Here is a 57,671-nt window from a genome sequence, read left to right as displayed (position 1 = left end):
CCGTGTCTGCGGCGCGTCGTGCCACGCGCTGCTCGGCTTGCTGGCGAACCGAATGAAACGAGTGGTTGGGGCGATCGCAGGGGAGCGTCCTCAACTCGACCGAACGTACGCCCGTGCTGTTCGATGGCCCGGTTTCAATCCTTGGCGATTGGATGGCTCGCACAGTATTCGTGGCTGCAATCGGGAACCGCTCGTCGAGCCCGCGGGGGCCTCGGCTTTTTCCCTACAGGCGTCACCAAAACGTACAGAATGGTCGCAGGCTGTTTGCGTGGTGCCGGGTTTGACCGGATTGCCACGCCGCGCTGGCAGACGGCCGTTGACCAGATTGATCGTGAGATCGCGAGGAGATGTCGATGAGCGAGAACACTTCGCAGACGATGATCGAAGCCAAGGGCTTGTGTAAGTACTACGGCGACTTCACGGCCGTGGAAAATATCAGCTTCGAGATCAAGCAAGGACAGGTCGTCGCCTTTCTGGGCCCCAACGGCGCCGGCAAAAGCACCACGATGAAGTTGCTGACCGGCTACCTGGCCCCCTCGTCGGGCGCGGCGCGGATCGCTGGCCACGACATGGCCACCGACCGGCTGGCCGGCTCGAAGCGGCTGGGCTATCTGCCCGAGAACGGCCCGCTGTACCCCGACATGACGCCGCGCAGCCTGTTGAACTTCTTTGCCGACGCGCGTGGGCTGAGCGGCGGTTACCGGCTGAACCGGCTCGAGGCCGTGATCGAGCAATGCGACCTGGGAGCGGTCATCGGCAAGCCGATCAGCAAGCTCTCGAAGGGGTATCGCCAGCGTGTGGGCATGGCCCAGGCGCTGTTGCACGAGCCCGACGTGTTGATCCTGGACGAGCCGACGGCCGGGCTCGATCCGAACCAGATTCGCGGGGTGCGCGAGACGATTCGCCGCTTGGGGCAGAACAAAACGATTCTGCTGTCGACACACATTTTGCAAGAAGTCCAGGCGATGTGCAGCCGAGTGCTGTTCATCAGCGAAGGCCGACTCAAGTTCGACGGTTCGCCCGACGAGCTGACCCGCGACGGTCGCTCGCTGGACGATCGGTTCCACGAGTTGAGCACCGACGCCGCCTAGTCGGTACATCCTTCGCAAGCCAATCGCCGCATCCTACTCAATCGCAAACGCAATCAACCAACGAACCGCACTATGAATGTCCACGTTGTCCTGGCGGTCTTTCGGCGCAACTTCATCGCCTACTTCAATAGCCCGACGGGCTATGTGTTTATCTGCTTATTCGTCATCTTGAGCTCGCTGGCCGCCTTTTGGCCCGACGAGTTCTTCGTGGCGAACCTGGCCAACCTGGATCAGTTGAACAAGTACCTGCCGCTGATTCTGCTGGTCTTCATTCCGGCCATCACGATGAGCATCTGGGCCGACGAGCGCCGGCAAGGGACCGACGAGTTGCTGCTGACCATTCCGGCCACGGACTTGGACGTGGTGGTGGGCAAGTATCTGGCGGCCGTGTCGATTTACAGCGTGTCACTCTTCTTCTCGATGATCTGCAATTTCATCGTGCTGGCCTACCTGGGCGATCCAGATTGGGGACTGTTTGTCGCCACCTACTTCGGCCACTTGCTGGTTGGTCTGGCCATGCTGGCCGTGGGCATGGTCGCTTCGTTCCTGACGGGAAACCTGACGGTTGGCTTTTTGCTGGGTATGTTGATGAATGCGCCGCTGGTGGCGCTGCAATGGTCCGAAGTTGGCACCACGCTGATCGGCGAGTTTGTCGGCATCTTCCGCAAAGGGGCCGACACCATGGCGATTGGCGACTGTGCGTCGTCACTTTCGCATTGGAGCGTGGCCGGCCAGTTCATGGACTTTGGCCGCGGCGTAATCAGCCTGGCCAGCGTGGTTTACTTCTGCTCGATCATCGTCGTCATGCTCTACCTGAGCATGGTGATGATCAGCCGGCGTCATTGGACCGGCGGCCGGGGTGGCTCGCTGGCGCTGCATTACGCCGTGCGGGCCATCTGCCTGATGCTGATCGCCGTTGGCCTGGTCACCTTCGCCGAACGCTCGGGTCTGCGCAAGGATATCAGCATTGGCCAGGTGAGCAGTTTGTCTCCCCAGACGCGCGCACTGCTGGCCTCGATCGACCCCAAGCGGCCGGTGCTGATCGAGGCCTTTATCAGCCCCGAAGTCCCCAGCGCCTATGTCCAGACGCGGCTCAATCTGCTGACCGCGCTGCGCGAGTTTGAAGCCTCGGGTCGCGGTCACGTCAAGGTCGAGATTCGCCCGACCGAACTGAACAGCGACGAAGCGACCCGCGCCGAAAAGCTCTACGGCATCCGCTCCCGCAAGGTCTCGATCCGCGAAAGCGGCGCTTACCAGGAAGGGGAATTGTTCCTGGGCGTGGCGTTTATGTCGGGGGCCAGCAAGCCGGTGGTGGTGCCATTCGTCGACACGGGCACGCCGCTCGAATACGAACTGGCCCGCTCGGTGCTGACCGTCAGCCGCGCCGCGCGTCGCAAGATCGCCGTGCTGCGAACCGATGCGCAGCTTTTCGCTGGTTTTGACCAGTCGACGTTCCAGCCGACGCCGGCGTCACCGCTGATCGAAGAGTTGCAGAAGCAGTACGATCTCGAGCAGGTCAGCCCCGAGGACTTGACCAACAAGGACAAGAAGTTCGACGCGCTGATTGCCGTCCAGCCGTCAACCCTGTCGCCACAGCATCTCGATCTGTTCATTGCCGCCATTCGTCGTGGCGTGCCGACCGCGGTCTTCGAAGACCCCATGCCAACGTCGATGAACGTCACTCCCACCAGCCAGCCCAAGCGCCCGCAAGGGCAAATGGCGATGTTCCAGCAGCAGCCCCAACCCAAGGGGGACATCGGCAAGCTCTGGTCGATGTTGTTGATCGACATGCCGGCCGACCAGATTGTCTGGCAAGCGTATTGCCCTCATCCGCGTTTGAAGGGGGTGCTGCCGCCAGAGATCGTCTTTGTCGATCAGGGGTGCAGCCATAATGAGGTCTTCAATCCCAACGACGCCATCACCGGCGGCCTGCAGGAAACGGTGATGATGTACCCAGGTTGGCTCTCGGCCAACGTCGTGGGGCCGTTGAAGCACGACCCGTTGATCGTGACGGGCGAGGCGACGGGCTACACCAATTTCACCGAATTGATGCAGATGTCGCAGGCCAACCCCGTGCCGCGGCGCCGCCCGACCAAGCAGCATTACACGCTGGCGATGCACATCACTGGCACGCCGGTCGTCGAGCCCGCCGTGCCGGCGGTCGAGGGTCAACCGGCCCCGCCGCCGCAAGAGAAGGCCGAGCCCATCAACGTAGTGGTGGTGACCGACCTGGACATGTTTGGCCCCGATTTCTTCGCGCTGCGATCCCAGGCCAACAATTCGTCGCGCCCCGAGTTGGACTTCCAACTTGATAATATCACCTTCGTGCTGAACACGATCGACTCGCTGGCTGGCGACGAGGCGGTGGTCGCCATTCGCAAGCGCCGCCCCGAGCATCGCACGCTGACCCGGCTGGACCAGTTGACCGAGTCGAGCCGCAAGAAGAAGGAAAGCGCCACCGAGAGCCTGTATACCGATTACGAAAAGGCGATCGCCGACGCGCGCAAGGCCTTTGAAGACAAGATCGCCAAGCTGAACGATCGCAAGGACAACGACCCCAGCAAGATGATGCAGTTGCTGCAGGAGATTCAAATCGTCCAGCGCCAAGGACAGCAGCAACTCGACGCACAAGTCGCCAAGATGAAGGCCACCTACGACAAGAAGAAAGCCGAAGCCGAACGCGAGTACGACGCCGAAGTCCGCGGCGTGCAGCGCCGCTACAAGATACTGGCCGTGCTGTTGCCGCCGTTGTTCCCGTTGCTGGCTGGGCTGGCGGTGTTCGTCAACCGGCGGGCTCGCGAGCGCGAAGGAGTGTCGCGGCAGCGGCTGCGTTAAGCAACCTGGTTCCGTCTAGCGTTCAACAAATCATTCAACTGTCCATCGCTAATCGATCGTCGCCACAAGGAGCGATGAAGTCATTATGAACGAAACGCAAAAAACATTCGTTTTCCTCGTGGTCGCCGTCGGCCTGGTCTCGGTGGCGGTCGCCACGCGTCCCACGCCCTTTACCGAGGTCAAAGCGACCGGCGAAGCTGGCGGCCTGCTCTTTCCTGAGTTCAAGGATCCGCTCAAGGCCCGCTCGCTGGAAGTCATTCAATTCGACGAAAAGACGCCCGAGGACCGGAAGCAATTCAAGATCGAGCAGGTGAACGGCGTCTGGTCGATTCCTTCTCACTCGAACTACCCGGCCGACGCCGAGAAGCAGTTGGGCGAGGCGGCCGGCGCGCTGCTGGACCTGAAGAAGCTGAAGCTGGTCAGCAGCAACTTGGGGGACGAAGCCGAGTTTGGCGTCGTCGATCCGACGACCAAGGATCTGACCTCGGCTTCGCAGGGTGTCGGCACGCTGGTCCGGATGGGGGACAGTTCGGGTGGTTCACTGTTGAACTTGGTCGTGGGCAAGGCCGACCCGAACAACGCCAAGTTGCACTTCGTGCGCATTCCCGGCGAGAACCGCATTTATCTGACCGAAATCGATTTGGCCAAGCTGTCGACCAGCTTTGGTGATTGGATCGAAAAAGATCTGCTCAAGATGAACGCCTTCGATTTCCGCCAGTTCACCATTGACGACCACTCGGTCGACGAGCTTCGCGGCGCGCTGCTGCGCGGCAGCCTGATCGAGCTGGCTTACAACAACAGCGACGGCCGTTGGTCGGTGATCGACATCAAGCAGATGTCCAAGGCCAACAAGTTCGAGTCCCGCCCCTTGGCGGACGACGAAGAGCTCGACGCCCAGAAGCTGAATGACGCCCGCAATGCGCTCGACGAATTGAAGATCGTCAACGTCGAACGCAAGCCCGCCGGGCTGAGCCTGAACCTGCAACGGTCGAGTGAACTGGCCCGCAATCCCCAGGCGCGCAATTCGCTAGGCACGCACGGCTATTACTTTGCCGAGATGAACGGCGCAGCGCATCTCTACTCGAACGAAGGGGAAATCCGCGCCGGCATGTCCGACGGTGTCGAGTACATCCTGCGGTTCGGCGCCATCGCTGGCAAAGACGGGACCGAGAAGAAGGCCGAGCCAGGCAAGGAAGGCGAAAAGTCCGCCGACGCCGAAGACGAGGGGGCGAATCGGTTCCTGATGGTGATGACCCAATTCAATCAGGATCTGATTCCCAAGCCCGAGTATGTGAAGCTCCCCGAGCCGGCGGCGAAGCCGGCTGAGGGATCTGCCAAGCCCGTTGAGGGACCGGCCAAGCCCGAGGGTGCGCCGGCCACGCCAGCGGCTGCAACACCAGCGCCTGTGGCAAAGCCAGCGAGCGAAGCACCGGCTGCCCCGGCCAAGCCTGCTGGTGAAGCGCCGGCTGCTGCTCCTACGCCCGCGACACCGCCTGCGGCCAATACTCCCGCGCCGGGCGCTGGCTCGTCGAACGAACCAGCAGCCAGCCCGTTCCGATTGGTGAATGCCGAGCGGACGCTCGCTGGCGATGTGCTGGCCCAGGCCGAACCGGCCAAGCCCGCCGATGCTCCCAAGGCTCCTGAAACGCCGGCGGCTCCCGCGGGCCCGGCTAAGCCGGCCAGCGAGGCGCCTGCCGCACCTGCTGCTACGGTGCCCGCTCCTGTCGCGCCCGCTGCCACTGCTCCGGCTCCTGCCGCTGGTGCTCCCGTGGGGCCAGCCGCTCCGCCTCCGGCTAAGACCGAAGAAGAACTGCAGCGCGAGCAGACCGAAAAGGAAAACGCCCGCCTCAAGGACGAGTACGACGCCAAGGTGGCCGCTGGCAAGAAACGCGTCGGGGAATTGAACGCCCGGTTTGCCGACTGGTACTTCGTGATCAGCGACAAGACCTATCGCAAGATTCACCTCACCCGCGATTCGATCGTCAAGAAGAAAGAAAAGCCCGGCGACGAGAAACCGGCCGGCGCTCCCGGCGCCGCGGGCGGCATTCCTGGTCTACCTCCTGGCATCCTACCCCCTGGCGTCTTGCCCGGCGGGAATAAGTAACGGTCAGGCGTTCTCTGCTCGCCCCAGTTCGCGCAGCAACTCGAACGTATAGATGCCCGAGTCGTGGCCGTCGCTGAAGGCGATGCTGTAGGCGTAGTGGCCGACCGGCTCCATGCCGGCCAGCGTCAGCGGGCGCGCCTCGGCAGTCGACAGCACCGGGAACAACGGCGCAGGCTCCGGCGGGGCGGAACGCTTCTCGCGGCACGTCGCGCATGGGCATTGATCGCGCAGCTCAGCCACGCGGTAGAGTCGGACTTGCCCGTCGCTCCATTCGATGCGCAATTGCTTGTCAGGCGTCAGCGAGAGTTTTGCGGGTTGAATCTGCATATCGGTCGAGTCGTTGAAACGAATAGGCCGGCCGCGCGCGAACCATCGACTCCGCAGCCGCCAGGGTTGGGGACGACGCATTCTACGAATCATCTGCCGTGCCTCGCAAGCGGGTTAGGTGAGCCATCGTCATCCTTCAAAAGGTGTGGGACTCGCGACAGAAAGTTTGTCGCTCCTGGCCAACTGGCCTATCATGACCAGTGCGTCGTTCACGCCATGCACCTTCGACGGCCTGCGAGTTTGACCATGCCTTGTCGTACCAAGTTCCTAGGCCGCGCTATCGTGCTGTTCGTAACGCTCGCCCTGGTCTCGTTCGCGCCGGCCACGGTGGCGTGGGCCAAAGAGCCCGCGACGCTTGATGCCCGCAACATCGTCGGCACGCTGGTGATTGTCGAGGAGGGAACCTTGCCAATCGTGATCACCGCCCCGCATGGTGGCCGCGACGAGGTGCCCGGCGTCCCCGAGCGGCAAGGCCGCGGCGTCGACCAGTTCGTCACGCAAGCCGACTCGAACACCTTTGAACTGGCCCACAACCTAGCGCGCAATCTCGAACGTCGCCTCAAGGCCAAACCGTACTTTGTCGGCGCGAAATTCGCCCGCAAGTACATCGACGTCAATCGGCCGACCGAACAAGGGGTCGAATCCCCGAACGCCATGCCGGTCTACCGAGCCTATCACGAAGCAATCGCCCACACTTGCCGGACGGTGCAGAACAAACACCACGTCGGTTTACTGATCGACGTGCATGGCCAGGCCGGCTATCCCGACAACGTGCTGGTCGGCACCGTCGAGGGCAAGACGATGACGCTGTTGGTCAATCGTCATGGACGCGAAGCGCTAGCCGGACAGAACGGCTTGCTGGGCTGGCTGGCCGATTCCGAAGTGAAGACGCTGCCGGCGCTGGGTAGCGGCAGCTTGAAAGCGCCGAAGTTCAACGGTGGCTACACGGTGCAAACCTATGGCAGCGATCAGCCCGGCGGCATCGACGCAGTGCAATTCGAGACCGGCGCGAACTTCCGTAGCACCAAGGAACAGCGCATCGACGCCGCCAACAAGTTCGGTGCGGCCATCGAGCGCTATTACCAGGCGTTCCTCGCGCCCAACGCCGCGGGAAAGTAATCGCTCGCCGGCGAGTTGCTACTCGTACCGCACCAGCAAGTCGCCGGTCTCGACGCGCGTACCCGACTGGACCAGCACCTCGGCGACCTTGCCGTCGCGCTCGGCATAGAGCGTGGTTTCCATTTTCATCGCTTCCATCGTCAGCAGCTTTTGCCCTTGCTTGACGTTGTCGGCGTTGTGGATCGCCACGGTCACGACCATGCCCGGCATCGGCGCGCCAACCTGGGATGTATTGTTCGGCTCGGCCTTGCGGCGGCCGCCGTCGGCCACTTCCAGCGAGCGATCGCGGATCGTCACGTCGCGCGGCTGGCCGTTCAGCTCGAACGACACCGTGCGATGTCCGTCGGGCTGGGCGTCGCCCACATTCAGCATCTTGACGATCAGCCGCTTGCCACGTTCGATGTCGGCGGCGAATTCCTCGCCCGCCACGGGGCCATAAAAGAACAGCGGCGTCGGCAGGATGCTCGTGTCGCCAAATTGTTCCTCGTGCTGCGTCAGTTCGTTGAACACGCGCGGGAACATCAGGTACGACAGCAACTCGCGCCCCGTCGGCTGACGCCCCAGGGTTTTTTCCAGCTTGGCTCGCGTGGCGTCAAAGTCGGCCGGCGGTTCGTGGTCGCCCGGACGTCCTTCCAAGGGCTTCTGCCCGCGCAGCACGCGGTCGATGACCTTGGCCGGGAAACCGCCCGGCGGCTGGCCCATGCGTCCCGAGACCAGATCGATGACCGACTCGGGGAAGGCCAGCTCTCGCTTGGTGTCCAGCAAGTCGGCCGTGGCGATGTTGTTCGCCACCAGGAACAAGGCCAGGTCGCCGACCGCCTTCGACGACGGCGTGACTTTGACAATGTCGCCGAGCAGCTCGTTCACCTCGGCATACACGCGACAAATCTCGTGCCAGCGGGCTTCGAGCCCGACCGCCTGGGCTTGCTCGTACAAGTTGGTGTACTGGCCACCGGGCATTTCGTTGCGATAGACGTCGGCCGTGCTGGCCCGCATCTTGGACTCGAACGGCACATAGAAATCACGAACCGCTTCCCAATACTCGTCCAACGTCTGGACGTGATTGGGATCGAGCCCGGTGTCGCGCGGCGTGAACCGCAGCGCATGAACCACCGAGCCCAGGTTCGGCTGCGACGTTAGCCCCGACAGCGGCCCCATCGCCACGTCGGCAATGTCCAAATTAACCTCGGCCGCCTTGAGGATGGCGCTGGCCTGCACGCCGCTGGTGTCGTGGGTGTGGAAGTGGATCGGAATGCCGATCTCTTGCTTCAACGTCTTGACCAGCAGTTCCGCCGCGTAGGGCTTGCACAGTCCGGCCATGTCCTTGATACACAGCAGGTGCGCTCCCATCCGCTCCAGCTCTTTGGCCATGTCGACGTAGTACTTCAGGTTGTACTTCGTCTTCTTCTGGTCGAGCACGTCGCCGGTGTAGCAAATCGCGGCTTCGCACAGCGCCTTGGTCTCGTTGACGGCGTCCATCGCCACGCGCATGTTAGGCAGCCAGTTGAGCGAGTCGAAAATCCGGAACAGGTCCATGCCCGCGCCGGCCGCTTCCTTGACGAACGTGCGAATCACGTTGTCGGGATAGTTGGCGTAGCCCAGCGCGTTGGATGCCCGGAACAACATCTGGAACAGGATGTTCGGAATCCCCTCGCGCAGATCGGCTAGCCGCTGCCAGGGATCTTCTTTCAAGAATCGCATCGTCGTATCGAACGTCGCCCCGCCCCACATTTCGATCGAGAACAGTTCGGGCGTCAGCTTGGCGTACGCCTCGGCGATCCGCGTCATGTCGTGCGTCCGCATCCGCGTCGCCAGCAAGGACTGGTGCGCGTCGCGGAACGTGGTATCGGTCAACAGCAGCCGCTTTTCGCCCAGCACCCAGTCGCAGAACTTCTTGGGGCCCAACTCCAGCAGCTTCTGCCGCGAGCCCGGCGGGATTGGCTTGTGTTCCAGCTCGGGCACGGGGGCTGGCGTGCGGCGCACGCCAGCAGGCTTCTGCTTGATCAGCGAATGCCCGTTGACCGCGATATCGCCCAGGTAGCGCAGCAACTTGGTCGCGCGATCTTTCCGCGGCGTGAAATGAAACAGTTCGGGCGTCTCGTCCATGAACCGGGTCGTGAACCCCCCGGCCAGGAACTGGGGGTGATTCACCAGATTGATCAAGAACGGAATGTTCGTCTTCACGCCGCGAATGCGGAACTCTTGCAGCACCCGCTCCATCCGGTGGGCCGCGTCGCTGAACCGCCGCCCCGAGGTGGTCACCTTAACCAACAATGAATCGTAGTACGGCGTCACCACGGCCCCCGAGAACGCGGTACCGGCGTCGAGCCGCACGCCCATGCCGGCGGCCGAGCGGTAATGCCCGATCTTGCCATAGTCGGGCAGAAACTTGTTCTCGGGATCCTCAGTCGTCACGCGGCACTGCACGGCAAAGCCGCGCGTGGTGATCGCCCCCTGGTTCGGCAGTCCGATCTCGGAATCTGCCAGCGGCGCTCCTTGGGCAATCAGCATCTGGCTCCGCACAATATCGATGCCGGTCACGACTTCGGTGACCGTGTGTTCGACCTGAATGCGAGGGTTGACCTCGATGAAATAAAACTTGCCAGTGTCGTCGTCGACCAGAAACTCGACCGTGCCGGCGCTTTCATAGTTGACCTGCTTGCCGATCTTGATCGCCGCGTCGCAAATCGCGTCGCGCAGCGTCGGGTCCAGGTTCCACGCCGGGGCGATTTCGACCACTTTTTGGTGTCGCCGCTGCAACGAGCAGTCGCGCTCGTACAGGTGGACCAGGTTGCCGTGCTTGTCGCCCAACAGCTGCACTTCGATGTGCCGCGGGCGCATGATGAACTTTTCGAGAAACACGTCCGAGCTGCCGAACGCCGACAACGATTCACGCATCGCCTGTTCGAGCGAGGCGGCCAGTTCTTCGGCCTTGGGAACCATGCGCATGCCGCGTCCGCCGCCCCCCTTGGCGGCCTTCAACAACACGGGGTAGCCCAGCTTGTCGGCCAATTCGGCGGCTTGCTTGGCATCGGTCAACGGCTTGTCGCTGCCCGACAAGACCGGCACGCCGGCCTGCACGGCGATGCCGCGGGCGGTGATCTTGTCCCCCAGTTGCTCCAGCACGCGCGGCGGCGGCCCGCAGAAGATGATGCCCGCCGCTTCGCACGCCCGGGCCAGGTCGGGATTCTCGGACAGAAAACCATAGCCGGGATGGATGGCGTCGACCTCGTGTTGGGTAGCAATCTCGATGATGCCCGGAATGTCGAGGTAGGCGCGAATCGGCTCGCCGGGCTTGCCCACCTGGTACGCCTCGTCGGCCTTGAACCGGTGCAGGGCGTAGCGATCTTCGTGCGAGTAAATGGCCACGGTGCGAATGCCGGCTTCGTGGGCCGAACGGAAAACGCGGATGGCGATCTCGCTGCGGTTGGCGGCCAGCAGCTTGCGAATCTTCTTGGGCGTGCTCATGGGTTGATCAGTGGTCCGTAGTCAGTTGTCCGTTGGTGGCGGCAGGTTGTCAGTTGTCAGCGGTCCGTTGTCCGTGGCAAACGCGCGCAGCCAATGGCGCGCGGCGTGGCCTTGGTTTCTCCCCTCGCCCCTCCGCGGGAGAGGGGTTGGGGGTGAGGGGGCGGCGCATGGTTTCGCGCCACACATGGCCGCCGAAGCCGATGATTGTAACCGGCCGCAAGGCGTAAGTTGAGGGGCGACAAACTGGCGGAAAACGCCGACGATTCTAGTGTGGCGTGGCGGCGTGACCCGATGACCCAGCCTGCTCGGCTTGCCGCGGCGGATGAAACAGCAGAAACAGCACAATCGCCGCCGCCAGGGCAATACCCGACGGCCAGAGAAAGACCTTGCTGAAGTCGTAACCTTTGTCGGTCTTGAAGTGGTCCCCCAACAACGGCCAGACAAAGTTTGCCACGAACGGCCCCAACCCCAGGATTAGGAAATTGAACAACCCCTGAGCGCTCGTCCGGGCGTCCTTGGGGAAGAACTCGTCGACAAAGATGTAGACCGTGGCGAAGAAGAATGCGTAACAAACGCCATGCAGCAAAATCACCGCGCCGGCCGCCCACGGATTGGGGACCAACGCAAACACGCCGAACCGCACGGTGTGACCGAGAATGCCAATCACCATCGTCCACCGCCAACCCAGGTTTTTGAGCACCATACCCAGCACGGCCATCGTGCCGATTTCGGCAATCTGCCCCAAGCTCATGATCGGCATCACCCAGTTGCCCGGCACGCCGATGCTTTGCAGGTAGTCGTTGGTGAAAATGAAGTAACTCTGATGCACCGCCGCGTCGACGAACGTGACGATGAATAGCACCAGCACGAACGGCAGCCGCAGCAGCTTCATCGATTCGAGCCAGGCGAACGTCTCGGCCCCCTTCTGGGCCGGCTTGGGCGGCGTGTGAGGCAACGTCATGCTGAACCCCGCCAGCACTAGCGAAGCGATGCCCGCGGTGATGAACGTCCAGGCGACCTCGCGCTGAAACTCGGCCCCCGACTTGCTGGTCGCCAAGGCCGAGCCCAGCCAACCGGTAAAGCCGACTTCGGACAAGGCGGGCACCTTGGCCCAATCGACCAGGATGAACACGAACGGCCAACTGGCCGCGATCCAACCGATGGTCCCCCACAATCGCACGCGACCAAAGTCGTGAGTCGCGTCTTTCAAGCTGGCGAAAGCGATCGAGTTGGTGATTGAAATCGTCGGCACGTAGAACAAGCAATGAATCAGCATCAGCACGAAGAACGGCCAGAACGACTGAGTCCAGCCGATGCCCAGAATGGCGACGCCGCCGATCAGATGGCTGACGGCCAGAAACTTTTCGGCCGAGAAGTTGCGGTCGGCGAACTGGTTGCTGAAGAACATGCCGACGAACGACGCCAGGGCAAAGGCGTTGAGAATCCAGGCCTGTTGCAAGGCCGTGAAGCCCAGGCTTGGCAGGTAACCAAAGATCAGCGGCAGCCAAGCGCCCCAGATGAAAAACTCGAGGAACATCATCACCGACAATTTGCGGCGAACCGAACGGTCGGCCGCGGGAGCGGGCGTGGTCATGGGTGCAACTTCGTGGGGTGTGTGATTGGCGCAGGACGAACGGCTATTGTAAAGTGGCGCGTCGGGCGGGGGAAATGCTTAATGCCCCCCTACCACCCAAGATGCAAAGCAATGCGAGCCGCGCTCTCAGGATGCCATTCGGGACCGAATCCCTTGCATACGGTCCATCCTTGCCGTCATTCCCGCCTGCGCGGGGATGACGGCAAGGATGGACGGGCGACCAAGGACCAAGACTCTCTCACGTAGGGCGGCGTCTTTACCCTCCCCCCTGCCCATCCCTGCGAAGGAGGGGCGATTGTCGCGCGTGCTTCCACGTTTCACACGTGCGCGAAATCGATAACCTCCGTAAGCGGTTCACGACACTTGGCCGTAGTCCATCCGTTCTGGTGTGTTGCGATCGATCGGCACGTCGAACAAGCGAGGGCGGTCGTGGGCGGCGAGTGATTCGCGCACGCGCGCGGCCAACTGATCGGGATGCTCGATGCGCTCGGCCTCGACGCCCATTGCCCGGGCGATGGCAACGATGTCGACCTCGGGCTCGACCAGGTCCATGCCGACAAACCGCTGCTCGGCCGCGGCGGGAAGTTGCATCTGCCACGAGCCGACTTTCAGAATCCGATATTGCGCGTTGTTGCAGACGACATAGGTGACCGGCACGTTGTAACGGGCCGCGGTCCAAAGGGCCTGCACGCCGAACATCGTTGAGCCTTCGCCGATGATCCCCAGCACCGGCCGCTGGGGCCAGGCCAGTTGCACGCCGATCGCGCAGCCCAGCCCCCAGCCGAGCGCCCAGCCGCGATGCCCGAAGTAGGCCGACTCCAGGCCCAGCGCGCCCAGGCGCTCGAACATCATATTCGTCGTGGTCACCGCTTCTTCGACCACCGCGACATTGCGCGGCAAGACACGCGCCAGCGAGGCCATCAAGACCTTGGGGGCGATTGGCCGCTGGATCACGAGCGCCGCGATTTCAGTTTCGAGCTGTTCGCGCTGGGCTCGGTGGGTGGCGGCATATTCGCCGCCGCGGCGTCGCGCGTCGGCGCGTTGTGACTCGGTCTGGGTCGTGGCGAGCTGCGCGTTCAACTCGGCGATGCCGGCTTGCAGATCGCCGACCAGCCCGACTTCGGCCGGGTAGTTCTTGCCGATCTGCCAGGGGTTCTCGTCCAGGTGGACCAGCCGGACATGTTCGGGGATCGCCCGCGAAGGCTCGAAATAGACGTACTGTCTGAGCAGGTCCATGCCAGCGACGAACAGCACATCGAACTCGCGCAAGCGGTCCCGCACCTCGGGGGACCAGAGCGGGATCGCTTGCCCATACAGGGGATGATCCGACGGAAAGGCCAACCGGCCGTGCGAGGTGCCCGACTCGGTCATCACCGGCGCGCCGAGCAGCTCGGCCAGCTTGACCAGTTGCGACACCGCGTGGCGTTCGACCAGCCGGCTGCCGGCGAGAATGCCGGGGCGTTTGGCCTGGGCCAGGACTTGTGCGGCGCGGGCCACGGCCTCGGTCGCGGGGCGCGTGCGCGTGTCGAGCGCCGCCAGCGGCGCGAGGTCGAGTTCGGCAACCTCGCTCTGCACGTCCATCGGAATCGAGAGAAATACCGGGCCGGTCGGCGGCGCGAGCGCGATTTGCATGGCGCGGCGCAGCGCCACGGGCAAGTCCTCGACGCGCGACACCTCGGCCGACCATTTGGTCCAGGGCTGGGCCACGCGGGCCAGATCGGACCAGAGGATCGGCTCCTCGAACATCAGCCGGCGGTCGGCCTGGCCGGCGGTGACCACGAGCGGCGTCCCTTCACGGTGGGCGTTGTAGAGCATGCCCATCGCGTTTCCCAGTCCGCAACTGGCGTGCAGGTTGACCACCGCGACCTGGCCCGAGGCCATAGCAAAGCCGTCGGCGGCGCTCATGACCGGAATCTCGTGCAGGCCGAGAATGAACTTGATGCGCGAGTCATTGGCCAGCGCGTCGGCCAGCGGCAGTTCCGTGGTGCCAGGGTTGCCGAACAGATGACCGATGCCGGCTTGGACCAGCATTTCGATCATCGCTTGCGCGCCCGAGAGTCGAGGCATGGCGTGCGCCCTGATTGCGGTTTAGTAGCGGAAGCCGTTGCTGCGAATGTGGACGTACGGCTCTTTCTGAGGGCCGGGGCGGCCGCCAATCACCTCGGCCAAGAAGATGCGATGATCCCCCGAGTCGAGATGTTCGCGCGGCGTGCATTCGAGATGCCCCACCGAGTCGGTCAGGATTGGCACCCCGCGCGAGCAGCGCTCGATGGCCAAGTCGGTGAACGCCGGCTGGCCGATGTCGAAGCCGCGACCAAAGTGGCCGAGCAGCTTCTTTTGTTCAGCGCCGACAATGTTCAGCACGATGGGACAGCCGTCCTGCAGCCAGCCGGCCAGGTAGCGATCCTGGCGAATGGCGATCGAGACCATCGGTGGCTCGAAGCCCGCTTGGACGACCCAACTGGCCAACATGCCGGTTTCCTGGCCGTCGTGCTTGGCGGTCAGAATGAACAACCCGCTGGGAATCTTGCCCAGGACTTGTCCGAGAGGTGAATCGCTCATGGTGGCCTCGTCTGCGGGAGCAGGATGCTGGCTTGGGGGGAACATTGCGCAAGCGACGCGGGACGAGGCATTATTTCGCATCACCGCGGGAAATGAATCCTAAATCTGGCGAAGTCGCCGACTTTATCGGTGTATGGATCAGAAATCCGAGCCGCCGCTGGTTTGGGTGACAGCGTTCAAGATATGCTAGGGGCGATTCTCGATTCGCTCTAATGTGCGTATCCACCAAGCCGGTGGCTTTGCCACCGAAATCGGCGGCCGAGCCGCCGGCTTGGGCAAGCGCTCGTCGCTGCCGCTACGCCCCCCAGTCACCTCCTTCCTCGTTTGACGAAACACATCGTATGAAATCACTCATCGTCGCTACGGCGCTGATTGCGCTTTGCTCATCGCCCGTCCACGCTGCCCAGACGCTGCAAGCCGGCGCGGCCAAGGTGGACATTACCGATCGCTCGGCCGGGCCGGTGAATTGCCCGTGCTTTGCCAAGGCCCTGGTGTTGAAACAAGGCTCGACGACGGCCGTGCTGATTACCGTCGACGCGGTCGCGATCGGCGAAATTGGGCGCATTAAGAACGATTTCATGCGGCGCGTTCGCGGGCAATTGCAGAGCGAACTCGGCATTGCGCCGGCCGGCGTGATGGTGAACGCCAGCCATTGTCACGGCATTGTCCGCGACGACACGGCGGACTTGGTGGTGCAGGTGGTGAAGGACGCGGCCGCTCGCCTGCAACCGGTTACCGTCGCCGTCGGCGCCGCCCGGGAAGACCGGATCAGCGAGAACCGCCGGTTGAAGATGAAGGACGGCAGCGAGGTCGACATGCGGCGGGCCTACTCGTTGCCGCGCGATGAAGACGTGGCCGGCGTCGGGCCGATCGACCCGCAAGTCGGCTTGCTCCGGTTGGACCGCGCCGATGGCCGACCGCTGGCGCTGGTCTATCACTTTGCCTGCCATCCGATCATGAACCCGCCCTATCGCGGCAACTCGGCTGACTTCCCCGGCTTTGCCTCGCCGGTGATCGAGACCGCGCTGGGGGAGGGCGCCGTGGCGCTGTTTGTGCAAGGCTGCGCCGGCGACATCAACCCGGTGCGTTACAAGGAGGTCAACCGGCTGCCCGACGCGGAACCGCTGGGTAACTTGCTTGCGCAAACCGTCCTCACGGCGGCGCACCATTTGAAGAGCAAGCGTGACGATGTCTTGAAAGTCAGCAGCGAGTCGATCGCCTTGCCGCGTGGCGCTGACCTGGAACGCCGGATAGCGGCCATCGACGCCGAGCAGCGTAAGCTGCTAATTTCGCTACGGCCGACGAATATCAACTTCAAGACGTTTCTGCCGTTGTTGCTTCAGCAGCGGTTGTCGCCCGAGTTTCCTTCGCATCATGCCCAAAGCTACTTACACGACCGGGCGCAGGGGCGCGACGAGTTGGCCAAGTTTGACGCCGAGAATCGCGCCCACGTCGAAACGTACCTGCAGAACATTCAGATCATGGAGCGGCTGACGCGGCTGAACACGAACCTGGCCCTGCTGAAGAAGCATCTGGCTCAGAACCAGGCGACGGGGTCGCCCACGCTGGACGTTGAAGTCTGCGGCTTGCGCGTCGGCGACTTCAAGCTCGTCACGTTTCCTGGCGAGCTGACCGTGCAGGTCGGCCTGAACATCAAGGGGGCGGCCAAGGATCCCAATGCCTTCGTGGCCGGCTACACCAACGGCTATATCTATTACGCCCCGACGGCGGCCCAGCGGCTGAACACGGGCTATGCCCAGGAAGATTGCGATTCGCTCGTCGGCCCCGAGTGGCAGGCGATCTTCGAGACCAAGGCGTTGGCGGTCCTGAAGGGCCTTTAAGAGGACAAGCCCTCGCAACAAGGGCGAAAGCGACACTCTTGGGCGGCTTGGCACGGAAAAGCGCGTTGCCGCGATTCGAATCGAAGCCAATCGTTGCTTGAAATCGCCGGTCGCGTCGGATAGTTGTATGGGTTTGATATTCGGCGCGACGGAACATCGCCCTCTCACGGAAAACGCTGGGGCGATGCGTTCGTTGTGGGCCGGCGTCGATCGACGGCGCGCGACAAGAGGTTGCGGCGGCCCAGCACCCGAGCGGCTTTGCTCGATAGGATTCGACAACTTGGAGAGTGCCCAACATGGCCGAGGAAGCCGCTAAACCCGCCGAGAAAACCAAGCCGAGCCGCATTTTGCTGGTCGATGACGATCAGGAAATTATCGAATCGATGCGGCTGGCGCTGGAAGCCAAGGGCTACGCGGTGCTGATCGCCCGCGACGGCAACCAGGGGCTGGCCTTGGCCGAGCGCGAAGACCCGGACCTGGTCGTCTTGGATATGATGATGCCCAAGCGGAGCGGGTTTCTGGTGCTGGAAAAGCTGCGTCGGACCCGAGTGGTGCCTACCCGCGTGATCATGATCACGGCCAACGAAGGAAGCCGGCACAAGGTCTATGCGGAAATGTTGGGAGTCGACGACTACCTGCGCAAGCCATTCGCCATGGACAAGCTGCTCGATAGTGTGGAAAAGCTGTTGGCCAAATAGGGGCGAAAGCTCCGGGTTTTGGTGGGAAAACAGGCTGAAAATGCCCACGTTTTGCCTGCTCTTGGGGCCCTAGCTGGCGTTGGCGGTCGGTCAACCTGACGCACCGCCGAAAGTGGGGCGTTAGACGCCATATCTAAGTTGCCAGCCGACCGACCTGCTATTAGCAGAAGCGATTTTCGGTCTTCGAGCGCGCAAAACCTCGACACTTGCCAGTTTTGCAACCTATTGTTCCATAGTAGGTTGCGTTCGGAATAACCTGGATGGCTGGCAGCCATGCGGCGGTTTACGGCCAAAGCTGGTATTGCCGCATAATTTGGGTAAGGCGATACTTGTAGTAGATGCAGGAGCGGAAAAGTCGGGCTAGATTAACTCGATTTTGCCGGTTCCGGTTACCCTAACGCTTTAGCTGTCCCGGTTTTCTGCGTCGTTCCTTACGCTCTTTGCCAAGTTCCTTCGCTGGTCGCTACGGCGTCCGGCCATCGGCCAGGAACTTGCGATTTTCCTGTCGGTGACCGGCTTTCAAGCCGGGCATGACCGACGTCCGCTTTCTGGCCCATCCTGCCAGAAAACGCCCGCCAGGCCCTCTGCCCTGCTCCGATTGTTGCCGGAGCGTACGGCGGTGGCCAAAACTAGCCAGGAGTCGGGGGGCCGCGCACGCATAATCGTGACGGTTCGAGCACCCGATGGTGTCGTACGTTGGCGTCGTAATGAGGCGATGCCGGCGCGACATACGTTTTTGAAGGGACGTTCGATATGAGTGATGGACGCTCAATCATCTCGCTGATTGCCGATCGCCAGGATCTGGAACAGTTCCGCAAAAAGAGCTGGATCGGCTCGTTTGAAGAGTACCTGGACCTGGTCGGTGGCAATCCGAAGGTCACGCGCAACGCGTTCGAGCGCGTGTACGACATGATCATGGCCGCCGGGACCGAAACGATCGAACGATCGCGCGGCGAGCGGCACAGCCATTACAAGTTCTTCGACGATCCCGAGAACCACGGCGAAGACGCGGTGTTCGGCTTGGACAACGCGCTGGCGTCGCTGGTCAACGCGCTGAAAAGCGCCGCGCAAGGCTACGGCATCGAGAAGCGCGTCCTCTTGCTGCACGGCCCGGTCGGCAGCAGCAAGAGCACCATCGCTCGCATGCTCAAGAAGGGACTCGAACGCTATTCGACCCAGGATGACGGCGCGCTGTTCACCTTGGGGTGGGTCGACCTGAACGACGCGAACGACGTGCATTGGTGCCCGATGCACGAAGAGCCGCTGCACCTGTTTCCCCATCGCTTCCGCAACGACGTGATCGCCAAGCTCAATGCCCAGCAACCCGCCGGCGGTTACCAGGTGCGGATCAACGGCGAACTCTGCCCGTTCTGTCGCTATGTCTACAACGAGCGGTTGGCCAAGTACGGTGGCGACTGGACGCGCGTGGTCCAAGACGTCCGCGTGCGGCGGCAGTTGCTGAGCGAGAAAGATCGTATCGGCATTGGCACGTTCCAGCCCAAGGACGAAAAGAACCAGGACTCGACCGAGTTGACCGGCGATATCAACTACCGCAAGATCGCCGAGTATGGCAGCGACAGCGACCCGCGGGCGTTCAACTTTGACGGCGAGTTCAACGTCGCCAACCGCGGCATCGTCGAGTTTGTCGAAGTCCTGAAGCTGGACGTGGCGTTCCTGTACGACTTGCTGGGGGCCAGCCAGGAACACAAGGTCAAGCCCAAGAAGTTTGCCCAGACCGACATCGACGAAGTGATTATCGGTCACACCAACGAACCGGAATACCGCCGGTTGCAGAACAACGAGTTCATGGAAGCGCTGCGCGATCGGACGGTGAAAATCGACATTCCGTACGTCACCACGCTGGCCGATGAGATCAAGATTTATGAAAAGGACTACAACCGGGACAAGGTCAAAGGGAAGCACATCGCGCCCCACACGATCGAGATGGCGGCCATGTGGGCCGTGCTGACCCGGCTCGAGCAGCCCAAGGCGGCAAACCTGACGCTGCTGCAGAAGCTCAAGCTTTACAACGGCAAGACCCTGCCGGGCTTTACCGAGGAAAACGTCAAGGAACTGCGCGACCAGGTGACCAACGAGGGCTTGGTGGGCATCTCGCCGCGCTATGTCCAGGACAAGATCTCGAACGCCCTGGTGGTCTACCCCGAGTCGACCTGCGTGAACCCGTTCATGGTGCTCAACGAGCTGGAGGCGGGGCTCAAGCACCACAGCCTGATCACCAGCGACGAGACCAAGAACCACTTCCGCGAGCTGCTCAGCGTGGTCAAGGAAGAATACGAGAACATCGTCAAGAACGAGGTCCAGCGGGCCATTGCCGCCGACGAGGACGCGCTCAAGCGCTTGTGCGCCAACTACATGGACAATGTGAAGGCCTACACCCAGCGCGAAAAGGTGAAGAACAAATTCACCGGTCAATACGAAGAACCCGATGAGCGGCTGATGCGCTCGGTCGAAGTGAAGATCGACATTCCGGAAAGCCGGAAAGACGACTTCCGCCGGGAGATCATGAACTACATCGCGGCGCTGCTGATCGACGGCCGGACGTTCGACTACCGGTCCAACGAGCGGCTGCACCGCGCCTTGGAAATGAAACTGTTCGAGGATCAGAAAGACACGATCAAGTTGACCAGCCTGGTGTCGAAGGTCGTCGACGCCGACACCCAGGGGAAGATCGACGTGGTCAAGGCCCGCCTGATCCGCGACTATGGATACAATGATGAGAGCGCCACCGACGTGCTGAACTACGTGGCCAGCATCTTTGCCCGTGGCGACACCAAGAGTTAACAACCAGTGACAACAAGAGCTTAGCGTCGACTCACCAGGCGGCGCGGCAATGACGCCGCGACCTGTTGGACGTCCAGAGAAGTGTGCTCCCACCATGCACACGGCGCTTAGGACGAGCGCGGAGGGGACGGCTACTGATATGAAAATGCAACGCGATCATGCGCGCTTTCGCGAGATCGTCCGCGGCCGCATTCGACAAAACCTGCGCAAATACGTCACCCAAGGCGAAATGATCGGCCGCAAGGGTCGCGACCTGGTCAGCATTCCGATCCCGCAACTCGACGTCCCCCACTTCCGCTACGGCAAGAACGGCTCGGGGGGCGTCGGCCAAGGGGACGGCGAAGAAGGCACGGCGGTTGGCCAGGGCGAAGAAGAGGGGGACGGCAAAGGAAAAGCCGGCAGCGACCCAGGGGCCCATGTCCTGGAAGTCGACGTGCCGCTGGAAGAGTTGGCCAAGATCATGGCCGACGAGCTGCACTTGCCGCGCATCGAGCCCAAGGGGCGCGAGAACATCCAGCAGGACAAGACCAAGTACAACAGCATCCGCCGCACCGGGCCCGAGTCACTCAGGCATTTCAAGCGGACCTACATGGAAGCGCTGCGGCGGCAGATTTCGTCCAAGACCTATGTGCCCGACTCGCCGCTGGTCGTGCCGTTCCGCGAGGACAAGCGGTATCGTTCCTGGCACACGGTCGCTCATCCCGAGGCCAGCGCCGTCATCGTCTACATGATGGACGTCTCGGGCTCGATGACCGACGAGCAGAAGCAAATCGTCCGAACCGAGGCATTCTGGATCGATACCTGGCTAAAAAGCCAGTACGGCGGGCTCGAAGTTCGCTACATCATCCACGACGCCGCGGCCAAGGCCGTCGACGAGAACACCTTCTATCACACCCGCGAAAGCGGCGGCACGCGGATCAGTTCGGCCTACAAGGTCTGTGTCGATCTGCTGAAGAAGGACTTCCCGCCGTCCGATTGGAATGTCTACTGTTTTCAATTCTCGGACGGCGACAACTGGGGCGAGGACAACCAGACCTGCATGAGCATGCTGCGCGAAGAGCTGCTGCCGCACGTGAACCTGTTCTGCTATGGACAAGTCGAAAGCCCGTACGGCAGCGGCGAGTACCTGCGCGCGCTGCACGAGAAGCTGGGGAGCGATTTCGAGAACCTGATCTTGTCCGAGATTCGCGATCGCAACGCCATTTACGATTCGATCAAGTTGTTCTTGGGCAAGGGGAAATAGCCGCCCGACGCGCGCGGCGCCGGCTTCGCCAGTTCACTTTTGGCATGCCGCCGACCGCTAGAAGGAACACGATTTATGGCGACGCGCTTGCAGACACTTCCGCCCGAACTGGTCGAAGTGCAGCAGCAAATGGAAGGACACGCCCGGGATTGCGGGCTCGACTTCTTCCCCACCATCTTCGAGCTGGTCGACTACGACCAGTTGAACTCGATCGCGGCCTATGGCGGCTTTCCCACGCGGTATCCCCACTGGCGCTGGGGCATGGAGTACGAACAGCTTTCCAAGGGCTATGTCTATGGCCTGCAAAAGATTTACGAGCTGGTGATCAACAACAACCCGTGCTACGCCTACTTGATGAGCTGCAACGAGCTCACCGACCAGAAGCTGGTCATGGCGCACGTCTATGGTCATTGCGACTTCTTCAAGAACAACTTCTGGTTCAGCCAGACGAACCGGAAGATGATGGACCAGATGGCCAACAACGGCAACCGCATCCGTCGTTACATGGATCGGTTCGGCGTTGACGAGGTCGAAACGGTGCTCGACGCCTGTCTGAGCATCGAGGATCTGATCGACATCCATTCGCCGTTCATCAAGCGTCCTTCCATGCACGCCGCCGCAGCCACCACGCCGCTGGACGACTCCGAGCACGATAACGCTCCGCGCGGCACGCGCTTCGACGCCAAGCCGTACCTGGACCCATTCGTCAACCCGCCCGACAAGCTGGCGGCCGAGGCCGAGCGCCGCCGCAACGAAGCGCCCCCCGCGCACAAGAATCCCGAACATCCGACGCGGGACGTGATGCTGTTCATCCTGGAGAACGCGCCGCTGCGGTCGTGGCAGTTGGACGTCCTGTCGATTGTCCGCGAAGAAGCGTACTACTTTGCCCCGCAAGGCCAGACCAAGATCATGAACGAGGGTTGGGCCAGCTACTGGCACTCGACCATCATGACCACCCGCGGCGCCAATGACGCCGACATTGTGAACTTTGCCGACCATCACTCGGGCACAATGGCCACGTCGCCCGACCGTTTGAACCCTTACAAACTAGGCATCGAGCTGTTCCGCGACATTGAAGACCGCTGGAATCGGGGCCGTTTCGGCCGCGACTATGAAGAGTGCGACGATCTGACCCAGAAGCGACTCTGGGACACCGCTACGAATCAGGGGCGGCAAAAGATTTTTGAGGTCCGCCGAATCCACAACGACTTGACCTTTATCGACACCTTCCTGACCCTCGATTTCTGCCGGCAGAACAAGCTATTCTCGTTCGGTTATAACTCGGGCTCCGACGCCTATGAGATCGAAAGCCGGGCGTTCCCCCAGATCAAGCAACGACTACTGGCGAACCTGACCAACTTGGGCCGGCCGCAGATTTGTGTTGACGACGGCAACTACAAGAACCGGGGCGAGTTGTTTCTGCGTCACGAGTTCAATGGCGTCGAGCTGCAAATGAACTACGCCCGCGACACGCTGATCAACCTGCAAAAGCTCTGGACGCGCCCGGTGCATATCGAGACCACGCTCGACGGGACGAAAACGATCCTGTCGTACGACGGCTCGGAGCATAAGCAGGAGGCGGCGAAATAGGGAAGAAGTTGCGTGTTGCTAGCTTCTGGTTGCTAGTCGAATACCGTCAGCAGTTGCTCCTCACTAGCAACCAGAAGCTAGCAACCCGCAACTAGGAACCAGCAACTTTTTCCTCCCGTAGCAACTCGCAACCAGCAACCAGCAACCTTTTCATGCCAATCATCAACCAAGTTGAATCCTCGCTCGCGGCCATCCCCGCGCCGAGTTATGGCTCGCTGCGCATTGACGAGGCCGACGCTGGCCTTCGGTTCATCGCCAACCTGTCGGCGATCGACACCCTGGCCGTGGCCTTCGAGGAGTTCAAGCTGACGAGCGACCGGCTGGCTGCGGCCGACGTGGGCCAGTTGCGCGCCGTGGCCGATGAATTGTCGCGCCGGCTCAACTATCTGCTCGAACCGATTCAGGCGATTGAGATCGACTCCGAGCGGTGCGTGGTGCAAATGCGCTCGGTGCCGCCGACCAAGGACGACGGCCGCACGAGTTACTATGAGCTGATCGTGCGCAAGCCGGGCGAACTGAGCCTCTGCCGCTATGCCACCACCGCCGCCGCGGGCCGCCAGGTGATCCTGGCCCAAGTCACGCGCGAAGTCTTCCTCCGCCTGGTCCGCGACTTCGCCGCCGTGGCGTAGCGAACCTCTTCCTTCAGCCCCCCTTTCTCGCGGGTGCCAGCTCAAGCCCACAAGGCTTGAGCATGTCGTGTGACGCTTCACATGCTCAAGTCTGCTGACTTGAGCATGGCACCCGCACTTCCTTTGACGGTCAAATGAGCCCCACCCCGGCTCCTTTCTCTCGACCAGCGGCGTTGGTATCATGCTCGGCATGAGCCATGCACATCAACACGCCGCGCCGTCGACCGAAGTTTCGCTCAGCCCTCAACAAGGCTGGCACTGCAACCACTTCTACTACCGCTTCAATCGGGCGGCCCTCCGCGAGCTGTCGCCGGCCGAGCGGCAATCCGGCCGCGAGGCGTTGATTGCCGCCCTGGACGGCGGGCGTGACGGCGCTCCGTCGCGGTTGCAGGTCTCGCTGGTCTCAGGGCACAAGGCCGACTTCGGCTTGATGATGCTCGATCCCGATCCGATGAAGCTCGACGCGGTGCACCAATCCCTGATGGGCGGCCCGCTGGGGTTCGCGCTGGAACCGACCTATTCGTTCGTCTCGCTCACCGAGGTGTCGGAGTACGTCCCTACGGTCGAGCAATACGGCCGCCGGCTGGTCGAAGAAGGCGAAACTCTCGATAGCCCCAGCTACAAGGCCAAGCTCAAGGCCTATGAGTCGCGTGAAGAGATGATGCGCAAGCAGCGGCTGACGCCCGACCTGCCCGCGTGGCCGAACACGTGCTTCTACCCGATGAACAAGAAGCGCGAAGTGGTCGAGAACTGGTTCCTGCTGCCGCCGAGCGAGCGGAACCGACTGATGGCCGAGCACGGCCGCAGCGGCATGAAGTTCGCCGGCCGCGTGACGCAGTTGATCACCGTCTCGGTCGGCTTGGACGATTGGGAATGGGGTGTCACGCTGTGGGCCCGCAACCCCGAGTTCCTCAAAGAGATCGTCTACACCATGCGGTTCGACGAGGCGAGCGCCCGGTACGCCGAGTTCGGGCCGTTCTATACCAGCTACGTCACGACGGCCGACAAGATGCTCGACCACTGCCGCGTGACCGGTTAGGCGACGCAAGGCTTGATGTGACGGGCGACGTCGCGCGCGACTGCTACACCTCTCCCTTTAAGGGAGAGGTCGACGAGCGGAGCGAGTCGGGTGAGGGTAAATGCGTTGCAGGCCAGTTCGCTTTGCACCAAGTGGACTGCTCACTGAGCGCCGTGATTTTCGGCCAGCGACGTCTTTACCCTCCCCCCTGCCCCTCCCTGAAAGGGAGGGGTGTTTGTCGCTCGAGCGGCCGCATTTGAACATTGCGTACGAGCCATAGCGCACTGAACTTACTCGCGCCCATCCTTCGGCTTGTCCACCTTCGGGGGCGGCAACAAGTCGGTCTTGGGGTCTTCCCCCCGCTGGTCGTCCAGCCCTTTCAGCTTGGGCGTCAGGGTCAGCGTCACCCGGGTTTTCTTCTCGGGAATCCGCTCGGTCCACGCCTCGAACATCAGCGACGAGTTCGACTGGGTGCTCTCGACCGGCAGGTCGAGCGTGGCGCTAGTGAAGTTCGATACGCAGATCAAGTCCCCGTCCTCGGCCAGATAGTGCTTCTCTCGGGTCTGCGGGTCGACCCAAAAACCGCTGCCGCCAAACACCCACGGGGTGGCCATCTCCTTGTTGGTCCGCGTGTTGCGCAGCCAGTTCTGGGCCCGGGTCTGTTGCCGCTTCCCCTGGGCATCGGTCCAGTAGACCGTGACTTCGATTTCAGGCCCTTGCGCCGGCTTGTACTCGGGCACGAATTGGGCTGGGTTCCCCGGCTCGGCCCCCAGCGCCACCAGGGCCGCGTGGACCATGTAGGCCTGGGTCGCTAGCGAGACGACCGCTTCGTGTTCCTTGGTCTTCCGCGGACAGGCAAACATTTCCATCTGCCCTTCGCGCTGGCAGATTTCGCCTACTAATACCACGCGCTTGTTTTTCTTATCGAGCCAAATCTCGTAATCTGGCGCCAATCGCACCAATCCCTCGGGCGCTTGCACCGCATCGGCCGTGGCGGGCTGCTGCGCTAATAAACTGGGCACCAAGGCCCCCAACGCAATTGCCACAAACCAGCCAAATCGTGTCATTTGGCGACACCAAGAACACGGGGACATCTTCGGCCTCCTGCTCGCGGGAAATCTTCCAGAACGACCGCGGGGGCAAACGCTTACACCACCGACGGGTCGAGGGGTTCAAAATGGTCGAGGGCGTCTTTATGATACTGCACCGCGCGAAATGACACTACTTGCCTGTTGATCAGCCGACCCATGCACGACATCAACCCGATTCATACGTTGGACGCTCCGTCGACCGAACCCTGGTCCGCCTCTGAACCGGCCACCGAGCCCACCGCGACTTGCACCATCAGCGAGCGCGACTGGCCCAAGCTGCGCCGCCGACTCAAGGAACTCGACTCGGCCAAGTTGCTGCGCGATCTGACGCGGCACGGCTCCCCGCTGCTCTGGAGCGTTGACGCCGCGTGGCTGTCGGGTGGTCAGCCCGCGCAGCTTGAAACCGACGCGCCCGATGTCGCCGAAATGGCGCGCGACGCCTGGGACCTGTTGGCCGGCAAGTCCCGCCCCAAGCCAATCCGCGCACTGACCGAACAGTGGCTCGCTCAGGAATGCTCGATCAAGGCTGCCACCGTGTTGCCAGCCTTGGCGCTGGCGTACCATTTGCCGCGATTGGCCTACGTCTTGCCCAAGGATGTCTTGAGCCGCGTCGTCGAGCAGTTGATCACCCTCGCGCGACAAGCGGGCCAGGCGCCGCGTCAATCGTGGCTGGCCCAGTTGCTTTCGGTAGAGTTGCCGATCGTTTTGGGGCACTACCTGCGCAAGGTGCCGGCCTGTCAGCAAGCGGCGACCCTGGCCAAGAACGCGCTGGAGCTGAGCCTGCAATCGGTGACCGACGAAACGGGCATGCCGCGCGCCGAGTTGCTCGACTTGTTCCGGCCGCTGCTGGCGTCGTGGGCCCGGGCGTTGCATCTGCTGAATCGCCGCGACCCGAGCCCCGATGACTCGCTCGAACGGATTCGCGAGCAGTACGTGTTGGCGGTTGAGCAGGCCTTGCGCCTGACGCGCCGCGACACCACGCAAGCGTTCGACCCGGTCGCTGCCGAGCCGCGCTCGGCCGCTTGGCTGGTTGATGCGGCCAAGATCTCCGGCAATGCGCGACTAGCCACGCTGGCCAAGCGCGTGCTCAAGGGTTCAACCACGCCGCCCTCCGAAGCCCCCAGCAGTTCGGGACACGGCGAATTATCACGCCTGGCCGTGCTGCGCACCGATTGGAGCGACGCGGCCTCGCGACTGGCGCTCGCCTTTGACCAACGCCAATTGCGAATCGAGCTTGATACCGGCCGCGACCTGGTCCTGGCCGGGACATGTACGCCTCGCGTGACGTTCAATGGCGAGCAAGTCGCACCCGTTTCGCAATGGTCCGAAGCGTGCTGGATTTCAAAGCCGCAGGTCGATTACCTGGAACTGCATCTGGAATTCGAGCAGGGCGTGCGACTCGAGCGGCAGTTCGCGCTGGCCCGCGATGATGGCTTTTTGTTTGTCGCCGACGTGATTACGGCCGCCGAGCCTGGCGCGATCACGGCCCGCAGCGGTTGGCCCCTGGTGCCGGGCGTCGACTTCACGCCGGCCCAGGACAATTGCGAAGGGCTACTGATGCAGGAGAAGCCGATCGCGCGTGTGTTCCCCTTGGCCATGCCCGAGTGGCGCAGTCAGCCGAGCGCGGCCGGCCTCGACGCCTCGGACGAAGGTTTCGCCCTGACGCACCAGGCGGCGAACGCCCGGGCGTTGTACTTGCCGATGGTGATCGACCTCGACCGATCGCGACTCGACAAGAAGTTCACCTGGCGGCGGCTGACCGTGGCCGAGGACCACGAACCGGTCCCGGCCGACATGGCCGTTGGCTATCGTCTGCAATTGGGCGCGCACCAGTGGCTGATCTATCGCAGCCTGCAGCACAAATCGCCGCGATCGTTGTTGGGCCACCATCTGATTTCCGAGTTCCTGCTCGGTCGCGTCACGAAAAAGGGTCAGATCAAGCGGCTGGTCGAAGTCGAGTAAGAGTCCCCCGAGCGAGCAAGGCGGACGACGATGGCGGGCGTTCACGATCGGCTGGCCGAAAACCTGGCCCGCGTGCGCGAGACCATTGCCGCGGCAGCCGCCCGCAGCGGACGCCCGGCCGAGGCGGTCACCCTGGTCGCGGTCACCAAGTACACCGACCTGGCCACCGCCGAGCGGTTGCTCGACCTGGGCTGTTTGGACCTGGGGGAAAGCCGGCCGCAGCAATTGTGGGAACGTGCCGCGGCGCTCGGCACGCGCCCGGTGCGCTGGCACATGATCGGTCACCTGCAGCGCAACAAGGCCGAGCGGACGCTGCCACTGTGCCACTTGGTTCACTCGGGAGACAGCTTGCGGCTGCTCGAAGCGATGAACGCCACGGCGATTGCCACGGGCCGCCGCGCGCCGGCGCTGATCGAGGTGAACATCTCGGGCGACGCCACCAAGCACGGCTTTCAACCGGCGGAGATCGCGCCACTTTTACCAACATTCGCTTCGTTGACCGGGCTCGACTTCCGCGGCCTGATGGGAATGGCCAGCCGCGAAGGTGACCGCGACCAGGCCCGCCGCGAGTTCGCCGACCTGCGGCAACTGCGCGATCAGCTTGCCGCGCAAAGCCCGGCCGGGCTGCGCTGGGACGATTTGTCGATGGGCATGAGCGGCGACTACGACGTCGCCATTGAAGCAGGCGCAACGATCGTGCGCGTGGGCTCGGCGTTGTTTGAAGAGGGGCTAGGGGCTAGGGGCTAGGGGCTAGGGGCTAGGAAATACCTTTGCGCGCGACTTTGAGTTTCTTCAGCGCGATTCAATCTGGTGACGCCTCTTCCCTAGTCCCTCGCCCCTAATCCCTAGTCCCTCTTTACCAGTTCTCTCAAATACTGCCCGTAGCTGCTCTTCATGCCGTCGGCTAGTCGTAAGAGCTGGTCTTGTCCGATGTAGCCTTTCTCGAAGGCGATCTCTTCGATGCACGCCACCTTTTGGCCCTGGCGTTCTTCGATTGTCTCGATGAAGTTGGCGGCTTGCATCAGCGACTCGTGCGTGCCGGTGTCGAGCCAGGCGCTGCCGCGCCCCAAGTTTTGCACGCGCAATTGTCCGCGCCGCAGATACTCGCGATTGACGTCGGTGATTTCCAACTCACCGCGTGGCGAAGGCTTCAGGTTCGCGGCAATCTCGACCACCTGGCTGTCATAGAAGTACAAGCCCGTGACGGCCAGTTGCGACTTGGGTTGCTTCGGCTTTTCCTCGATCGACACCGGTCGACCGGTTGCGTCGAGTTCGACCACGCCGTACCGCTCGGGGTCGCGGACGCGATACGCGAACACCGTGGCCCCCTGGGCCTCGGTCGCTGAATCCATCAACATTTTCTGCAAGCCCTGGCCGTAAAAGATGTTGTCCCCGAGCACCAAGGCCACGCCATCGCGCCCCACAAAGTCACGACCAATGATGAACGCCTGGGCCAGCCCCTCGGGGCGGGGCTGGACGGCGTACTGGATCGAGATGCCGACTGGCGAACCGTCGCCCAGCAACCGCTCGAAGTTCGGTCGATCTTCCGGCGTGGTGATGACCAGCACCTGGCGAATGCCGGCCAGCATCAACACCGACAGCGGATAGTAAATCATCGGCTTGTCATAGACCGGCAACAGTTGCTTGCTAACCGCGCGCGTCACCGGATAAAGGCGCGTTCCCGAGCCGCCGGCCAGGATGATCCCCTTGCCGACCTTCGCCGTTTGATTCATGAACGCTCCTCGTTCGTTGAAATGCTCTTCTCTGCCGCTGCGTCAACGCGCGTTGCTACTGACTGCCAATTCAAGTCGACGCCGACGTCGCCAGCCCCAGTCGCTCGCGGCGATAGGCCCCGCTGCCGACGCGCTCGACCCAGGTGCGATGCTTCAAATACCAGGCCACGGTCTGTTCGAGCCCCGAGCGAAAATCCTGCTTTGGCGTCCAGCCTAGTTCGCGTTCGATCTTGCTGGCGTCGATCGCATAGCGCCGGTCGTGCCCCGGTCGATCGGTGACGAACTTGATCAGCTTGCGGCACGGCGCGTGAGGCAAGCCGGGATGTTGCCGATCGACCGCATCGCAAATCGATTCGACCACTGACAGATTTGATTGTTCGTTGTTGCCGCCGACGTTATACACTTCGCCCGGCCGACCGGCGGCCAACACGCGGCGAATGGCGCTGCAATGATCGGCCACAAACAGCCAGTCGCGCACGTTCTGACCGTCGCCATAGACCGGCAGCGGCTTCCCCTCGAGCGCGTTCAGGATGATCAACGGGATCAACTTCTCGGGAAACTGATACGGCCCATAGTTGTTCGAGCAATTGGTGATCAGCGTCGGCAGACCGAACGTGTGGTGATAAGCGCGGACCAGGTGATCGCTGCCGGCTTTCGACGCGGAATAAGGGGAATTCGGCGCATAAGGCGTCGTCTCGGTGAACTTGCCGGTCGAGCCCAGCGAGCCATAAACCTCGTCGGTCGAGACGTGCAAGAAGCGAAAAGCCTCGCGCTCGCCCGTGGGCAGTTGCTGCCAAAAAACGCGCGCCGCTTGCAGCAACTCGAACGTCCCCAGCACGTTCGTCTGGACAAAGGCCCGCGGGCCGTCGATCGAGCGATCGACGTGCGACTCGGCGGCAAAATTGACGACCGCGCGCGGCCGATGCTGCTCGAGCAACTGGGCCAGCAAGGCCGCGTCGCCGATGTCCCCTTCGACAAAGCGATGGCGTGGGTTCTGGCCCACGTCGGCCAGCGAGTCGAGGTTGCCGGCATAGGTCAACTTGTCGAGGTTGACGATCGCGTCCGACTCTTCGGCCAGCCATTGCCGCACGAAGTTGCCGCCAATGAAGCCAGCGCCTCCGGTGACCAAGATCGTCGACATCGTGCGAATGACTTTCTGAAAGGAACCGGAATTGAGATGGTCAATTGAACAGGGCAGGCAACGGCCGCAGCTAGCAACAACGGGCATTTCCCCGCCGGCGCTTGCGGATTCTGGCCCAGCGGCCCCTGGTTGGGCAATACCAATGCCGGCGGTGACGCACTGGTAAAAGACGGCAGCAACGGGGCAGTTTGGACCGGCCGGGGGGGCAGGCACTACATGCAATTCGTTTGCAAATACAGCTTGACTCCTTCGGGCGAACTTCTAGACTAAGGGCCGCTTTCCTCGGTAAACCTCGGTTTTTATTCGAGCACGACCTTTTCGAGCACGAATTCTTCGAGCACAGTGATGTTCTTCCGGCGTAAACGGTTGCTCGGCGCGCTGACGTTGGTCAGCTACGCCCTCTGTGCGCTCGTGGGGATGGGCTGGCACGAACTGGCCGGCTGTCATCACGATTGCCATGTCACAACGGTCGCCGGCTGCGACCACGCCGAGGCTGGTCATTCCCACGCCGATCATGACCAGGACCACAGCGTTGAAGGCGAAGGCATTGCTTCGTCGGCCTCGTGGCACGCACCCGGCGATTGCCCCATTTGCCGGTATCAGGCCCAGGCGCAAGCCCAGGCCGTTCAGCTTCACTTCTCGGTGGCCGAACTCGCCGCGGCCGCCAGTCATTCTCCCAACGTCCTACGGCTGCCGTCGGGCGCGGCCGAGGCGTATCTGGCCCGCGGGCCGCCGCAGTTGGCTTCGTAAGCTGATTCGCGCCTGGGGCGTTTCCCACGCCGCCGCGCGCGAATCCTTATTTCAGGTAATCCGCTGATTTCGATCGACGCGCCGATATGCGCGTCCTCGATCGGCGTCAAACCAAGTGCGCCGACCTGCGCGCTTGCCAACGTCCATTTACGAAGCCACAATCAACAACTACCGAAAGGTTCACGCATATGTCGAAGCAACTTCACAATTCGCGTCGCGGTCAGGCCATGGTCGAATACGCCATCATCATCGGGGCGGTCGTCCTGATGGGAATCGGCGCAATGTCACTGCTGGGGCACAAGGCCACCGATCTGGTCGGCATCACCACGGCCTTGCTGCCGGGGGCCCATGCCGACGACAACGGCGTGATCTTCAGCGGCGAGCTGGTGCAAACCACAAACTCAAGCGGCGTCATTAACGTGACCGGCACGCCGGGCTCGACCTCGGCCAGCCTGGGCATTGCCAACGGCAGCACCCTGGTCAGCGACACCGCCGACGGCTCCGGCTCGTAACGCTCTACGAGTCGCCAACTTCGCCTCCGTCGGGCTAGTCCTGGCGAGTCACGCTTTTTCCCGAGTGCCGTGCCCAACGGCGCGGCGCTCGGGGGACTTTGCGCCCCCGTTCCGCACACTCCTTATGGGCAGCTTGCGAGCCTACGGGCGAACCTCTAGATTGATGACGCTAGCAACCCTGGACATTCCCTGGCTTCCTCTCGCGAGTCGCCAACGGCGAATTGACGATGGTCCGAACGCGGACATCGAAATTGCGACACTCGATTCGAACCGGCGCTGTTTGGCTGGTTTTGGCCGCGTTCGGCGCGGCGGCCGTGGGGCTGCCCATGCCGTCCCTGGTGTTGAATCCGACCGGCGAAGCGTATCCCTGCGCCGCACATGGCTGTGGTTGCCACTCGGCCGAAAACTGTTGGCGCAATTGCTGCTGCCACACGCCGGCCCAGCGTTTGGCCTGGGCCAAGCGGAACAACGTGATCGTGCCACCCGAATGGCTGCCAGCGCCGATCGTGGCCGCCGTGAGCATGCCCGCCAGCGCCAAGCAATCGTGCTGCCAACAGCGTTCCTCTTGCGAGCAACGCGGTGCTCAGACGAGTTCCCCCGAAGCCCAGCCGGCATCCAGCGAAACACTAGTCTGGTATTCGGCCATCGCGGCGCGCCAATGCCAGGGGCAAGGAAACCTGTGGGCCGTGGTCGGCGCGTCGCTCCCTCCACCAATTCAGATCTCCTGGGCCGCCGAATGGCCCTTGGTCGCTCAAGCCGCGACTCTTTATCAGGTGGCGTCTGGCGAACCCGCCCAGCCACCAATCCCCCCGCCGCGCAGGGCCTGATCGCTCCTCGCTATCGGCTACCGGCGGCTGTTGATTCCGCGCCTGGCAATGCGTCCAGGCGCGGGCGCAATCGGGCCATTAGTCTGTCCATCGCGGCGAATCGCACGATGTCAATGCGCTTGATCGGTATTGATCCAGCGCTCACCCGTGCGCGCCACACTATGTCGTGTCGTGACAGCGCGCAATGCGCTGCGCCTCGCGACCGTGTTTTGCTTTTTTCATCTATCAACCTTTGAAGGATATTTTCCATGTTGAACAAGCACCTCCGCAACCGTCGTGGTCAGGCCATGGTCGAATACGCCATCATCATCGGGGCGGTCGTCCTGGTGGGAATCGGCGCGCTGTCGCTACTCGGACACAAGGCCACGGACCTGGTCGGCATTACCGCCGCCCTGTTGCCCGGCCATGACGCCGACACCACGGGCGCCATCTTCAGCGGCGAACTAGTGCAAACGACGAACTCCGGCGGCGTCATCGGCGTCGCCGGCGTCCCCGGCTCGGCCACCGCGAGCCTGGGAATCAACGTCGACGGGAATCTGGTAACCGACACGGTGCCATCGGGCTCCGGGTCGTAGTCGTCAGGTTGCTTTGCTCGGTGCATTCGGCCCGGCCGGTGGAACATTGCTTCCGCCGGCTGGGTCGCGCCGAGTCAGATTTGGCTGAAGAACTTCTGGGGGGGCAGAACTTCCGAGGTAGCGTGAAACGAAACCAACGTCGATCCGTCGTCAGGGTCAGAAAGGCCCCAACGACGGAGCCTGGCTTCCGCTTTCATGACCCCAGGAGTTGAAACGATGTTACGACGCAAGAATGTTCGCCACCGCCGCGGTCAGGCCATGGTCGAGTACGCCATCATGATCGGCGCCGTGGCGCTGGTTTGCCTGGTGGCGGCCACGATCCTGGGACACAAGGCGGGGGCGTTGCTGGGCGACGTGGCGGCGCTGCTGCCGGGCGACGACGCCGACGACCAAGGCCGCGTGTTCGTGGGCAAACTGATCGCGACGTCGCAGAGTTCGGGCGGCATCATCATCTCGGCCGGCACGACGGGTGACGTGGGTGCCGCAGGCACGCTGGGCTTGCCCGGCGGCAGCGCTGGCGGCACTCCGCTGGTGGCCGACAAGACCGACGGAACCTAAAAAGTTTTTTGCCCGATAGCGTTGACACGCCGAAAGGAACATGTAGAATCCGCCACTGTTGATACTGAGTCTCAGTTTCATGTTTAAGCCCATTTTTACCCTAGTTGGAGGTTTTTCGCATGATTCGCCGTGTAAATGCCACCAAGTTCCGCCGCGGTCAGGCCATGGTCGAGTACGCCATCATGATTGGCGCCGTCGCCCTGGTCTGCCTCGTGGCCGCCACCATGCTCGGCCACAAGGCCGGTGACCTGTTGGGGGACGTCGCCGCCCTGCTGCCGGGTGACGATGCCGATGACCAAGGCCGCGTCTTTGTCGGCAAGTTGATTGCCACTCAGGCCAGCAGCGGTGGTGTGATTGTCTCGGCCGGGACACCGGGTGACGTGGGCGCGACGAACACCTTGGGCTTGCCTGGCGGCAGCGCTGGCGGCACCCCGCTGGTGGCCGACAAGACCGACGGAACCTAAGGCTAGTCTGATCCAACCTGCCACTGGCATGGTCACGAGATACCGCGTGGCCCGCCGCTGGCAAAGCGTGACAACGTGAAACCCCAATAGCCCGCAATGCAGCAATGCGTTGCGGGCTGTTGGCACATCAGGAATTGCGGGAAAACCAGAGTAAAACACGCACGCAGCGGCCCCCTGCCCTGGCTCGGCGCGACGAATCGCGTGGCTCGCGAATTCAGTTGACCAGGTCGGCGCGGCCAATGAGTGTGGTAAGCCCGGCTCGTCGCGTCGGCGACTTGGATCGTCCGCTGCGGACCAGAAACAATAAGTAAAAAGATGAAAAGCCGTACCGCTGGTTATCGTCGTCCTTCGGCGCTGAAGCGCGCGTTTGTCGCCATTTCGGGTTTGGTTCTGGGCGTGGGCGTCACGCTGGTCGGACTGGTCGCCTTTGGCGTCATCGATCTGTCGGAATTCAACCGCAAGGCCACTCGCGATCCCTATGCCGGCATGGTGGCGGTGCCGCTGTCGGGAACGGCGATTCCGATCTATGCCGTGGTCACGCGCGACCACATGGCCACGCCCGGCACCTTGGTAACGCGTGTTCTACATTACCCGCCCGACAAGGTGCCGACCGATTTCATCACCGACCACAACAAGATCATCGGCCGCGTGATGGCCCGCGAAAAGCAGCCCGGCTACGCCTTTACCGAGCGCGACTTCATGCCCGTCGGCACCCGGCCGGGGGTCGTGGCGGGCATTCCGCCCGGCAAGCGGGCGATGACACTCGACGCCAACCAGGTGCGAGGGCTGAAGGATTTGCGCATCGGCGACCGCTTCGACCTGCTGGCCAGCGAGCCGGTCGAGACAAGCCATCTGCAACCCAGCGTTCGCGCTGGCGGTGTCAAAGGGGGCGGCAAAGACGCCAGCGTCAAGGTGATGGTCAGTGATGGTCGTGTGGTGACCCGGGCGGCGGACGAAACTGCTTCGCCGGACGGCGGGCGTTCGCACCCCTTGGTCGGTGGCGGTGGTAAGAAAGACCCCATGCGCGACATGACCATCGCGCTCGATCCCGATGAAATCGCGCCGCTGACCGAGGCGTTGTCGACCAAGGCGTCGTTATTCTGCGTGGCCCGCTCGGGACGTCCCGAGGAAACCCACGATACCGAGGTGCCTGAACTTGATCCTTTGAAGCACGTGCGGACGGTGGAAACGGTGCGCGGCCGGGCGTTCGGCGCCGAGTCTTTCGGCGCTCACCCAGCCGAGGCGGCCACTCAGCCGGCGACGGCGATTGCTCCCAACAAGGCCGCAACACCGGTGCAAGCTCCGCCCCCGGTGATGAGCCAACCGGCCACTGCCCAGCCGGCCGGCACCGCGATTCCCACGCCGCCGACACGGATCGATCGTGATTCGCCGCGCCGCACGGCACGAGCCGACAGGTGACGCGCATGACGCCAGCTACCGATAGCTTGACGCAGCCCACGGAGGGGTCGCCGTGGGCGTTTTCGTTCCGGCGAACCGTTGTGTGCGCCGCGACGCGCGAGAAACCGACTGCGCAATCATATTTGATTGCGCGCGTGAATCGCCGTCGGACGCGCCGCGGTCAGGCGCTGGTCGAGTTCGCGATCATCGCCCTGGCGCTGACGTTCCTGTTCGCGGCCATCTTGTCGATGGGCCAGATGTTCTTCGCCGCCCAGGTCGTGCAACAAGCCGCCGACGTCGGCGCGCAAGAGTTGTCCCGCATGCCGCTGAATCCGACGGGCACTAACAGCAATGACTCGTATGCGTTTCCAACATTGAATCATGTGCTTTACCGCTACGTCGACCTTAACAATCCAAATTCAACTGACCCGCTCCTCGCGGTACGCCAGCAGATATTCAACGAGGCGCTTCTGGTGGTGCCGTCGTCAACGCTGTCGGAACTTGGACTAACGCTTACGCAATACGCTGCAAAGTATATGCCGCTGATCAACCAACTGCTCGTGCCCGTGATGTTTTACGACGCCGGGCTCGGCGCGTATCGATACCCCGGCACCGTCGTGAAAAATGAACAAGGCGAAACGACCGTTCGAGTTTTAATGGCCGAAGGGCCAAACCAATATGCGTGGCATGGCGTGGTCGAAGAGATGGGAACCTATGGAAGCTTAGACGCAAGCGTGACCGGCAGCTTTAGCGTGACGGCGTCGGCGCCGATTACTTCTGGTACGACTTCGGGGATCCTGCCTGGCACCGTACGGCTACGAATCAATTACCCATTCCAAGCCGCGGGGTTGATCGCTTATCAACCATCGGCCACGAACCCAATGGTGGCGTCGACCGCTCCGACGACCCCGATTCTGGCGGATGATTCCCACGTTTCGTTCACCAACTCGTTAAGTGGATATACCCTGGCGACACAAAGCTCGGGTAGCAGCGGCAGCGGTTTTGGTGCATACGCAGGCGAATACGGCCTGGGCCAGATGGTCGCCTGGGGCAGTGCAGCACCAAATGGCGTGCGACCGTTTCGCCGCGTGGTCAGCGGGCAAGGCGTCTACCGCCGCGAGGTATTCGGCCAGTGAGCACGCCTATTACTGTCCAGCAGCAAATCACCAATCGCTCTCGTATTCGAGCAAAATCTGATCGTTCGCGGCGACGTTTTCGCCGCGGCTCGGCGATGATCTGGTTCGCTATTTTCGTGTTCGTGATCTTCGCGTTCGCGGCGCTCGTAGCCGACCTGGGCCAAGCCTTCGTCGCCCGCCGGCAAATGCAGTCGGCCGTGAATACCGCCGCGCTCGAAGGTTTGCGGTACCGTGATAACGTCCCTAGCGATTGGCTAGACGGTAGCTCCGCGTGGGCGACCGGCGTATTGTGGCCGGCAGTGGGAGATCCCCCCGGCACTGATTCACCAGAATTTGTCACGTGGCGCGAAAACGCACGGCGAATCGCAGCTAGTTCCGCCGCTGCCACAGTAATGCCGACCTATACACGCACGACCAATGGCCAAACGCTGACGTTAACCGGTGGCATGCAATTGCCCGGCACCGACTTCTACGCCTCACAAACCGTGGTGCTCGATGCCGCAACGAGTGTGTCGCTGCAAATGAATCCGTCGAATGTCGCATCGGGTGATCTGGTCGCGGGACAATTCGTGACCGACAGCAGCATTGCCGACACGTACCAGTCGCTGAGCCCCGCGGCTTATCATGCAGAACCTCAGGTGGAGAGCAGCGATCCATATTCGCGTTACGACTTCACACCAGCCAGCGATGCTACGCACTCATCGACTGCAAGCAGCTTCCTGGCACGTCTAAGGCGCACCGGCGAGACATTCAGCGACAACCTGGAATCCTCCTCCGGTCCTACCGTCCCGTATTTCTTTGGACGCGCCGGCATCGGAGGTTCGGCTGATCCCACGGCGTTTTGGAATCAGCGCGCAACAGGCATCAAAGTTCGCGCGACGGCGATCGCCGATGCCGTCATGGCCTTGTCAGTTGGTGCCGCGATCTCGCCGACACTCCCGCTTCCTGATGAACCAACCGATCTTGATAAATACGGTATCGTCGGGGCAGCTCCGTTTGCGATTTACGCAAATTCCTGGTCCTTGCTTAGCGCCGGGACATCTTCATTAGCCACGGTAGCGTCCGACGGGACAATTAGTACGCCGACAGGCCAGATCGGCTTTGTCACGAACGGCGGCCAGACTTCGACGATGAGCGCTGGAATGACCTTGAGCAGTGGCACATGTGCTCCGACCTCCTTCGTTGGCTCGATGTTCGCCGGCTCAACCAGCGTTGGCATGCTCGCTGACTCGTCCGGAACGAGCACTTGGGCAACGATCGTCCCGTTAATCCAGAAACCAGTAAGCGGCGAAACATCAACTACTTTGTATGTTGTTGGATTTGGTCTCGTCACGCTGTCGTTGCCCCAAAATGACACGTTCTCGTTGACGCCGAAACCAAGTCAAGTCATGCAGCAGAATGTCTCCGCAGCTTTCATTCGCCGACCCGACGATGGTGTAAATGCCAGCGAGTTGATCTTGCATGGCAAAGCACTGACTAATCGAGTACTCACCCCCGCGTTGGTTCGATCCGTGTCGGTAGCCGTGCCCCCTAGCCCCTAATCCCTCGCCCCTAGCCCCTTCCTCATGCAGCCGCACGTTTTGATCATTGGTGATGATCGCTCCCTCGGCGAAGAAGCGCGGGCGGCCTTGAACGCCGTGCGCACCATCGAGCCGGTGATCCGCGTCGTCGCCGGCGGCCGCACGGGCATCGAGCAGGCCCGCATCTGGCAGCCGCATCTGGCCTTCTTGGAAATCGACACCGACTTGGCGCTCGCCCGGCAGCAGATCGCCGAGCTATTGGCCGCGTCGCCGCGCACGCACGTGGTCGGCGTCTATCGTCCCGATTTGTTCGAGTACGAAGCCCAGCAGAGCGCACTGTTGATCGAAGCGGTTCGCGCCGGGGCACGCGACTTCTTGCGCCGCCCCCTTTCGAGCAGCGATGTCGACGCCCTGGTCCAGCGCCTGGCCCAGGCGGGTCAAACTGGCCAGTCGCGCGTCGGCCGGCTGGTCAGCTTCATGAGCAACAAAGGGGGCGTCGGCAAAAGCACTTTGTCGGTCAACGTGGCGTGCAGTCTGGCGGCGACGCGCCCCGATCGGGTGTTGTTGGTCGACACGTGTCTGCAAGTCGGCGGCTGCGCGAGTTTGCTCGATCTGAAGCCCGAGACCACGCTGGCCGACGCCGCGCGCCAGCGCGACCGGCTGGACGAGACGCTGATCCGTCAACTGGCGGTCCCGCATCACAGCGGCTTGCACGTGCTGGCCGCGCCGGCCGACGCCATCGAAGGGGCCGACATCACCGACGAGGTGGTCTCGCGCGTCCTCGTGCTGGCCCGGCGGACGTACGACTATGTGATCGTCGACACGATCCCGTCGCTCGATCGCGTGGCAATGGCCGTGCTCGATCTCAGCGATCTAACGTATCTGGTATTCGAGAACGTCGTACCGACGCTGTTGGGGGCGGCCAAGCTGCTGCAACTGCTGAACAAACTCGGCGTGCCGGCCGAGCGGCAACGCTTGGTGCTAAACCGCGTGCAGTGGATCGCCGGCAATCCCCGCCCCGTCGAAGCGGCCGAGCGGCTGGGCCGAGCGGTCGATCATATCGTCCGCTTCGACCGTCGCATCATCGCGGCCGCCAACGTCGGCGAGCCGTTCGCGCTGACCGCGGGTCGCTTCACCAAGCGGGCTCGCGATCTGGCGAAGATTGTGCGCGAGATCGAGCGTCTGGCCCCCGGCGCACCGATCGAGCCCGAGGCGCAGGCCGCGACGACTGAAACAGTGGCCAGTGGAGACGCACGATGAACGACCACGGCATTGGCAATCCTGGTCAGGGTGAAAAGGGGGCGAGCCACGACGACTCGCGTCAGAAGCTGATTCGCGCGCACAACGCGCTGCCGACTGAGCGAATTCGTTCCAGCGCCCCGCGCGTGACCAGCGACGCCGTCCGCGCGGCCGAGCCGGCCGCGCGCACCGACCGAGTCGAATACCAGATGGTCAAGGCGCGGCTGCACCAGCAGTTGCTCGACGAGCTGAACGACCAGAATTTGCTGACGGCCGGCGACGCGCCGTTGCACGACGCCGTGGTGGCGTTCACGGCCCGAGTGCTCGACGACCTGGACCTGCCGCTCAACGACAACGAGCGTAAGCGGCTGGCCGATGACTTGCTGGAAGAGACGCTCGGCGTCGGGCCGCTGGCGCCGCTAATGGCCGACCCGGCTGTGACCGATATCCTGGTCAACCGCGCGGACATGGTGTACGTCGAACGTTTCGGCCGCCTGGAACAGACGAACGTCCGGTTCCGCGATACGGAACACCTGGTCAGAATCATTCAACGGATCGCGGCCCGCATCGGCCGGCGCATCGACGACGCTTCGCCGATGGTCGACGCCCGCTTGACCGACGGCAGCCGTGTAAACGCCACGCTGCCGCCGGCCACGATCGACGGGCCGACGCTGTCGATTCGCCGCTTCGGCCGCCGCCGCTTGAATAGCACCGAGCTGATGCGGCTGAAGATGTATTCGCCGGCCATGCTTGAGTTCATGCGGGCCGTGGTCATCGGCCGGCGCAACGTGCTGATCTCCGGCGGCACCGGCTCGGGCAAGACGACGTACCTGGGGGCGGTCAGCGAAGCAATCCCCGGCAACGAACGAATCGTCACCATCGAAGACGCCGCCGAATTGGTTCTCGACCAGGAACACGTCGTCCGCATGGAAACGCGGCCGATGAATATCGAAGGGCGCGGGCGGATCACCGCGCGCGACCTGGTGATCAACGCCCTGCGCATGCGCCCCGACCGGATCATCGTCGGCGAAGTCCGCGGACCCGAGGCCCTCGACATGCTGCAAGCTATGAACACCGGCCACGATGGCAGCCTGACCACGGTCCATGCTAACAGCCCGCGCGACGCGCTGGCGCGCATCGAGACGATGGTGCTGATGGCGGGGGTCGATTTGCCGTCGCGAGCCATTCGCGAGCAGATGACCTCGGCGCTACAACTCATCGTGCAAGTCCGCCGCTACGAAGATGGCGTTCGCCGCGTCGAAAGCATTGCCGAGATTACCGGCCTGGAAGGGCTGACGCCGCAGTTGCAGGAGATTTTTCGCTTCGAGCGCCGCGGTCGGACGCCGCGCGCCGTGCAAGGCGAGTTTGTCGCCACGGGCGTCGTGCCACGGATGGTCGAAGAGCTGCGCGAGCGCGGCCAGGACATCCCAATATCCCTGTTTCAAAAGGGGTAAGCGGTGACGCGCGAGCTATGGTTCGGGCTGTTCTTTCTGGCCAGCAGTGCCGCCGGCGCGATCGCCGCCGCGCGGCATTTTGCCTTGCGCCGCCGAACGCTCGAGCGCCTGGACGAAGGACTGCACACGGCCGAGACCGAAACCGCGGCCGAGGAGGAACACGAGCCGCCGCGGCTGTTCGCCCGGCGTCACTACGTGATTCCGTGGGGTGTGGCCCTGGCGGTGTTGGTGGTGCTGCACTGGGTGGTTGGGCTGCCGTGGGCCTTTGCCGGCGCGTTCGCGGCGATTGTCGGCTTGCTGGGAACCCAACTCGACGCCGCGCTGCTCACGTGGACCTCGGATCGGATCGAAGCCCAGTTGGCCGACGCGATCGACTTGATGATCAGCGCGCTGCGCGTTGGCGCCGCCCTGCCGGTGGCGCTGGAGCAAGCGTTGCAAGAAGCCCGGGTGCCGCTGAAGCCGCAGCTTGAAGAGTTGCTCGGGCGCATTCGCCTGGGGGACGACCCAATCGCGGCCTTCAACGCGCTGTCCGAGCGCGTGCCACTCGAAACGTTCCGGCTGTTCAGCATGGCACTGTCGGTCCACTGGGGTGTCGGCGGCAGCTTGACCGGCACGTTGGCCAACGTGGGACGGACGATTCGCCAGCGGATCGAAGTCTCGCGCCGTCTGCGCGCGCTGACCACCCAGGCGCGAACGTCGATCGTGGCGATCATGGGCTCGACGTACTTCATTGCCGTGCTGATGTGGCGCAACGATCCCGAGCGCATGGCGAACTTTTTGGATACCTCGGTCGGCGCGTCGCTGGCCGCGGTGGCCATCGTGCTGCAAGCGGTCGGCATGGTCTGGATATCCTACTTGAGCAAACCCCGGTTCTAAGATGCCTGCGTCGATCCAAACCTTGCTGGTGCTGGGAATGCTGCTGGTGGCGGCGGTCTCGCTATTTGCCTGGGCGGCGCAACGATTAGCTTTGCGCGGGCGGACGCTCGATCGGTTGTTCAGCGAGCAAGAGTCGAACGAGCCGCTACCGGCCGAGGACCAGCAGGGCTGGCTCAAGCACTGGTTGTTCCTGGCCGGCCGTCGCGGCCCGAACGCCGTGGCGGTCTATGTGGGAAGCACGCTAGTGTTTTGCATCGGCGGCGGACTGCTGGCGCTGGCGTTTACCCTATACGGCAACTTGCCGCAAATGGCCCGCGTGGCCCAAGCGATTCCCGGCGGCGTCGGCGACGTGGCGTTGCCGCTGATTTACGGAGCGCCGTGGATCGCGCTGGTTTGCCTGGCGTCGATTCCGACACTCTTAGTCCGTGCGGCACGGCGGCAGCGCGTGCGCGAGATCGAAGAAGACCTGCCGCTGGTGCTTGACCTGCTGGCCACGTTGGCCGAAGCGGGGCTCGGGCTCGACAGCGCCATCGACCGGGTGCTCGGTTCGCTCGAGGCCCATCGTACCTTGCCACGCGAGCTGAGCGCGTTTCAGCGCGATGTACTGGCCGGCCGGCCGCGCGTCGATTCGCTCCGCTGGCTGAGCCGGCGCGTGGGGATGACCTGGTTTTCGATCTTCATTTCGGCCGTGGTTCAGGCCGAGCAAATCGGCGCCGGCCTGGCCGACGTGCTGAAGATTCAGGCCGAAGATCTGCGTCAACGCCGCAAGGAGCAGGCGCTGGCGTTCGCCATGTCGACGCCGATCAAGTTGCTGGTGCCGATGGTCGTCTGCTTCATGCCGGGCGTGCTGCTGTCGGCGCTGGGCCCGGCGTTTTATGAAATCTTCCGCGTCCTCGACAGCATGAGCCAGTCGGCGCGATGAAGACGCCCAGTTACCAACTGGTGCAGGTGGCGACGGGCGAGGTGATCGTCGCGCGGCTGGAGGTGGCCGATTCGTTCTGGCCGCGCTTCCGTGGGTTGCAACTGCGCCGGCTGGCTGCGGACGCGGGCTTGTTGATCGTCCCGTGCCGCTCGGTCCACACCTGTTTCATGCTCGCGCCAATCGACGTCGTGATGCTCGATCGAGCGGGACGCGTCGTCAGCATGGTATCGTCGTTGAAACCTTGGCGGATGTTCACCGGCCCGGGCGATGTGTTCGCCACGCTGGAACTACCGGCGGGGACGTGTCGCCTGAAGGTCGGCGATCAGGTGCGCCTGGTTGGAGACGGCTCGGCGGTCGAGCGCTACTTCAAGTAGTAATGCTCACGCGCCGACCCAGGGGCCGGCGTGTTGCGCTTCGAGGCGGCGGCGGACGGCGACCCCGGCGAGTTCGCCGGTCGACTTCTTAGTTTCCACGGCCAGCGCCGCCGCCGTGCCGGCAGCCTGGCCCATGGCCATAGCTGTGGCCGTTACGCGCGACGACGAAGAGGCCAGAGCCGTGGCCGAGTGACACCGGCCGGCCACGAGCAGATTCTCGATCTGTTTTGGCTGAATCGAGCGATAGGGAATGTCGTACGGCGCCGGGAAGTCGGGCTCTTCGTGCCAGGCCGAGCCGCTGGTAGCGGTCTGGGGATGAATGTCCAAGTACCAGCAGCCGGTGGCCACGGCGTCGTCGAACTTGCGACCTTGCTGAATGTCGCTCTCGTGCAGCACGTGCTGTCCGACGATGCGTCGCGTCTCGCGGACGCCGATGAACGGCGAGGCCATTAAGAAATACGAGTCCTCGAAGCCGGGCACGTTCGCTTTCCAACGCTCGAACATGGTCCAAGCGTCGGCGCGACCTTGCATTTCGCACCGCGTCAGGTCGGCCGCGTCGCTGGCGTCGCCCGGCACACGAATGGCGTGCAAATAGACTTCGTTCGGCGCAAACATGAACATCATGCCAGGGCCATAATAGTTGGGCAGTTCGCCGGCCTGGTGCGCCACCTCAAGTTGCGCGCGGCAGAGTTTTTGCATGTCGGGCGACTTCTTGACGTTGCCGATACGAAAGTGCAGCGTTAGTGGCTGCAATGGCTGGGTCTTGATGACCGGCGCGCCCGACCAGGCCGCCACGTCGCCGTCGCCGGTGCAATCGACGACTTCCCGGGCCTGCACGCGAACGAGGCCATCTTTGTTGGCCAAGATCACCTCTTGTATCCTTCCGCCGTCGGCTTTCACGTCACAGACTTGCGTGTGATACAGCACCTGCAGGCGCGGCGCTTCGGCCATGAACATCTGATCGGCCAGCAGCTTGAACCGCTCGATATTGCTGATCGTGGGGTTGTACTTAGTGACGTGCGTATCGCCCGCCTGACAGATACCGGAGCGGACCAGCAACTCGATCGGGATGCCCCCCAGAACCAGGCGGCGATCCTTCTTGTGAGCCACGCCGTCGAAGTAGGGCAACCCGACGGCGGTGATGATGCCCCCGGCAAAGCCCGCCCGTTCGACGACCAGGGTCTCAGCGCCGTTGCGGGCCGAGGCCAATGCCGCGCACAAGCCGGCGCACCCACCGCCACAGATCAACACATCGGTCTTCAGCAGCTTCATGGCAGATTCCTGTCGAGTTCCAGCAATGCCGGCGATTCTAACCGTGGCTCGATCAATGCGACAGTTCGCCCTTCATTTGCCGCCTGGCGGGGAATCCGGTGGCAGATTGTTTGAGCCTTGCCCCGCGCCGCGATACGATGTCACATGCCGAGTGGTGGGCAGCAACTCGTTCGACGCACCGGGAGGGTTCGTTCGATGGCCGATATCGTGCTGGTGAATCCGCGGTTCGAGATCTCGTACTGGGGGCTCGAGATGGCCTTGCCGCTGATGCGCAAGAAGGCCAATCTACCGACGGCGTGTTTGCCGCTGTTGGCGGCTTTAACGCCGGGCGAGCACACCATCACGCTGGTTGACGAGAACGTCGAAGACATCGACTTCGACCGGCTGGCCCGGGCCGACATCGTCGGCGTTACCGGTATGAGCGTGCAGCGAATGCGGATGCGCGAAATCTTGCGCGAGCTCAAAGCGCGGGACGTGTTCACCGCGGTCGGCGGCCCCTGGGTGACCGTGCAAGAAGATTATTTTGGCGACCTGGCCGACGTCATCTTCATTGGCGAGGCCGAAGAAACCTGGCCGAAGTTCCTGGCCGATTGGCAGCAAGGCCGGCACCAGGAGCGCTACGAGCAGCTCGAAAAGACCGACATGACTCGGGTGCCGACGCCGCGGTTCGACCTGCTCAAAAACGAGCACTACGCCTTTGGCAGCCTGCAATTCTCGCGCGGCTGCCCGTTCCAGTGTGAGTTTTGCGACATCATCGTCACGTTCGGCCGGCGGCCCCGGCTGAAAACGGCCCCACAAATCCGCCGCGAACTCGACGCCCTGCTGGCCCAAAAAATGGATCTGGCGCTGATTGTCGATGACAACCTGATCGGCAACAAGCAAGCCATCAAGCCGTTGCTCAAGGAAGTGGCTGACTGGCAGCGCGAACATGGCTTCCCGTTCAACTTCTTTACCGAAGCGTCGCTCGACTTGGCCGACGATGAAGAGTTGATGCAGGGAATGATCGAAGCCAACATCACGGCCGTGTTCATCGGCATCGAAAGCCCCAACGAAGCCTCGTTGCGCGAGACCAAGAAGTTTCAGAACGTGCGCCCCGGGCGAACCCTTGTCGAGCGCGTGCATGCGGTGCAAGACGCCGGCCTGGACGTCTGGTGCGGCATGATCATCGGCTTTGACCACGACGACGCCCAGGTATTCGAGCAGCAGCGCAAGTTCCTGGAAGAAAGCCGCATCATTCACGCCATGGTCGGCATGCTGGCGGCGATTCCGAAAACGCCTCTGCACAAGCGGCTGGCCGCCGAGGGGCGACTCGACGAAAGCGACCCGCCCGAGTACGGCACCAACATCGTGCCGGCCCAGATGACGCGGGCCGAGCTGCGCGACGGCTACGTCCAGTTGCTCAACCAGATTTACGACCCGACGTCGTACTTCGACCGGCTGGAGGAATTGTACATTCGGGCTGGCTTCAAGCTGGGCCAAGCGCGGCGCGCCTACTGGCGCAAGCATCCGCTGGCCTGGACGGCCGCCATGGCCCGGTTCTCGGCAATGGCGGCGGGAGTCTTTCTGCAGTTGATGGTCTACGTGCCCGATGCCGCGCTACGCCGCGAGTATCGCCGACGGATCGGGCGCTTTCTGCGGGCGCGACCCGACCCCGAGTTGCTGTTCGTGTACGTGCTGAAGTGCGCGATGCACTACCATCACTATTTCATGGCCCGCAAGATGGCGGCCGAAGAGATGGCTGTCGTGAATTCGTTCTGAGGGGCACGACCTCAGAGGGGCCGGAGATGGGTAGCACCGACAACTTGTTGTCGGTGTCGCGCAGCGACAAGAGGGGAATGGATGACGGTCTCGATCCCTCTGGCGGCTGCGCCGCCCGGACAAGCAAGTTGTCCGGGCCACCCCAGCCAAACGCCGATCGACGCATGCGTTTGACATTTACGCGCAAAAAAAGACAGCGGCCAAGGACCCAACTAAGGAATTCCCTGGCCGCTGTTGTGTTTGCATTATGCGCCCGTGAAGACGCGCGTAGCAAGCAATTGTTCTTAACGAGCCGCTTGTAGTCTACAAGCCACCGCTAAAGAGCCGGCTTAGCGACGACCGTAGCCGCCGCGACCACCGCCACCGCCGCCGTATCCACCGCCGCCACCGCCACGCGGGCGATCTTCGCGAGGACGAGCTTCGTTCACCGTCAGCGGACGGCCGTCGTGCTCGGTCTCGTTCAGAGCGTTGATGGCTTCCTGGGCCGCGTTGTCGTCGGCCATTTCCACGAAGCCAAAACCCTTGCTGCGGCCCGTGTCGCGGTCTTGGATGACCTGGGCGCTGCGGACTTCGCCGTACTGGGCGAACAATTCTTCCAGACTCGAGCTCGTCACGTTGTAGCTCAAGTTACCGACATAAAGCTTCTTACCCACTGTTCAACTCCTGAAGATGGGCATTCCCGACCGCAATTCACACTTTCCGGGTCGGAGCGAAAGGGGCCAGAGTGGTGGCCCGCCAGGCAGGGAATGGCGAGTGAACAGTAAGCAGGCAAAGTCCAGAGCAGAACGAAGCTGACAAGAACCGAGTGCCACAGATCGTCGTCAAACCAACCAGCCAGCATTGTAGCAGGTCGCGCCCCCGCTAGGCTAGCCTTTTGGGGGGCTGGTTTAGCGGCCAAATGCTCAGTTTTTTGGGCAGTTCAACCGCGCCGCGCCTTGCACTTTGCGGGCGCGAACTAGACTGGAAACCATGCTCGACAACTGGCTCCATGCCCTGCTTCGCTCGCGAATCATCGCGGCTTTTCTGTTGATCGCCTGCCTGGGCGGTACGGCGGCGGCGCTATTTGGCGTGGCCCACGAGCTGCGCGGGGCCGATCAGGCCACCGTGCTTCCACGCGAGCAACCGGCTGCCCACCGCTGATTCTTTCGCCCGGCCGTCAAAGGCAAATCTCATCAACTACGACATTTTGTCGTTGTTTTCCGGGCCCACAGCCGCCTATATTAACGAAACTGTAATCACGCATTTCGCCTCGGTTGCATCGTTGGCGCTTGCGGTCATCGAGGCATCTCGGCTGCCGGTTTCGTATGCCCACGCTCGCTCAAATTGAATCGAGCCCCGAACTCGCGCGCCGCTTCAGCTATCTGCGGCGCTACGGTCAGCACTCGACCGGATACTTCACGCTGCAGCCGGGACTCGACGCCTTCTTTGTCGAGCGGCTCGGCTTTGTTTCGTATCAGCGTTGGTCCGAAGGGGTGACCACGCTCGGCGGGTTGTTGCCGCGCGCGTTTGTGCTGTCCGAGCCGATCGCGCTGCCCGAGCATCGCATCACGCTGCTCGAACAGTTTCTGGCCCACGTCAAGAGCGCGTGCTTCCTGCAATTGTCGGCCGCCACGGCACACTGGCTGGGACAGTGCGGCTACAAGATCGTGCCCATGGGGACCGAGGTCGACATCGACCTGGCCAGCTTCACCCTCGCCGGTTCGCGGCGGCGCAACCTGCGCCAGACAGTTCAGTCGGCGCGACGCCACGGCCTTCACGTCGTTGAGCTTACCGCGGCCGAAGCGCGCAACTTGCCGGTCGAAGAACTGTCACAGCGCTGGATGCAGCGCCGGCGGACCAGGAATCGCGAACTGCGTTTCCTGACGCGGCCGCTGGTGACCGAGGCCGAGCACGACGTGCGGCGGTTCTTCGCCTTTGCCGACGACACGCTGCTGGGCTACGTCCACTTCGATCCGCTGTATGAAAACGAGCAGACCATCGGCTACACGGCCAACATCGTGCGAACCCATCCCGACGCGCCCAGCGGCACGGCCGACCTGATCAAGGTGACGGCCATCGAGCAGTTCCGCAGCGAAGGGAAGCGGACCCTGGCGCTGGGCTATTGCCCGCTGGGAGGCATGCGGGCCGACGACCCGCTGGCCAACAATTCGTTCCTGGCCTGGCTCTGTCAGATGTGCGGCCGCTATGCGAACTGGCTGTACAGCTTTCGCGGGCTTTATTTTCACAAGCACCGCTACGCGGGCGAAGAGCGGCCCGTCTACTTCGCCACGCGCACGTCGGCCATCCTCGACTGCCTGCGGACATTTCAACTCTGCGGCGTGCTGTAAGCGAAACGCGCCTAGCCAAAACAGCCCCGGACAAGTACCGTTGTTAAGGGGCGTTTGATGTTGTCCGAAGCGTAAGCCCGTAGAATACGCGTTTGGCAGAGGGGTCATGCGTTGCGCTACGTGATGCACTTCATGATCGACGGTCAGGCCCGCGCCGTGGCATGGGTAGATGGCACACTCCGCGCCGTCGACCAGGCCAGCGAACCGCTCGCCCAACTCATCGCTGACATGCTGGTCGAGTGTGCCCGGACTGACGGCTCCGTGACCGGCCGCGGCCTACTCGCGCCGGCCACGGTCACAGACCCGCTCGGGCCCTACATCGCGGCGCTCCGGCTCACGGATGAAAGCTGGTATGACGGCGGCCGGTGGCGGCCTGAGGCCGCTTGGGAGTTCGTCAGCGTCGAGGGTGACGCGCCCGAGTTCCCGCAGGGCGAAGTCGAGGCCGATGGGCGTGATCGCGTTTATTAGGAATCGGCCTAGCCAAAGGCTAGAACCTATCGGCAATCAATCTGTCTCGTCGATGTCATCGACAACTTCTGCTGTGTCCTGGTAATTAAATTCAACTTTGCTCTGAACGACAATCTCATCCATGGCAAGGCGAATCTTGCCAGCTTTGATTACCGATTGAAGGCGTTCGACTAGCAGTGGAATGTTGATGATTTCTTCGATCGCATCCATGTAGCTCTTCACAACGGCAACTATTTTGTACTTCGACTTCGCTTGGTCCTCAATCGCGGATTGGATTGCGGCTGGCCCATCCGTTGACTTAACGACAAACGTCAGCGGGAACCGTTGGATTTTGTCGATGTCGAGAAAATACTTATTGACGTCGATCGTTTCGGTGACTTGAAAAAATCTGCCCAGTGGCCGCATTACAAAGTCAATGCCGCCGTCGTTGGCGTTCGTCCGCCCCGTTTTGAAGAGAACAAGAGCGTCTTCATTGAGATTATCACGTGTCCATCCCCAATAGATTCTTTGATCACCGTAAAACGCTTTAAGTATTGAGAAGCTGACGATTTCAAAGACACGAGCGTCGATTTCAGGCTTTAGTTGGGCTTCGATGAATGCAATTGCGGATTTTTCGTCAGTCTCTGGTAGAGCGGAAATTTCTTCACAAGAGTCAATAAATGACTCAAATGCTTCGCACTTGGCAGCTACGTAAGCGTCGATGATGTCAATGACGCACGGAGCTATGTTCAAATCTTGCCTTTTTCCTTCCCTATTTCGGACCGTGACTACGAGCAGGTCTTCTTGAATCCAGTAGCCTTGCTTGGCCACGTCGCGAACAATCGGTTCCTTTTCGACCGACGGATAAAACTTTTTGAACTCGTCATTGAGTCGTCCATTCAAGGCGTGGTTTTGTAGCTTACTGCCGAATGGCAACTCGCGCTGTCGATTTAATAAGTCGCTAAACCTGGCTCCCCCATATTTGTCGTACGTCCCGTGTCGCTTGCCCCCAGGACCAAAACCGTTCGCGAGATAGTCTTCTGTAAGTACGTAAAGGGCGTAGTGATTTGCGAACGCACCACGTGACTTCGAGCCGCGACTTGCGGATCTGGTTTTATGGTTCAAATATCCTAGCAAAGGGCTCGCGGTAAAAACGTCGGCAGCCAAAATGCCGAAGTGCTTTTCGAGAATCTGCTCGATTTGATTCGTAAATGCGTGACGAGGGACAGAGTTAGTCATCGAATAACATTCCATTCTGTGAGAGCGCGCGACGCTTGCGGTTCTTTCGGACGTAAGTTTTGCTGAGCGGTTGCAGTTTTTCGCCGTCAACTTCTTCAGCAAGTCCTAAGCGGCGGACGCCAATCTTGAAGTATTGTCGCTCTTGCTCGATGCCTATGCTTTGGCGGCCGAGTCGTTTGGCGACAGCGCAGGTGGTAAACGTACCCGAGAAAGGGTCGAGAATTAGGTCGCGAGGATTGCTACTTGCCAGAATAATTCGCTCCAGAAGGGCCTCTGGCTTCTGTGATGGATGTTCCTCGTATTCTTCCATGCGATACCGAACACGTGGGAAGTACCAAACATTGCCAGGCACTTTCGTTGTCTTGTATGGAGTCGGAGCTGCCTTGCGATAGTCAATCAGCTTTCGAACTGCGCCGGTTCGGGCTTCGACCTCAATTGCATCAGCATTGAACGTGTAGCTTTTGGGGTTCTTTACACAAAACAAGATCGGTTCATACAAGGAACCGTAGTATCTCCGCGCCTGGACGCCCGAGCTGTCGTAATGCCAGGCAATTCTAGACAGCACGCTGCATCTTTCTCTCAGCCAGAGATCAAGATACGGAATAGCCTGAGTGCTCGACATCACGTAGAGGCTTCCGTCATCCTTGAGCTTTCTCAAGCAAATTGCCAACCACTGGAAGCACCACTCGGCATACTCTCGGTCGGAGGGCCATTTGTCGTGAAATTGGCCGAATGACTTGCCGATGTTGTAGGGCGGGTCGGCAAAGACCAGGGAAACGCTTTCGTCTTTCACTTCCCTTTCGAGCACTTCAAGGCAATCGCCATGAAGTATCGTCGCCTGGTCATTCGAAAGCTTTTTCATCGGCGTGTTTTAATTCGTCCGTAGTTGGCATAAGCCCTTTTATCAAATGGATTTTCGCAATCCCACGCCTAGCCTGCAATCCCTTTTGCCAACGATGAAAAGGCCGAATGTTAACCCCAATCCCCCGGGACCGGGCGCAGCTCCCAGGGCAGCCCGTCATCGTCGCCAAACAGGTCGCGGCGCTCGTCATCGCTCAACGCCTGGTCGTAGTCATCGAATGAGCGGACGTTCGGCTCCCGCTTGATGCCGTGCTGATCGGCCGCAGTGATTGCCGAGCGTAGCACCACAGCTAGGCCGGCGTGTCTCCCGGCGTTGCGGTTCGCAGCGGCTCAGATAGTTTTCCACGCTGGGAATTAGCGCATGAAAAAGCCCCGGGGCGAAACGCCGGGGCTGATGAAAAATAGCGGCGACTGGACTTGAACCAGTGACACCCGGCTTATGAAGCCGGTGCTCTAACCAACTGAGCTACGCCGCCAAAAGTGTCTTGGACGTTGGGGGCCGCGGAACATTCGCTCACTGCGGCCGCCGTCGATCCCTTCGAGCCGCGCCGAATGCCAAGCCCCCTCACCCCCAACCCCTCTCCCACGGAGGGGCGAGGGGAGCATTCGATTAGACTCTATCGGCAACCGAACAATCAACTTATCAGGAAAACCGGGGCCGACAAGTGGGTTCGGGGCCGCGTCGATGGGCGCGCTTTTCGACAAATGTTTGATGAACTATCGACGTGCGGGCCTGGCCAGACTTATCAAAACCTTTCGTCTAGATTCCCGCCTGCGCGGGAATGACGGCCACTTGAAACGGCGTTATGCGTCCGGTGCGCGGCTGACGATTACTTGCGCCGGGCGCAGCACGCGTTCGTGTACCTGGTAGCCCTGCTGCGCGACCAGCAGCACCGTGTTCGGCGGATACTCGGCGCTCGGCTGTTGGGCGATTGCAGCGTGCTTGTTCGGATCGAATGGCTGATGCAAAGCGTCGATCCGCTGGCAGTGATGCCGCGCGAGGACGTCGCTCAACTGCTGAGCCACCATCTTGAAGCCGTCGACCACCGCCGCGGCCCCGGCCACCTTGGCAGCCGCCTCGACCGTCCGCTCGACGTTGTCGACCACCGGCAACAAATCGCCCAAGATCGGCAACGCGGCATAACGCCGCTCGTCGTCCAACTCGCGACGCAGTCGCTTGCGGGTGTTCTCGGCTTCGGCCTGGGCGCGCAGCAAGCGCTCCTTGGCGTCGTCCAGGTCGCCGCGCAGCTGCTCCATCGCTTGCTCGAACGCCGCAGTCGAGTTCTCGGCCCCGTTGGCCTCGTCGTCGGACGACAGCTTTTGTTCTTGATCGCTCATGATCTTTCGCCTTTTCTCACACTTCTAAATGCGTTCGCCACGGGGGCACTGAGACACGGAGGTTTGCACGGAGAGGAGGGAGTGAGAAATCTCAATGACCAAGTACCAATGTCCAATAATTGCGTCGGAAACGGGACTCCGCGTCTGACTGGTCATTGGGATTTGGGCATTGGTCATTCATCACCGCAATCCCTTCCCTTTGCTACTCCGTGCTAACCTCCGTGCCTCTGTGTCTCCGTGGCAAGTATTCTTGAACTATCGGTCTTTTGATTTACGCGGCTTGGGCTCTTCGCTCTTCGGCTCGGGCGGTTTCTCGGTCGGTACGAAGTAGTCGCGCAGCGTTTCCAGGAAGCTTTTCTGGTGCGGCTGGACGTTGGCATTTTCTTCTTCGGCCAGCTCGCGCAACAGTTCTTCTTGCCGCGCGGTCATGGTGCGGGGGACTTCCAGGTGCAACTCGACCAGCAAATCGCCGGTGCCGCGGCGTCGCGGGTCGGGCATGCCGCGCCCGCGCAGCTTCAACACGTCGCCGGGCTGGGATCCGGCCGGAATCTTCAAGTCCTCGGGCCCTTCGAGCGTCGGCACTTTCAGGGTCGCGCCCAGCGCCGCCTGGGAATAAGTGAGCGGCAAACGGCAGATCAGGTTCATGCCGTCGCGTTCGAACAGCGGATGCTGTTGCACGTGGATCAGGCAGTACAGGTCGCCGGGCGGGCCACCGTTGGGGCTGGCGTCCCCTTCGCCCGAGACACGCAGGCGGGTCTGGTCATCGACGCCGGCCGGAATGTTGACTTCGCGTTTCACGCGTTCGACGGTCTGACCTTCGCCGTGACAGTTCTCGCAAGGGGTCGAGATGGTCGTGCCAGCGCCGCGACAAGCCGGGCACGTGGTTTGAACGCGGAAGATGCCCGACGACTGAATCACTTGACCGTGGCCGCCACAGTAACGGCAAGTGTCGGGCTTGGTGCCGGGCTTGGCGCCGGTTCCCTCGCACGCGGTGCAGCGGACGTGACGCGAGTATTTGATGGTCTTAGTCACGCCGCGGGCCGAGTCGAGCAAATCGAGCGTCGTCTCGCACTGCACGTCCTGGCCGCGGGCCACGCGCCGCCCGCCGCGCCCTCGGCCGCCGCCAAAGAAATCGCCAAAGACGCTGTCGCCGAAGATGTCGCCGAAGGCCTGGAAGATGTCGTTGACGTCGTTGAAGTGGGGACTGCTGCCCGCGCCGTCAACGCCGGCGTGGCCATAGCGGTCGTAGCGAGCCCGCTTGTTCTGATCGCTGAGAACTTCGTAGGCTTCGGCGGCTTCCTTGAAGTAGATCACCGCTTCCTGGTTGCCAGGATTCTTGTCGGGATGGTACTTGATGGCCAGCTTGCGATAAGCGGCGGAGATGTCGCCGTCGCTCGCTTCGCGCACAACGCCGAGCACTTCGTAATAGTCGCGTTTGGCCATGAAGAAGGGGCTAGTTTTGTAGGTCAGGCCTTGGCCTGACGAATTGTGTCCACAATCATGTCAGGCCAAGGCCTGACCTACGACTGTTACGTGAATTGTACGCGCGTCGCGGCAATCTAATCGCTAACCGCTAATCGCTTCTCAAACAACTGACCACGGACAACTGACAAGCCGCTACAAAAACGGGCCATCTTCACCGCTGAAAGCGAAGATGGCCCGCCATGTTTAACATCAATAATCAAGACTTCCTGTCCGCCAAGGTTGCTCCATCGGCAGCATCGCGCTGCGCTTAGCGGACGCTTCCTTCGACGCGGTTCTTGGCCTTATCGTCCTTGTCCAAGTTGGTGACCAAAGCCTCGGTCGTCAGCATCAACGCCGAGATGCTGGCCGCGTTGCTCAGGGCGCTGCGGACCACCTTCAACGGGTCGATGATGCCGGCCTTGACCATGTCGACGTACTCGCCCTTGTTGGCGTCGTAGCCCATGTTGCCCGACTTCTGGCTGACTTCGTCGGCCACGACCGAGCCGTCAATGCCACAGTTGTTGGCAATCTGCTTGAGCGGAGCCGACAGCGAGTGCAACACGATGTTGACGCCGATCTTCTCGTCACCCTTGGCCGAGGCGCGGGCCTTTTCGACCGCTTCGGCACAACGCAACAGCGCCACGCCGCCACCCGGCAGAATCCCCTCTTCGACCGCGGCACGAGTGGCGTGCAGCGCGTCTTCGATGCGGGCCTTGGTCTGCTTCATGTCGGCTTCCGAGCTGGCGCCGACCGAAATCACGGCCACGCCGCCGGTCAACTTGGCCAGCCGCTCGTCGAACTTCTCGCGATCGTATTCGCTTTCGGTCGCTTCGCGCTGATTGCGAATCTGCTGAATGCGAGCTTGCAGGTCCGACTGCTTGCCGCCCCCTTGGACGATCGTGCAGTTGTTCTTGTCGACGTTGATCTGCTTGGCGCGGCCCAGGTGCTGCAGCGTCAGGTTCTCGAGCTTCAGGCCCAAGTCTTCGCTGATCAGGGTGCCGCCGGTCAGCACGGCAATGTCGCCGAGCATCGCCTTGCGACGATCGCCAAAGCCGGGCGCCTTGACGGCGCAGATGTTCAACACGCCGCGCAGCCGGTTCACGACCAAGGCCGTCAGGGCGTCGCCTTCGACGTCCTCGGCAATGATCAACAACGGCTTGCCACCCTGGATCACCTTTTCCAACAGCGGCACCAAGTCGCGCAGATTGCTGATCTTCTTTTCGTGGATCAGGATGTACGCGTCTTCGAGTTGGCTGTCCATCTCGGCCGGGCGATTGACAAAGTAGGGCGAGATGTAGCCCTTGTCGAACTGCATACCTTCGACGAACTCGACCTCGGTCTTGGTTCCCTTGCCTTCTTCGACGGTGATCACGCCGTCCTTGCCGACCTTTTCCATGGCGTCGGCCAGCAGGTTGCCGATTTCCGGATCGTTGTTCGCGCTGATCGAACCGACCTGGGCGATTTCCTGCTTGCTGCTGACCGGCTTGGCCAGCGAGCGCAGGTGGTCGATCGCGGCGGCCACGGCTTTGTCGATGCCGCGGCGAACCGACATCGGGTTGCTACCGGCGGCGATGTTGCGGGTGCCTTCCTTGAAGATGGCCCGGGCCAACACGGTGGCCGTGGTGGTGCCGTCGCCGGCGATGTCCGAAGTCTTCGAAGCGACTTCGTTCACGAGCTTGGCGCCCATGTTCTCGAAGCGATCTTCCAGGTCGACTTCCTTGCTGACGGTGACGCCGTCCTTGGTCACGGTCGGCCCGCCGAACGACTTGTTGATGATCACGTTGCGGCCCGTCGGGCCCATGGTCACGGCGACCGCGCTGGCCAGCTTCTCAACTCCCTTGAGCATCTTGGCACGCGCCTGGTCTTCGAACAGCAATTGCTTTGCCACGGTTTCAGGTTCCTATGTTGAATGCGTGTTGGATTGATCGTTAAACATGCGCCGCGGCGTTCTTTGCCGGCCGGCGCCGCGTCGCGAGGGCCTTAGGAAACCACCTTGGCCAGGATGTCGGTCTCGCGCAGAATCTTCAGGTCACGGCCGTCGACTTCGATTTCCATGCCGGTGTACTTGCCGTACAGCACTTCGTCGCCGATGACGACCGACAGCTTGCCGCGCTGGCCGTTGTCCAATTGCTTGCCAGGGCCCACCGAGACCACGGTACCGCGCTGCGGCTTTTCCTTGGCGGTGTCCGGCAGGACGATGCCGCCGGCGGTCATCTCTTCGGCTTCCAACGGCTCGACCACGACGCGATCATCCAGCGGACGCAGATTCAACTTGGCCATGTTTTAAGATTCCTTCGTTATGTGTTGGTTGTTGTGTTCTTGATTGAAGCGGTTGGAACGACGAAAAGCTTTGAGTTTCTGGTCACTAGCAACTAGTAACCAGCAACTCGCAACTCCTCTTACATCATGCCGCCCATGCCACCCATTCCGCCCATGCCCATTCCGCCCATGTCACCACCCATGCCGTGATCATGGCCGCCGTGGTGATCGCCACCTTCCTCTTCCTCCTTGGGAATCTCGGTGATCAGCGATTCGGTGGTGAGCAGCAGAGCCGCGACGCTGGCCGCGTTCTGCAGGGCGATGCGGACAACCTTGGCCGGGTCAATGACGCCGCGCGACACCAGGTCGCAATACTCGTCCTTGTCGGCATCGAAGCCGTCGTTCTTCCCCTTCAACTGACGCACGCGGTTGACGACCACGGCGCCGTCGACGCCGGCGTTCTCGGCGATGGAACGCAACGGAATGTCGAGCACGTTGCGGATGATCTTGGCCCCCAGGGCTTCGTCACCCGAAACTTCGAGCTTGTCAACCGCTTTTTCACAGCGGAGCAAGGCCACGCCGCCGCCAGGGACAATGCCTTCTTCTAGGGCCGCTTGCGTGGCGCACTTGGCATCTTCCAACAGGTACTTGCGTTCCTTCATCTCGCTTTCGGTCGCCGCGCCACAGTTGATCTGGGCCACGCCGCCGGCCAGCTTGGCCAACCGCTCTTGCAGCTTCTCGCGATCGTATTCGCTGTCGGTCACCGTGATTTCACGGCGAATCTGGTCGACGCGGCCTTCGATGGCTTCCTTCTTGCCGGCGCCACCGACCAGGGTGGTGTTTTCGCCGGTGATGTGAATCTTCTTGGCGCGGCCCAGGTCGGTGAGCTTCACGGCCTCAAGCTGAATGCCCAAGTCCTTGAAGATCGCCGTGCCGCCGGTCAGCGCCGCCAGATCGCCCAACATTGCCTTGCGGCGATCGCCGTAGCCTGGCGCCTTGACCGCGGCGATGTTCAAGATGCCGCGCATCTTGTTCACGACCAGCGTGGCCAGGGCTTCGCCTTCGATGTCCTCGGCGACGATCAACAACGGCTTGCCCGCCTTGCTCACCGCTTCGAGCAGCGGAACCATCGCCTTGGCGCTGGAAATCTTTTCTTCGTATAGCAGCACGTAGCAGCTTTCGAGTTCAACGGTCTGCTGGTCGGCGTTGGTGACGAAGTGCGGCGAGAGGTAGCCGCGATCGAACTGCATGCC

General features: G+C 62.1%; 48 protein-coding genes, 1 tRNA gene and 1 pseudogene (1 of these 50 running past the window's edge). 31 read left to right on the top strand and 19 right to left on the bottom strand.

The annotated features are described in order from the left end of the window. The first annotated feature begins 377 nt into the window (after positions 1-377). From JSS27_13110 to JSS27_13100, 3 genes are all read left to right on the top strand, one after another. Complete coding sequence (locus tag JSS27_13110) at positions 378-1,091, top strand: ATP-binding cassette domain-containing protein (GenBank protein MBS0209881.1); 714 nt, start codon at positions 378-380, stop codon at positions 1,089-1,091. 72 nt (positions 1,092-1,163) lie between these two features. Next, a complete protein-coding gene (locus JSS27_13105) occupies positions 1,164-3,926 on the top strand; it encodes a Gldg family protein (protein ID MBS0209880.1) in 2,763 nt (920 codons plus the stop codon). An 85-nt stretch (positions 3,927-4,011) separates the two neighbouring features. Further along, on the top strand, positions 4,012-6,030 hold the full coding sequence (locus tag JSS27_13100) for a DUF4340 domain-containing protein (protein ID MBS0209879.1): 2,019 nt from the start codon (positions 4,012-4,014) through the stop codon (positions 6,028-6,030). A 3-nt stretch (positions 6,031-6,033) separates the two neighbouring features. On the opposite strand, the gene JSS27_13095 is transcribed toward JSS27_13100, so the two are convergent. Continuing rightward, complete coding sequence (locus tag JSS27_13095; GenBank protein MBS0209878.1) at positions 6,034-6,357, bottom strand: DUF971 domain-containing protein; 324 nt, start codon at positions 6,355-6,357, stop codon at positions 6,034-6,036. Positions 6,358-6,603: 246 nt separating this feature from the next. On the opposite strand from JSS27_13095, the gene JSS27_13090 reads away from it, so the two are divergent. Further along, positions 6,604-7,476, top strand: coding sequence for an N-formylglutamate amidohydrolase (locus JSS27_13090; protein MBS0209877.1), 873 nt, complete (start codon positions 6,604-6,606; stop codon positions 7,474-7,476). Positions 7,477-7,494: 18 nt separating this feature from the next. On the opposite strand, the gene JSS27_13085 is transcribed toward JSS27_13090, so the two are convergent. The 4 genes from JSS27_13085 to JSS27_13070 all read right to left on the bottom strand — a co-directional run bounded on the left by JSS27_13085 (position 7,495) and on the right by JSS27_13070 (position 15,100). Further along, positions 7,495-10,944: a pyruvate carboxylase gene (locus tag JSS27_13085; GenBank protein ID MBS0209876.1), complete on the bottom strand. Its 3,450-nt coding sequence runs from the start codon at positions 10,942-10,944 to the stop codon at positions 7,495-7,497. A 265-nt stretch (positions 10,945-11,209) separates the two neighbouring features. Next, complete coding sequence (locus JSS27_13080) at positions 11,210-12,538, bottom strand: MFS transporter (GenBank protein MBS0209875.1); 1,329 nt, start codon at positions 12,536-12,538, stop codon at positions 11,210-11,212. Between the two features lie 354 nt (positions 12,539-12,892). Further along, on the bottom strand, positions 12,893-14,605 hold the full coding sequence (locus JSS27_13075) for a thiamine pyrophosphate-binding protein (GenBank protein ID MBS0209874.1): 1,713 nt from the start codon (positions 14,603-14,605) through the stop codon (positions 12,893-12,895). A 21-nt stretch (positions 14,606-14,626) separates the two neighbouring features. Next, positions 14,627-15,100, bottom strand: coding sequence for a flavin reductase (locus JSS27_13070; protein MBS0209873.1), 474 nt, complete (start codon positions 15,098-15,100; stop codon positions 14,627-14,629). Positions 15,101-15,531: 431 nt separating this feature from the next. Between JSS27_13070 and JSS27_13065 the strand changes: the two genes are divergently transcribed. The 7 genes from JSS27_13065 to JSS27_13035 all read left to right on the top strand — a co-directional run bounded on the left by JSS27_13065 (position 15,532) and on the right by JSS27_13035 (position 24,942). Further along, the gene (locus JSS27_13065; protein ID MBS0209872.1) at positions 15,532-16,941 is read left to right on the top strand and encodes a hypothetical protein; all 1,410 of its coding nucleotides are present in this window, start codon (positions 15,532-15,534) and stop codon (positions 16,939-16,941) included. A gap of 296 nt (positions 16,942-17,237) precedes the next feature. After that, entirely contained in the window at positions 17,238-17,639 is a 402-nt protein-coding gene (locus JSS27_13060; protein MBS0209871.1) for a response regulator, read from the top strand. Positions 17,640-18,392: 753 nt separating this feature from the next. After that, positions 18,393-20,441 (top strand): serine protein kinase, encoded by a 2,049-nt coding sequence (locus JSS27_13055; protein ID MBS0209870.1) that lies wholly within the window; start codon positions 18,393-18,395, stop codon positions 20,439-20,441. 139 nt (positions 20,442-20,580) lie between these two features. Next, complete coding sequence (locus JSS27_13050) at positions 20,581-21,684, top strand: DUF444 family protein (protein ID MBS0209869.1); 1,104 nt, start codon at positions 20,581-20,583, stop codon at positions 21,682-21,684. 75 nt (positions 21,685-21,759) lie between these two features. Beyond that, positions 21,760-23,274, top strand: coding sequence for a SpoVR family protein (locus JSS27_13045; protein MBS0209868.1), 1,515 nt, complete (start codon positions 21,760-21,762; stop codon positions 23,272-23,274). Between the two features lie 152 nt (positions 23,275-23,426). Then, complete coding sequence (locus JSS27_13040) at positions 23,427-23,903, top strand: hypothetical protein (protein ID MBS0209867.1); 477 nt, start codon at positions 23,427-23,429, stop codon at positions 23,901-23,903. Positions 23,904-24,093: 190 nt separating this feature from the next. After that, the gene (locus JSS27_13035) at positions 24,094-24,942 is read left to right on the top strand and encodes a heme-dependent peroxidase (GenBank protein MBS0209866.1); all 849 of its coding nucleotides are present in this window, start codon (positions 24,094-24,096) and stop codon (positions 24,940-24,942) included. 269 nt (positions 24,943-25,211) lie between these two features. On the opposite strand, the gene JSS27_13030 is transcribed toward JSS27_13035, so the two are convergent. Continuing rightward, positions 25,212-25,988, bottom strand: a complete 777-nt coding sequence (locus JSS27_13030; protein MBS0209865.1) for a hypothetical protein — start codon at positions 25,986-25,988, stop codon at positions 25,212-25,214. A gap of 180 nt (positions 25,989-26,168) precedes the next feature. Between JSS27_13030 and JSS27_13025 the strand changes: the two genes are divergently transcribed. Beyond that, positions 26,169-27,974 (top strand): hypothetical protein, encoded by a 1,806-nt coding sequence (locus JSS27_13025; protein ID MBS0209864.1) that lies wholly within the window; start codon positions 26,169-26,171, stop codon positions 27,972-27,974. Positions 27,975-28,004: 30 nt separating this feature from the next. Continuing rightward, entirely contained in the window at positions 28,005-28,721 is a 717-nt protein-coding gene (locus JSS27_13020) for a YggS family pyridoxal phosphate-dependent enzyme (GenBank protein MBS0209863.1), read from the top strand. A gap of 98 nt (positions 28,722-28,819) precedes the next feature. Here the strand turns inward: JSS27_13020 and rfbA are convergent, their stop codons facing one another. Continuing rightward, the gene (rfbA, locus tag JSS27_13015) at positions 28,820-29,707 is read right to left on the bottom strand and encodes a glucose-1-phosphate thymidylyltransferase RfbA (GenBank protein MBS0209862.1); all 888 of its coding nucleotides are present in this window, start codon (positions 29,705-29,707) and stop codon (positions 28,820-28,822) included. A 70-nt stretch (positions 29,708-29,777) separates the two neighbouring features. Then, positions 29,778-30,848 (bottom strand): dTDP-glucose 4,6-dehydratase, encoded by a 1,071-nt coding sequence (gene rfbB / locus JSS27_13010; protein ID MBS0209861.1) that lies wholly within the window; start codon positions 30,846-30,848, stop codon positions 29,778-29,780. A 345-nt stretch (positions 30,849-31,193) separates the two neighbouring features. Here rfbB and JSS27_13005 point away from each other — a divergent pair, with 345 nt between their 5' ends. From JSS27_13005 to JSS27_12940, 14 genes are all read left to right on the top strand, one after another. Next, on the top strand, positions 31,194-31,598 hold the full coding sequence (locus JSS27_13005; GenBank protein ID MBS0209860.1) for a hypothetical protein: 405 nt from the start codon (positions 31,194-31,196) through the stop codon (positions 31,596-31,598). A 188-nt stretch (positions 31,599-31,786) separates the two neighbouring features. After that, positions 31,787-32,110, top strand: coding sequence for a hypothetical protein (locus JSS27_13000; protein ID MBS0209859.1), 324 nt, complete (start codon positions 31,787-31,789; stop codon positions 32,108-32,110). Between the two features lie 251 nt (positions 32,111-32,361). After that, positions 32,362-32,937, top strand: coding sequence for a hypothetical protein (locus tag JSS27_12995; GenBank protein MBS0209858.1), 576 nt, complete (start codon positions 32,362-32,364; stop codon positions 32,935-32,937). A gap of 248 nt (positions 32,938-33,185) precedes the next feature. Beyond that, entirely contained in the window at positions 33,186-33,512 is a 327-nt protein-coding gene (locus JSS27_12990; protein MBS0209857.1) for a hypothetical protein, read from the top strand. Positions 33,513-33,728: 216 nt separating this feature from the next. Continuing rightward, positions 33,729-34,070, top strand: a complete 342-nt coding sequence (locus tag JSS27_12985; GenBank protein ID MBS0209856.1) for a hypothetical protein — start codon at positions 33,729-33,731, stop codon at positions 34,068-34,070. 119 nt (positions 34,071-34,189) lie between these two features. Continuing rightward, positions 34,190-34,534, top strand: a complete 345-nt coding sequence (locus tag JSS27_12980) for a hypothetical protein (GenBank protein ID MBS0209855.1) — start codon at positions 34,190-34,192, stop codon at positions 34,532-34,534. 315 nt (positions 34,535-34,849) lie between these two features. After that, positions 34,850-35,953, top strand: a complete 1,104-nt coding sequence (locus JSS27_12975; GenBank protein MBS0209854.1) for a hypothetical protein — start codon at positions 34,850-34,852, stop codon at positions 35,951-35,953. Positions 35,954-36,033: 80 nt separating this feature from the next. Further along, positions 36,034-37,068, top strand: a complete 1,035-nt coding sequence (locus JSS27_12970; GenBank protein ID MBS0209853.1) for a pilus assembly protein — start codon at positions 36,034-36,036, stop codon at positions 37,066-37,068. Then, on the top strand, positions 37,065-38,609 hold the full coding sequence (locus JSS27_12965; protein ID MBS0209852.1) for a pilus assembly protein: 1,545 nt from the start codon (positions 37,065-37,067) through the stop codon (positions 38,607-38,609). Before JSS27_12970 ends, JSS27_12965 begins: the two co-directional genes overlap by 4 nt. Positions 38,610-38,633: 24 nt before the next feature. Next, positions 38,634-39,848 carry an AAA family ATPase gene (locus JSS27_12960; protein MBS0209851.1) on the top strand — a complete coding sequence of 405 codons (1,215 nt, stop codon included), beginning with the start codon at positions 38,634-38,636 and terminating at the stop codon, positions 39,846-39,848. Further along, a complete protein-coding gene (locus tag JSS27_12955) occupies positions 39,845-41,281 on the top strand; it encodes a CpaF family protein (protein ID MBS0209850.1) in 1,437 nt (478 codons plus the stop codon). The genes JSS27_12960 and JSS27_12955 overlap by 4 nt, the downstream gene beginning before the upstream one ends. A gap of 3 nt (positions 41,282-41,284) precedes the next feature. Continuing rightward, the gene (locus JSS27_12950) at positions 41,285-42,157 is read left to right on the top strand and encodes a type II secretion system F family protein (GenBank protein MBS0209849.1); all 873 of its coding nucleotides are present in this window, start codon (positions 41,285-41,287) and stop codon (positions 42,155-42,157) included. 1 nt (position 42,158) lies between these two features. Next, complete coding sequence (locus tag JSS27_12945) at positions 42,159-43,079, top strand: type II secretion system F family protein (protein MBS0209848.1); 921 nt, start codon at positions 42,159-42,161, stop codon at positions 43,077-43,079. Next, positions 43,076-43,453 (top strand): DUF192 domain-containing protein, encoded by a 378-nt coding sequence (locus tag JSS27_12940; GenBank protein ID MBS0209847.1) that lies wholly within the window; start codon positions 43,076-43,078, stop codon positions 43,451-43,453. Before JSS27_12945 ends, JSS27_12940 begins: the two co-directional genes overlap by 4 nt. A 6-nt stretch (positions 43,454-43,459) precedes the next feature. On the opposite strand, the gene JSS27_12935 is transcribed toward JSS27_12940, so the two are convergent. Continuing rightward, the gene (locus JSS27_12935) at positions 43,460-44,725 is read right to left on the bottom strand and encodes an FAD-dependent oxidoreductase (protein MBS0209846.1); all 1,266 of its coding nucleotides are present in this window, start codon (positions 44,723-44,725) and stop codon (positions 43,460-43,462) included. 195 nt (positions 44,726-44,920) lie between these two features. Here JSS27_12935 and JSS27_12930 point away from each other — a divergent pair, with 195 nt between their 5' ends. Then, complete coding sequence (locus JSS27_12930; GenBank protein MBS0209845.1) at positions 44,921-46,483, top strand: B12-binding domain-containing radical SAM protein; 1,563 nt, start codon at positions 44,921-44,923, stop codon at positions 46,481-46,483. 329 nt (positions 46,484-46,812) lie between these two features. Here JSS27_12930 and JSS27_12925 read toward each other — a convergent pair whose 3' ends face one another. After that, entirely contained in the window at positions 46,813-47,136 is a 324-nt protein-coding gene (locus JSS27_12925; GenBank protein MBS0209844.1) for an RNA-binding protein, read from the bottom strand. Positions 47,137-47,452: 316 nt separating this feature from the next. Here JSS27_12925 and JSS27_12920 point away from each other — a divergent pair, with 316 nt between their 5' ends. From JSS27_12920 to JSS27_12910, 3 genes are all read left to right on the top strand, one after another. Next, positions 47,453-47,623 (top strand): hypothetical protein, encoded by a 171-nt coding sequence (locus JSS27_12920; GenBank protein ID MBS0209843.1) that lies wholly within the window; start codon positions 47,453-47,455, stop codon positions 47,621-47,623. A 164-nt stretch (positions 47,624-47,787) separates the two neighbouring features. Beyond that, entirely contained in the window at positions 47,788-48,810 is a 1,023-nt protein-coding gene (locus JSS27_12915) for a DUF2156 domain-containing protein (GenBank protein ID MBS0209842.1), read from the top strand. A 111-nt stretch (positions 48,811-48,921) separates the two neighbouring features. Further along, positions 48,922-49,278, top strand: a complete 357-nt coding sequence (locus JSS27_12910) for a hypothetical protein (GenBank protein MBS0209841.1) — start codon at positions 48,922-48,924, stop codon at positions 49,276-49,278. Positions 49,279-49,314: 36 nt separating this feature from the next. On the opposite strand, the gene JSS27_12905 is transcribed toward JSS27_12910, so the two are convergent. From JSS27_12905 to JSS27_12865, 9 genes and pseudogenes are all read right to left on the bottom strand, one after another. Then, positions 49,315-50,496, bottom strand: coding sequence for a restriction endonuclease (locus JSS27_12905; protein ID MBS0209840.1), 1,182 nt, complete (start codon positions 50,494-50,496; stop codon positions 49,315-49,317). After that, positions 50,489-51,358 (bottom strand): adenine-specific DNA-methyltransferase, encoded by an 870-nt coding sequence (gene yhdJ, locus JSS27_12900; protein MBS0209839.1) that lies wholly within the window; start codon positions 51,356-51,358, stop codon positions 50,489-50,491. The genes JSS27_12905 and yhdJ overlap by 8 nt, the downstream gene beginning before the upstream one ends. 110 nt (positions 51,359-51,468) lie before the next feature. Then, the gene (locus JSS27_12895; GenBank protein ID MBS0209838.1) at positions 51,469-51,642 is read right to left on the bottom strand and encodes a hypothetical protein; all 174 of its coding nucleotides are present in this window, start codon (positions 51,640-51,642) and stop codon (positions 51,469-51,471) included. Positions 51,643-51,759: 117 nt separating this feature from the next. Continuing rightward, positions 51,760-51,833 (bottom strand) — tRNA-Met (locus JSS27_12890). Positions 51,834-52,161: 328 nt separating this feature from the next. Beyond that, positions 52,162-52,695, bottom strand: a complete 534-nt coding sequence (locus tag JSS27_12885; protein MBS0209837.1) for a nucleotide exchange factor GrpE — start codon at positions 52,693-52,695, stop codon at positions 52,162-52,164. A gap of 255 nt (positions 52,696-52,950) precedes the next feature. Beyond that, positions 52,951-54,138, bottom strand: a complete 1,188-nt coding sequence (dnaJ, locus tag JSS27_12880; GenBank protein MBS0209836.1) for a molecular chaperone DnaJ — start codon at positions 54,136-54,138, stop codon at positions 52,951-52,953. 289 nt (positions 54,139-54,427) lie between these two features. Then, complete coding sequence (groL, locus tag JSS27_12875; protein MBS0209835.1) at positions 54,428-56,047, bottom strand: chaperonin GroEL; 1,620 nt, start codon at positions 56,045-56,047, stop codon at positions 54,428-54,430. 92 nt (positions 56,048-56,139) lie between these two features. Beyond that, a complete protein-coding gene (locus tag JSS27_12870; protein ID MBS0209834.1) occupies positions 56,140-56,439 on the bottom strand; it encodes a co-chaperone GroES in 300 nt (99 codons plus the stop codon). Between the two features lie 119 nt (positions 56,440-56,558). Then, a pseudogene (locus JSS27_12865) lies at positions 56,559-57,671 on the bottom strand (molecular chaperone GroEL) (it continues 532 nt past the right edge of the window).

The sequence above is a fragment of the Planctomycetota bacterium genome (genome assembly GCA_018242585.1).
Lineage (GTDB): Bacteria > Planctomycetota > Planctomycetia > Pirellulales > PNKZ01 > JAFEBQ01.
The sequence above is the reverse complement of the archived record's forward strand: the minus strand, read 5'-3'. Positions and strand labels throughout refer to the sequence as shown.

Coding starts and splice junctions, on each gene's coding strand:
- JSS27_13110 (MBS0209881.1), top strand. CDS start 378: ATGATCGAAGCCAAGGGCTTGTGTAAGTACTACGGCGACTTCACGGCC.
- JSS27_13105 (MBS0209880.1), top strand. CDS start 1,164: ATGAATGTCCACGTTGTCCTGGCGGTCTTTCGGCGCAACTTCATCGCC.
- JSS27_13100 (MBS0209879.1), top strand. CDS start 4,012: ATGAACGAAACGCAAAAAACATTCGTTTTCCTCGTGGTCGCCGTCGGC.
- JSS27_13095 (MBS0209878.1), bottom strand. CDS start 6,357: ATGCAGATTCAACCCGCAAAACTCTCGCTGACGCCTGACAAGCAATTG.
- JSS27_13090 (MBS0209877.1), top strand. CDS start 6,604: ATGCCTTGTCGTACCAAGTTCCTAGGCCGCGCTATCGTGCTGTTCGTA.
- JSS27_13085 (MBS0209876.1), bottom strand. CDS start 10,944: ATGAGCACGCCCAAGAAGATTCGCAAGCTGCTGGCCGCCAACCGCAGC.
- JSS27_13080 (MBS0209875.1), bottom strand. CDS start 12,538: ATGACCACGCCCGCTCCCGCGGCCGACCGTTCGGTTCGCCGCAAATTG.
- JSS27_13075 (MBS0209874.1), bottom strand. CDS start 14,605: ATGCCTCGACTCTCGGGCGCGCAAGCGATGATCGAAATGCTGGTCCAA.
- JSS27_13070 (MBS0209873.1), bottom strand. CDS start 15,100: ATGAGCGATTCACCTCTCGGACAAGTCCTGGGCAAGATTCCCAGCGGG.
- JSS27_13060 (MBS0209871.1), top strand. CDS start 17,238: ATGGCCGAGGAAGCCGCTAAACCCGCCGAGAAAACCAAGCCGAGCCGC.
- JSS27_13055 (MBS0209870.1), top strand. CDS start 18,393: ATGAGTGATGGACGCTCAATCATCTCGCTGATTGCCGATCGCCAGGAT.
- JSS27_13050 (MBS0209869.1), top strand. CDS start 20,581: ATGAAAATGCAACGCGATCATGCGCGCTTTCGCGAGATCGTCCGCGGC.
- JSS27_13045 (MBS0209868.1), top strand. CDS start 21,760: ATGGCGACGCGCTTGCAGACACTTCCGCCCGAACTGGTCGAAGTGCAG.
- JSS27_13040 (MBS0209867.1), top strand. CDS start 23,427: ATGCCAATCATCAACCAAGTTGAATCCTCGCTCGCGGCCATCCCCGCG.
- JSS27_13035 (MBS0209866.1), top strand. CDS start 24,094: ATGAGCCATGCACATCAACACGCCGCGCCGTCGACCGAAGTTTCGCTC.
- JSS27_13030 (MBS0209865.1), bottom strand. CDS start 25,988: ATGACACGATTTGGCTGGTTTGTGGCAATTGCGTTGGGGGCCTTGGTG.
- JSS27_13025 (MBS0209864.1), top strand. CDS start 26,169: ATGCACGACATCAACCCGATTCATACGTTGGACGCTCCGTCGACCGAA.
- JSS27_13020 (MBS0209863.1), top strand. CDS start 28,005: ATGGCGGGCGTTCACGATCGGCTGGCCGAAAACCTGGCCCGCGTGCGC.
- rfbA (MBS0209862.1), bottom strand. CDS start 29,707: ATGAATCAAACGGCGAAGGTCGGCAAGGGGATCATCCTGGCCGGCGGC.
- rfbB (MBS0209861.1), bottom strand. CDS start 30,848: ATGTCGACGATCTTGGTCACCGGAGGCGCTGGCTTCATTGGCGGCAAC.
- JSS27_13005 (MBS0209860.1), top strand. CDS start 31,194: ATGTTCTTCCGGCGTAAACGGTTGCTCGGCGCGCTGACGTTGGTCAGC.
- JSS27_13000 (MBS0209859.1), top strand. CDS start 31,787: ATGTCGAAGCAACTTCACAATTCGCGTCGCGGTCAGGCCATGGTCGAA.
- JSS27_12990 (MBS0209857.1), top strand. CDS start 33,186: ATGTTGAACAAGCACCTCCGCAACCGTCGTGGTCAGGCCATGGTCGAA.
- JSS27_12985 (MBS0209856.1), top strand. CDS start 33,729: ATGTTACGACGCAAGAATGTTCGCCACCGCCGCGGTCAGGCCATGGTC.
- JSS27_12980 (MBS0209855.1), top strand. CDS start 34,190: ATGATTCGCCGTGTAAATGCCACCAAGTTCCGCCGCGGTCAGGCCATG.
- JSS27_12975 (MBS0209854.1), top strand. CDS start 34,850: ATGAAAAGCCGTACCGCTGGTTATCGTCGTCCTTCGGCGCTGAAGCGC.
- JSS27_12960 (MBS0209851.1), top strand. CDS start 38,634: ATGCAGCCGCACGTTTTGATCATTGGTGATGATCGCTCCCTCGGCGAA.
- JSS27_12955 (MBS0209850.1), top strand. CDS start 39,845: ATGAACGACCACGGCATTGGCAATCCTGGTCAGGGTGAAAAGGGGGCG.
- JSS27_12945 (MBS0209848.1), top strand. CDS start 42,159: ATGCCTGCGTCGATCCAAACCTTGCTGGTGCTGGGAATGCTGCTGGTG.
- JSS27_12940 (MBS0209847.1), top strand. CDS start 43,076: ATGAAGACGCCCAGTTACCAACTGGTGCAGGTGGCGACGGGCGAGGTG.
- JSS27_12935 (MBS0209846.1), bottom strand. CDS start 44,725: ATGAAGCTGCTGAAGACCGATGTGTTGATCTGTGGCGGTGGGTGCGCC.
- JSS27_12930 (MBS0209845.1), top strand. CDS start 44,921: ATGGCCGATATCGTGCTGGTGAATCCGCGGTTCGAGATCTCGTACTGG.
- JSS27_12920 (MBS0209843.1), top strand. CDS start 47,453: ATGCTCGACAACTGGCTCCATGCCCTGCTTCGCTCGCGAATCATCGCG.
- JSS27_12915 (MBS0209842.1), top strand. CDS start 47,788: ATGCCCACGCTCGCTCAAATTGAATCGAGCCCCGAACTCGCGCGCCGC.
- JSS27_12905 (MBS0209840.1), bottom strand. CDS start 50,496: ATGACTAACTCTGTCCCTCGTCACGCATTTACGAATCAAATCGAGCAG.
- yhdJ (MBS0209839.1), bottom strand. CDS start 51,358: ATGAAAAAGCTTTCGAATGACCAGGCGACGATACTTCATGGCGATTGC.
- JSS27_12885 (MBS0209837.1), bottom strand. CDS start 52,695: ATGAGCGATCAAGAACAAAAGCTGTCGTCCGACGACGAGGCCAACGGG.
- dnaJ (MBS0209836.1), bottom strand. CDS start 54,138: ATGGCCAAACGCGACTATTACGAAGTGCTCGGCGTTGTGCGCGAAGCG.
- JSS27_12870 (MBS0209834.1), bottom strand. CDS start 56,439: ATGGCCAAGTTGAATCTGCGTCCGCTGGATGATCGCGTCGTGGTCGAG.